A 56,373-nucleotide genomic window follows, 5' to 3' on the forward strand; every position below is an offset into this window, starting at 1 on the left:
CGCCACTTCATCGTCCTGGCTGCGCTCAAATCGCTGGCCGACGAAGGCAAGCTGCCGCGCGCCAAGGTGGCCGAAGCCATCAAGAAGTACGGCATCAACCCGAACAAGGCCAACCCGCAGTACGCGTAAAGGGGACATAGAACATGAGCACACTCGTAGAGATCAAAGTACCGGACATCGGTGACTTCGACAGTGTCGAAGTGATCGAGGTGATGGTTGCGGTTGGGGACACGATCGAAGCCGAGCAAAGCCTGATCACGGTGGAGTCTGACAAGGCTTCGATGGAGATTCCGGCGTCGCAAGGCGGCGTGGTGAAGTCGGTGAAGGTGAATGTTGGCGACAAGGTCAAGGAAGGCTCGGTGATCCTGGAAGTGGAGGCTGGTGCCTCCGCCCAGGCGGCTGCTGCGCCTGCCAAGGCCGAAGCGGCCGCTGCTCCTGAACCCAAGGCCGCTGCGGCTGTCGAGGCGCCGGCGGCGCCCAAGGCGGAAGCTGCGCCTGCCGCCGCACCGGCTCCCAGCTCGGAAAAACCGACACCTACCGCTGCCTTGGCGCCTGCCGATCTGTCGGGCAACAAGCTGGCTCATGCCTCGCCTTCGGTGCGTAAATTCGCCCGTGAACTGGGGGTGGACCTGCTCAAGGTGAAGGGCAGTGGCGCGAAGCATCGCGTTACCCATGAGGATGTGCGCCAGTTCGTGAAACAGGCGCTGTCCGCTGGGGTCGTGTCGCAAGGCGCGGCTGCCGCTGGTAGCGCCGATGGCGCCGCCCTGGGCCTGTTGCCCTGGCCGAAGGTGGACTTCACCAAGTTCGGCCCGATCGAAGCCAAGCCGCTGTCGCGCATCAAGAAGATTTCTGGTGCCAACCTGCATCGCAACTGGGTCATGATCCCGCACGTCACCAATAATGACGAAGTGGATATCACGGAACTGGAAGCGCTGCGCGTGACCCTGAACAAGGAATACGAAAAGGCGGGTGTGAAGTTCACCATGCTGGCGTTCCTGATCAAGGCCGTGGTTGCCGCGCTGAAGAAATTCCCCGAGTTCAACGCCTCCCTGGATGGCGACACCCTGGTGCTCAAGCAGTACTACCACATCGGCTTTGCTGCTGATACGCCCAACGGGCTGGTCGTGCCGGTCATTCGCGATGCTGACAAGAAGGGTATCGTCGAACTGGCCAAGGAAATGTCCGAGCTGGCCAAGAAGGCTCGCGACGGCAAGCTGTCGCCCTCCGAAATGCAAGGCGGCTGCTTCTCCATTTCGTCGCTGGGCGGCATTGGCGGCACGCACTTCACGCCTATCATCAATGCGCCTGAAGTCGCTATCCTCGGGGCCTCCCGTTCGTACCAGAAGCCGGTTTGGGACGGCAAGCAGTTCGTGCCGCGCCTGACGCTGCCGCTGTCGCTGTCTTATGACCACCGCGTCATCGACGGTGCTGCCGCCGCCCGCTTCAACGCCTATCTGGGTACGTTGCTGGCCGACTTCCGCCGCATCGCTCTGTGAGGATTGGGATATGAGCACACTCGTAGAGATCAAAGTACCGGACATCGGTGACTTCGACAGTGTCGAAGTGATCGAGGTGATGGTTGCGGTTGGGGATACGATCGAAGCCGAGCAAAGCCTAATCACGGTGGAGTCTGACAAGGCTTCGATGGAGATTCCGGCGTCGCAAGGCGGCGTGGTGAAGTCGGTGAAGGTGAATGTTGGCGACAAGGTCAAGGAAGGCTCGGTGATCCTGGAAGTGGAGGCTGGTGCCTCCGCCCAGGCGGCTGCAGCGCCGGCTGCTGCGCCTGCCAAGGCCGAAGCGGCGCCGGCTGCCAAGGCTGAAGCGGCAGCAGCTCCCGCGCCGCAAGCCGCCAGCTTTGGCGGTTCGGCCGACATCGACGTTGATGTCGTGGTGCTGGGCGCAGGCCCTGGCGGATATTCCGCCGCTTTCCGTGCCGCTGACCTCGGCTTGAAAGTTGCGCTGGTCGAACGCTACAGCACGCTGGGCGGCGTCTGCCTGAATGTGGGCTGCATTCCGTCCAAGGCACTGCTGCACAGCGCCTCCATCATCGACGAGGCCCGTGCGCAGGCCGCTCACGGCATCAGCTTCGGCGAACCGGTGATCGACCTGGACAAGCTGCGCAGCTTCAAGGAAGGCGTCATTGCCAAGCTGACCGGCGGTCTGGCCGGCATGGCCAAGGCGCGCAAGGTGGAAGTGGTGCAGGGCACCGGTCTGTTTGCCGACCCGCATCACATCAAGGTTGCGCTGGCAGCTGGCGGTGAAAAGGTGGTGCGCTTCAAGCATGCCATCATCGCAGCGGGCAGCCAATCGGTGAAACTGCCGTTCCTGCCGGAAGATCCTCGTGTCGTGGACTCCACTGGCGCGCTGGAACTGCGCAGCCAGCCGAAGAAAATGCTGATCGTCGGTGGCGGCATCATCGGCTTGGAAATGGGCACGGTGTACTCCGCACTGGGCGCACGCCTGGATGTGGTCGAAATGCAGGATGGACTGATGCAAGGCGCTGACCGCGATATGGTCAAAGTCTGGCAGAAGCACAATGCTGCGCGTTTCGACAATATCTGGCTCAAGACCAAGACGGTGGGGGCCGAAGCCCGCGAAGACGGCATTTATGTCAGCTTCGAAGGCGAGGGCGCGCCGACCGAACCGCAACGCTACGATCTGGTGCTTCAGGCCGTTGGCCGTCGTCCCAATGGCAAGAGCATTGATGCCGACAAGGCTGGCGTGCGGGTCGATGAGCACGGCTTCATTGCCGTGGACGAGCAAATGCGCACCAACGTACCGCACATCTTCGCGATTGGCGATATCGTTGGCCAGCCCATGCTGGCGCACAAGGCAGTGCACGAAGCCCATGTGGCAGCGGAAGTCATTGCCGGCGAAAAGGCAGCGTTCGAGCCTCGCGTCATTCCGTCGGTGGCTTACACCGATCCGGAAGTGGCATGGGTCGGCCTGACTGAAGACGACGCCAAGAAGCAGGGCGTAAAGATCACCAAGGGTGTATTCCCCTGGGCGGCATCTGGACGCGCCATTGCCAATGGCCGCGACGAAGGTTTCACCAAGCTGATTTTCGATGCGGAAACGCATCGCGTTCTGGGCGGCGGCATTGTCGGCACCCATGCGGGCGATTTGATCAGCGAAGTGGCGCTGGCGGTGGAAATGGGCGCGGACAGCGTCGATATCGGCAAGACCATCCACCCGCACCCGACGTTGGGTGAGTCGGTGGGCATGGCCGCCGAAGCCGCCGAAGGCCACTGCACAGACCTGCCTCCGGTACGCAAGAAGTAAGCCTGCCGGGCTTGTTGCCGGGTATCAGTACGTTGCGATACCCGCTTGAATGCCTCCCGCAAGGGAGGCATTTTCATTGCGGCATGGCGGCAGGCGCAGCGCTGCCCTGGCAAGCTTATTCTTCGTTCCAGCCTGACAGCACTATCTTGCCAATGGTGCGGCCGCTTTCAAGCAAGGTATGAGCCTGGCGCAAGTTGGCTGCGTTGATCACACCGAGACACTGTGTTCGGGTGGTGGCTATTTTTCCCTGGTTCGCCAGTTCCGCCACCTGTTTCAGAATGCTCTGCTGGATGGCGAGATCGGCTGTTTGCAACAGTGACCGAGTGAACATGAATTCCCAGTGGATCGACAAGCTTTTGCGCTTGAGGGAAACAATGTCGAGTGACTGCGGGTCGTCAATGAGTGCAATACGGCCTTGGGCAGCAATCAGCGCCACGATGTCGGGCAGGTAGTGCTCCGTCTGTGCGGTGGAAAACACGAAGGCCGGCGCACCCAGGCCCAGTGCTGCGACCTGTGGCGCCAGTGCTTGACGGTGATCAATGACATGGTGCGCGCCCAACTTCCTGACCCAAGCCACGGTTTCAGGGCGTGACGCCGTGGCGATGACCGTCAGGTTCGTCAAGGCGCGAGCCAGTTGGATGGTCATGGAACCCACGCCCCCGGCGCCGCCAATCACCACGATGGCTGGCGCGGCACCAGCGATAGGCTGCTCGACCTTCAAGCGATCGAATAAGGTCTCCCATGCTGTCAGTGCAGTCAACGGCAAGGCCGCGGCCTCCTCGTCACCGAGCGCCGCCGGGGCATGAGCGACCAGCCGTGCATCGACCGCCTGGCGCTGGGCATAGCAACCGGGCCGGTCTATCGCTCCTGCATAGAACACACGGTCACCCGGTTGAAAGCCGGTGACACGCGTACCAACTGCATGCACGTGACCGACAGCATCCCAACCCAGGATGCGCCAGGTACCTGGCGCGGGCTGTGCGGATGCCCGCACCTTTGTGTCCGCCGGATTGACAGCGATAGCCCGCACTTCGACCAGCAGATCCTGTTCACCGTATTCCGGGTCAGGCAAATCGAGATCGAGCAGCGCTTGAGGCGCGGAAATAGGAAGAGGGTGATTGAAACCGATGGCTTTCATGATGCACTCCGTGGTGGATAGACAATGGAAGCCATTTTTGCTGCTATCGTCGCTTTATGTAAGAACGCACATAATCTGCATATAGTGTCTAAAAATATACTGTAAGGCGCGACAATGGCCCGCATTCCTCACCCGTCCTTTGACTGTGCTGCCGGTTGCACGGTGGAAGCCACACTTAAGCTGATCGGTGGCAAGTGGAAAGGGGTCATCCTCTACCGCTTGCTGACCGAGCAGGTTCTTCGCTTCAACGAACTGCGCCGGCTACTACCCAATATCACCCAACGCATGCTCACCAACCAGTTGCGCGAGCTGGAAAGCGATGGGCTGATTGCACGCAAGGTCTATCCCGAGGTTCCTCCCAAGGTGGAGTACCGGCTGACGGATTATGGCCAGACTTTGGCGCCGGTCATCCATGCGCTGAAGGCATGGGGAGACCGCCATGTCGGGATGCAAGCCGCGCAATCCGCCTGATTGCAGCACGCCGGCTTGCCGCAACTGGATGGGGCCAGTCTGTCTGTCAGCGAGTCCGGGCACAGCCATGTCAGCCGCATGGTGGATATCCAGTCCATGCTTCGGGCGGTCTTGGTATTGTGAAACGTGCCTTTTCAGTAGCTACCAATCCGTAGAAACGGCCGGTGGCCCTTGATGAGTGGGAAAAAGCGGCAATACTTCTTCAGCCAGTTCCTGAATCAGCTCGGCTGCCGGCCGCTGCGCGAACTGGATGCCCAGGGCGGCATGATTGACGCCTGCCTCACGCCATACTTCAAGTAGCGCGATCAGGCCGTTGCGGCCGGTGCGCAAGATATGGCCGCCTTGCAATGGCGTGCGTGGGTGGCGAGGGTCATCGACCAGATCCAGCCATTCATTCGTCATATGAGGCCGGAAGCCGCCGTCAGGGATCAAATCACGCCAGGCGCGGATCTTGCCTGCCAGACCTTGCGGTCCTTGGGGCGTGTGTGTGGCATCGGGAGAGGTCAGCCACCCATCGGCATGTGCGGCGATCCACGCCAATGATTGCCCTGACGAGCCGGTGACGATGAGCGGAATCCTGCCTGACACGGACTTGGGCAGGAGTGCGGCATCAGCAATATGCCCCAGGGGGGAATCAATGCTCAACATGCCTGTCTGCATCAGTTCACGGAAGTAGGGGACTGCCTGCGAAAATCGTTCGCCGCGCTCCGCATGGGGAATGCCATAGGCCGGGAATTCGATGGGCCGGTCTCCCGAGGCAATGCCCAATACCAGGCGGCCGCCGGATAGCTGGTCGAGAGTGGCCGCTGCCTTGGCCAGGTCGATGGGATGGCGCAGCGAAAATAGGGTGCTGCCGGTCGCCAGCGCCACATTTTCTGTTCTTGCGGCGAGAAAGGCCAGATAGCTGAACGGATCGAAGACCTGGCCGGCATCACCAAACCTGGGGTCGAACAATGGCACATCACGCACCCATACGGCAGCAAAATTATGCTGATCGATGGTTTCGACCAGTTTCGCTTGCCCGGCCAGGACACGCATATCGCCAGTGTAGAAGCGTAATGGCAGAAAAATGCCCAGGGTCAGGCGGTCGGGCGCGAACATACGCCGGTAGCCAGGGTGATGCTGGAATGCGGAAAAAGAGGCGCCCTCGACAAGGGCATGTTTCGTCGTGGTTGTCATGATGCGTGCCGCGCTGCTCAAGCGCCTGTTGCCGGGGCGGGCAGCGTGATGCCTTTGCGCACGGCGGGTCGTTGCGCCACACGCTCATGCCAATGGCTCAGGTGTGGAAACTGGCTGAAATCAAAGCCAACGACGCGGGCGATATGTGTCCATCCGAAGTGAGCAATATCGACAATGGAATAGTCATTGCCCGCCAGATAGGGATGTCGGGCCAGGCGCTCATCCAGCACGGTGAATAGACGATCCGTCAGGACGCGGAAATGCTCAATGGCGACAGGCGTTTTCTCTGTGGCGGCGAGTTCAAAATGCACTCGCTGCCCGATGATTGGGCCGACGCTGGACGCATGGAATTGCAGCCACTTGATGGTTTCCCAACGGCCCACCGGTTCCTGCGGCAACAGTTGACCGGTTTTCTCGGCCAGGTAAAGCAGAATGGCGGCCGATTCGAACAGCGTAATGCCAGTTGCCGTATCCACGATGACAGGAATTCGGCCATGTGGATTCAGGGCCAGAAACTCAGGTTGCCGGTGTTCTCCGGCATCGATGCGGATGTGGTGCAGGCGGTAGGGCAGTGCCAGCTCTTCCAGGGCGATAGTGGCTTTGAAGCCATTGGGAGAGCTATCGGTATATAGGTCTATCATCGGAAAATACCAAAAATATAGTTTTACTAAAGTTGTTATAAAAACCTAAACTCAAGCTTCATCATGACGCTTGCCAGCCAAAGAGCAAACTGATCATTTTTCATCTGAATCTTTAGAGAAACTAAATTTCATGGCAGCATCTGTTCCTTTACAGGCCTTGCGAACCTTTGTGGAGGTCGGGCAGCGTGGCAGCGTCAAGGCGGCGGCGGCAGCCTTGCATGTCACCTCCGGTGCGGTCAGCCAGCAGATCCGCCTGCTGGAAGATCGGCTGGGCCTGGCGCTATTCACGCGGGAAAGGCAAGGCTTGCGCCTGACGGAAGCGGGAGCGAGCGTCCATCCGACTTTACTGGACGCCTTCAGGCAGATCGACAGTGCCGTTGATGCGTTGGAAGCTTTCCAGGGGCGGCAGACCCTGACGATCAGTACCGTGCCGTCCTTCGCGGCGTCCTGGCTGGTGCCGCGCCTGGGGCGTTTCAGGCAGCAGTACCCGCAGATAGAGGTTCGTGTTGAAGCGACATCCGCATTGGTGGATTTGCGGCGTGATCGGGTCGATGTGGCGCTCCGACATGGGCTGGGTCACTACCCCGGCCTGGAGGTCATCCGTTTGATGGCGCCGGTGCTGGTGCCGGTGGCGAGTCCGGATGTGATGGCGGGGCGCGAGGCCATGCAGGCGCCGGAGAATTGCCTGGATTATCCTCTCTTGCAAGACGCTGATCGGGCAGACTGGCCGCTTTGGTTTGCCGCGCATGGTGTGGCCGATGACCCCAGGGCGGAGCGCGGTTCGGCGTTCGAGGATGACTATCTTCTGATACGTGCAGCGGTGGCAGGCCAAGGGTTGGCGCTGGTGCCGCAGGCGTACGCGCTCGAAGAAATAGCCGCTGGCCGATTGGTGCAGGTGCTGGACAAGCCCTGGCCGGCACGCTTCGCCTATTACCTGGTGGCATTGGCCGATGCCATGCAGCGCCCCGAGGTCAGGGCATTCGTGACATGGATCCGGGAAGAGGCGAAGGCATGAACCCTGACCTCGGGCTGCTGGCCAGGACAAGTGACAGGAGCGCCTTGCAATCGGCCATCCTGCCTGCTGCGGCCAGGGGCCGAAGCGGGATAGAATAGAGGATTGGTTGCCGCGGCCATGCTGGACAGCGCCGCGCCGGATGTTTTCCTTTTATGCGCGTGTGCCGCGCCGTTTTCTGCCATGCCTTCCATACTTGATGATGCACAAGCCACTTTGACGCAGTGGCTGTCATACCTTGAATCAATACATGCCAAGTCCATCGACATGGGGCTGGAGCGGGTCAAGGAAGTGGCAGGGCGCCTGGACCTGAACTTTGACGCCGTGATCTTCACGGTGGCCGGCACCAATGGCAAAGGTTCCACCTGCACCATGCTGGAAGCCATCCTGCAGTCGGCGGGCTACCGGGTAGGGCTGTACACCTCGCCGCACTTGATGGTTTTCAATGAGCGTGCCCGCGTGAATGGCGAGTACGCCACCGATGCACAGCTGATCGAACATTTCCGCAAGGTGGAAGCCGCACGGGGTGGCGTCTCCCTGACATACTTCGAGTTCACCACGCTGGCCATTCTCAGCCTGTTCGCGGCATCGCGTCTGGATGCGGTGGTGCTGGAAGTCGGCCTGGGCGGCCGTCTGGATGCGGTGAACATCCTGGATACCGATTGCGCCATTTTGACGAGCGTGGATATTGACCACACCGAATGGCTGGGCGATACGCGCGAGGCGATCGGCTGGGAAAAAGCCCATATTTTCCGCAAGGACAAACCCGCTATTTGCAGCGATCCGATGCCGCCGGAAAGCGTGGCCCGCTATGCCGAGGAAATCGGTGCGGATCTCTGGCAATTCGGTCGTGATTTCAACTATTCCGGTGATCGCCAGCAATGGGGCTATGGTGGCCGGAATCAGCGTCGCCGTGCCTTGGCTTACCCCGCCTTGCGCGGCGCCAACCAGTTGCTGAACGCATCGGCTGCGCTGGCCGCGCTGGAGTCGGTGCACGAACGTTTGCCGGTGCCGCAGCAAGCCGTCCGCATGGGTTTGTCTCAGGCATCCTTGCCAGGCCGGTTCCAGATCCTGCCGGGCCAGCCCGCTGTCATCCTGGATGTGGCCCATAATCCCCACGCCGCTGCCGTGCTGGCGCAGAATCTCGACAACATGGGGTATCACCCTTATACCTATGCCGTGCTGGGCATGCTGTCGGACAAAGACTGTGATGCCGTCATTCGCACCCTGGGCCGCCGTATTGATGGCTGGTACTGCGCTAGCCTGGAAGGGCCGCGCGGCACCAACAGCAAGGATTTGGCTGCAAAGGTCAAGCACGCGCTGGAAATTCAACCGGGTAAGGAAGGCGAACCAGCGGTGCATGAATATGAGAATGTCCGGGCGGCCTTCGCGGCGGCTCGCGAGGCAGCTCAGGACAATGATAGAATCGTCGTGTTCGGATCGTTCCTGACGGTTGCGGGAGCCTTGGAAGCCTTGGGCCGTACGGCTGGCGTTCAAGGCTGATTTTCAGGGCTGGCCTGGCCAAACGGGCCATCCGATTTCTTTTACGACGGTTACGACGGGCGCATTTCATGGGTTTGTTTTCTCGCCAGAGCAAAGACAGCCAGGCAGACTCTTCTGTCAGGCGACAGCGGACAGGCGTATCCAGTGAATCTCAAGCCAGGGCGCTGCGTGTGAAGGCGCGCCGGCGGTTGGCCGGAGCACTCGCCATGGTGCTGGCTGCCGTTGTGGTGCTGCCCATGGTGCTGGATTCCGAGCCCGTGCCGGTGGCAACGGATGTGGCCGTATCCATTCCCGAACTGATTGCACGCCCCATCACCCCTGAGGTGGTGGCTGACGCCTCGAGTGCGTTGACGCCCAGCACGCCGGAAAATACAGAAACGGCACCACCCGCTGCGCCGGAAGCGCCTTTGAACCTGCCTCCGGTCGCGCAAGCGCCACGGGTGACGCCGCCGGTCGAGACGCGTCCGCCGGCTCGTACGCCAACGCCTGCTCCGGCGCCGGCACCCACCCCTCAGCCCAGCCGCGATTCGCAGCGCACCGATGACGGCGCGGTCGCATTGGCGCTGCTGGAAGGCCGCAATGTGCAGTCCAACCGTCCGCAGCCTCGCCCGGCAAGTACGCCGGCCGCGCAGCAGGGGCGTTTCGTCCTGCAGGTGGCGGCTTATACGACGGAAGCCTCGGCGGCCGCTCGGCGCAATGAACTGCATGCCGCAGGCATCACCAATGCCTATGTCGAACCCATCACGGCCGGTGGCAAGCGCCAGTTCCGGCTGCGCGTGGGGCCATTCCCTTCGCGCGATGCGGCGCAGGCCGCACAAGCCCGTTTGCGTACCTTGGGATACGACAACGGTTTCATCGCTCCGCAATAAGAACGGCTGCTCACCTATACACAAGACATCGCAATGGTCTCTGCGCTCCTGCTCCTAGGGATGGCGAATGATGCTTCCGCCGGCAAGCTCGGCAGCAGCAGGTTCCCGGCCAAGCCGGAGCAGGGGACATATGAATGCGATATCGGCTCCTGTCCGGCGCAAACGCCTGCCGGAGCCGGCTCATGACGGCCTATGACATCGTTGTGCTGGTCGTGCTCGGCGCTTCCTGTGTGCTGGGCTTGATTCGCGGGCTGCTCAAGGAAGTGCTCTCCCTGCTGGCGTTTGCCGCTGCCACGCTGGCAGCCATAGGGTGGGGGCCGCTCATGTATGAGTGGCTGATGCCTTATCTCGAAGCGCCCATGTTACGCATGGTGCTGGGCTATCTCATTGTATTCATTGCAGTATTGTTGCTGGTCGGGTTATTGAACATGACACTGGCGGCGCTGGTGCGCACCACTGGCCTGACGCCGGCTGATCATGGCCTTGGCGGCTTGTTCGGCCTGTTGCGCGGCGTGGTGCTGGTGTTGGTCGGTACGGCCATCGCAGGATATACCCCCATGCCCGAGCAAGTCTGGTGGAAGGACGCGATGTTTGCAGGAACGGCACAGAATGCCGTTTCCGAAATTACAGCCTGGCTGGGCGTGCATGGGCCGGACTGGCTGCCGGAGTGGAAGGAACCCGTTCGGCCCACGGAAATCAGCCCGGGCGCACTCGAAGCCCTGTCGGGCAAAGTGATATCGGTTCAGGATATGCAAGGAGGGTCCGCCCAGGGCGCAGGTCTTTGACTTTCGGCCCAAGCGTGAGCCTCGCCTAGCGTACGGGGCCCGGCAGCATCGTTTTAAATTCGGGGCCCTCAGGCCCCACCCAGTAGTGGCGGAACTGCGCCAGCCGTCTGGTGCAAATGTCCCGTTTATTCAACAGGAACCAAGCATGTGTGGAATCGTCGGGGTTGTCGGACGCAGTCCGGTCAATCAATTGATCTATGACAGTCTGTTGCTTTTGCAGCATCGTGGGCAGGATGCCGCCGGCATCGTAACGATGCACGAAAGCCGCTTCAATATGCACAAGGCCCATGGCCTGGTGCGGGATGTTTTCCGAACCCGAAACATGCGCTCGCTGCCTGGCAATGCTGGCCTGGGCCATGTGCGCTATCCCACCGCAGGTTCCAGCGACAGCGTCGAAGAAGCCCAGCCGTTCTATGTGAACGCGCCTTTCGGCATTGCCTTTGCGCACAATGGCAACCTGACGAACTGGCGTGAATTGCGGGAATCGCTGTTCCGCATCGACCGCCGCCATATCAATACCAATTCCGATTCGGAAGTGCTGCTCAACGTCCTGGCGCACGAGCTGCAACAGGCTGCGCAAGGCGTGTCGCTGGATACCGATGCCATGTTTGCCGCCGTGAATGCGGTGCATAAGCGGGTGAAGGGCGCTTATGCCGTCGTAGCGCAGATCTCGGGTTACGGCCTGCTGGCTTTCCGCGACCCGAACGGCATCCGGCCTCTGTGCCTGGGGCACCGTGACGAAGGGAAGGGCGATGAGTGGATGATCGCTTCGGAGTCGGTCGCTTTGGTTGGCTGTGGTTTCTCGTTCGTCCGTGACATCCAGCCGGGTGAAGCGGTCTTCATCGACCTGGACGGCAACCTGTCGCAACGCGATTTCGAAGGCGCAACGGTTCATACGCCTTGCGTATTCGAGTATGTCTATTTTGCGCGCCCGGATTCGCTGATGGATGGGGTGTCGGTCTATGACGCACGTCTGCGCATGGGCGAGAGCCTGGCCGAAAAGGTTGCGCGCCAGCTGCGCCTGGGCGATATCGACGTGGTCATGCCGGTGCCTGATTCCTCGCGGCCTGCCGCAATGCAGCTGGCTGCCCGCTTGGGCCTGAGCTATCGCGAAGGCTTGATCAAGAATCGCTATGTCGGCCGTACCTTCATCATGCCGGGGCAGGCAGTTCGGAAGAAATCGGTACGCCAGAAGCTCAATGCCATCGACATGGAATTCCGCGGCAAAAACGTGCTGCTGGTGGATGACTCCATTGTTCGCGGCACGACCAGCCATGAAATCGTGGAAATGGCGCGTGCGGCAGGAGCCAATAAGGTCTATATGGCATCGGCAGCGCCGCCTGTGCGTTTTCCGAATGTCTATGGTATCGACATGCCGACGCAGACGGAATTGATTGCGCATAATCGCAACGAAGAGGAAATCGCACGCCGGATAGGTGTTGATGCGTTGATATTCCAGGATCTGGACGCCTTACGCAACTCGATCACGAAAATCAACCCGGCGCTGCAAGCCTTTGAGGATTCCTGTTTCAGCGGCAAGTACGTCACCGGGGACATCGACGCAGCGTATCTGGAACGGCTGGCATCCGGCCGGGATGTCGCGCCGCCGGAAGGCGTAGGATTGCCATCGGGCGGTAGCGACAACGAAAACGGCGCGGATTGAGCTTGAGTGTCAGTCAAGCGGATTCCGTGGCCATGTAAGCATGGCCACGGAGACTGGAAGATTCGTTGGCAAAACACCTGGGCGGTGCGTAGGCGCTGCCCAGGTGTTTTTTTATCGTGAGGCAGTCCGATGTGATGCGAATCCGTGGATTGAAACGAAGATGGACGCTTCGCCGTGCTGCAGCGTTCCCGTGTATGACCGCGCAGGCGTATATGGCAATGATCGCCAAACGTGATGAACGTGATGAAGGAGGGGCTTGGGATCGAGCGACACAGGACAGGATTTTCATCCAGATATCGTACTTAACATAATATACATTATGCGCTATTTGTAGCGGCAGATCGGGGCAGGAATCGTCAGCTTTGAACTTGGCCTTGGGCCTGCGCTCAGGCACAGATTTTGTCTTGTGCTCAGCCTATCCTCTATGATCATGGCTGCCTGAGGTTTTACCATCCGGGCCTGACTGATTTTTTTGAAACCGATTACGCGAGAACGATGAACATGCTGAAATCCGATGACATGGGAAAACTGGTGCTGCGCCTCGCCGTGGGACTGCTGGTTCTGCTGCACGGCCTGTTCAAGCTGGTCAATGGCGTCGGCGGCCCTGAGGCCATGCTGGTGGCCAAAGGCCTGCCCGGCTGGCTGGCATATGGCACGTATCTGGGTGAAGTGCTCGGCCCTTTCCTGATCGTCATGGGCACCTACACGCGAGTCGGCGCTTTGCTGGTGGTCATCAATATGCTGTTTGCCTTCTTCCTGGCGCATAGCGGCGAGCTGGCGCACATGTCACGCAGCGGCGGCTGGGCACCGGAATTGCCCGGCATGTTCCTGTTCGGTGCCTTGGCGATTTTCTTTCTGGGCGCCGGTCGCTTCAGCCTGTCGGGTGCTGGCGGCCGTTATAACTAAGCAAGGTGCCGGTGCCAGATACTGGCCCCACTACCCTGCCTGTTGCCCTGGCTCCCTTGTTTCTGCCAGTCCTAAGTCCTAAACCTCCTGGGCCGCGCCTTTGCGTTGCACAAGAGGTTTGGGACGGTCAGCGGGATATCACTCATTAGAATTAATTGTTTCAATAAAAACAATTAATTGAGGTAGATATCTGAACTTTTGGATGAAGTGCCTGGTTCGTGATCCGGGTCTGCCGGGCCAGCGGTTTTTCACCCTGCACGCCTGCGCCGGGATGGCCATGGCAATCCCGGTTCTGATGGGTGACCGATGGCTCGATCAATCGCCAGACGCGTCAGCGCGGCAGAATCTCTTCAATCACATCGGCTGGCCGGCAAAGGCGTGTTCCCAGGTCAGTCACGACGATAGGCCGATTGATCAGTATGGGGTGCTCGGCCATGGCGTCCAGCAATGCGGCATCGGTCAGCGTCGGAGCGTCCAGTTTCAACTCCGTGAACACGGCTTCTTTGCTGCGTACGACATCACGTACCTTCAGTCCGGTAGCAAGGATCAGCGCTTCCAGTTGCGCACGCGTGGGAGGATGTTTGAGGTATTCAATGACTTCTACCTCCAGGCCCGCGTCTTGCAGCCGTTGCAAAACTGTGCGTGAGGTGCCGCAGCGCGGGTTGTGGTAAATCCTTGCTTTTGCCATGGTGCTCATGCTCCTGCTTTGTCCAGGCGTTTGAGGAAAACCTGCATTTCCTTGACCAGCTGTTTATCGCCGCGATTTTCAGCACGGACGACACCCTCTTCCCAGGCCATGCGGGCACCGCCCATGTCATTGAGTGCCAAGCGGGCGCGGCCCAGCCATTTCCAGGCCGCCCCGTAATCCGGGTCGTGCGCCAGGGCGGCTTCCAGTTCGCTGGCCGCTTCCTGATAGCGTTCCTGCTCGGCGTAGGCCTTGCCCAGGCTGAATCGCAACAAAAGGTTGTCCTGTCCGCCCTGGCGCATGGCCTCCAGGCGGCTGAGCAAATCATTCTGCATAATTTTTTCCTCTCATGGCCATCCGTTCACATTTGCTGAAACTTCCTTGATTTGAACGCATGGACTTGAATGCCTGTCTATACGATACTGTCGTGCAGCTTTGTCCCGGATGCCAACGTTTCTGCTGTGTTTGGCGTCATCGACTTTTTCTGGATCAATGATGATAGACCTGTTCTACTGGCCTACGCCTAATGGCCAAAAAATTGCCATTTTCCTGGAAGAAACAGGCCTGGAATACCGCCTGCAGCCAATCAATATTTCCAAAAACGAGCAATTTCAGCCACATTTCCTGGCTGTGTCGCCTAACAACCGTATCCCTGCCATTATCGACCACGATCCGGTCGATGGGAAAGCGGCAATCCCCATTTTTGAATCGGGCGCAATTCTGGTCTATCTGGCTGAGAAAACCGGCAAGTTCCTGTCGCCCGATCTGCGTGAGCGCATGGATGCGCTGCAATGGTTGTTCTGGCAGATGGGCGGATTGGGGCCCATGGCTGGCCAGAACCATCACTTTTCCGTATTTGCGCCAGAAAAGGTGCCCTATGCCATTGAGCGCTACGTCAAAGAGACCACACGTCTGTATGGCGTACTGGAAAAACGCCTGACGGACAGGCCATTCGTCGCCGGGGAATATTCCATTGCGGATATGGCCATTTATCCCTGGATTGTGCCGTATGAGCGTCAACAGCAGAACATTGAGGATTTTCCGCGCATCAAGGACTGGATGGCGCGTATTGCCGCTCGTCCGGCCGTGAGGCGCGCCTATGAGTTGGGCGAAAAAGTGCGCAACGCAGCCTGACAGGCCCTGGTGTACGGCGGCGCACGCCGCTGTATTGATTAACCCAATTCTTTTAAAGAGGTACGCAACGATGAAACACAATTTCCCGGCATTGAATCGCTCTCCCCGAAGCCAAGCGCTGCTGGCGGTATCTGCGTTGACAACTGCCATGTTGCTGGCTGCCTGCGGGACCAAACCTCCGACGGATATTGGCGTGACACCTGTCAAAACCAGTGCCGCCTTGCCGTACAGCCTGGAAAGCTGGAAAGAAATCCAGAACAGCTGCGAACTGACTACCCTGAGCGCTAACCAGTATTGCGGCAATCTGACGGTGGAAGTGGCGCGTTACCCGACTCAGCCCGCCTTGAATCAAAGCATTGAAAGCCAATTGCTGCACATGCTGGACGGCGGCCAGTCTCCGTACACAACGATCAAGGCCTTGCGTGCCGCGTTCCTGCAAAGCGCCGCGCCGCAGGACGTTGTGACGCTCCAGGCAAAACCCTATCGTGAAACGCCATCTTTGCTGGTCGTAGAGCTGGAAACCGAAGAATATGCCGGCGGCGCCAATGGCATGTTCCAGACTGAGTACCTGAATTGGTCGATTCCCCAGCAACGGGCATTGACGCTCGACGATGTTCTGGAGCCTGGCGCCAAGCCTCGTTTTGAAACCTTGCTGCGCACTGCATTCGATCAATGGATGGCGGCCAAGAATCTGAGCCAGGCGCAGTACGCGGAGTATGTGCAGACCTGGCCCTACCAGCCCAGCAACATTTTTGCACTGGAAGCCGACGGCGTGCGGATTCTGTACCCCTTGTATTCGATCGCTCCGCGTTCGGATGGCATGCCGGTATTCAATCTGCCCTATTCCTCGCTCGAGGGGATCTTGAAGCCCGAGTACCTGCCCGCACCGGTGCAGGCAGCCAAGTAAGCCGGAAATAGGCAGCGCATCCGGCACATCCGCTCAAGTTAAGCAACCGCCGCTTGCGGGGCGCTGTGCGCATTGGCCTGATGGGGGAAATCCCGTCAGGCCATTTTTCTGGGTCACCTTGTGGGTGCAAGAGCTGTACCAGCAGATGCGGCAAGATCCGGTATGGTGGTGCTGGGCCATCCCGTTTCGCAGCCATCCCAGGCTAGGGCCGGTTAAACTCGCCGCTTCAGGCCATGGCGGCCTTGGTCTCTTTTTTTCATGTCTGCCGATTTCACCTATTTCAATCTGCCCGCCACGTTGTCGTGGGCAGGCTTGCGCGCCGGACAAGGTGCGCCGCTGCTTTTCATTCACGGTTCTCTGTGTGATGCCCGTTACTGGCGGGCCCAAGTGTCGGAATTTGCCCAGCATGGGCGCGATGCTATAGCCCCCAGTCTCCGCGCCTACTATCCAAGCAAATCGTATCCCGAGCTGTCTTGGTCCAGGGATGTCGATGAGCTGACACAATTGGTGCAGGCGCTGCCAGGCACGGTCGATGTCGTGGCGCATTCACGCGGCGGCCTGCTGGCGTGCCATCTGGCCCAGCGTATTCCGGAAAAATTGGGAAAAATGGTATTGGTCGAACCGGCCGGCCGCATGGAAGGCGATGACAGCGCCGCCCTGCGTCTGGACAAGGCATTCCGGGATCGGTTGGCCGCGCAGCTGGAAGCCGGTGTCACCGAAAGCGCTGTCGCCGAGTTTGTCGATAGTGTCAGCCGCGAAGGCAGCTGGCGCTACAGCCCGGCCAGCTTTCGCAAGATGGCACTGGATAATGCCCATACCTTGCCCAGCCAGCTCAATACTGACCTGCTGCCGCATTATCAGCCAGAAGCCTTGGCGGGCCTGACTTTGCCCGTACTCCTGATGCAGGGGCAACGCAGCCCGGAACGGTTTCATGAAACGGTTGCGCATTTGGCCGCTCACCTGCCCAACGCCAGCGTGGTGGAAGTGGCTGGCGCCTCGCATGCCGTCAATCTGGCACATCCCCGCCGTTTCAACGAAATCGTTAGCGCATTTCTGGCTTGATATGACAAGCCAGCAGGCCGCACATCCCGGTCAGGTCGCCAGCCTGGGGTGTGCAGCATCTGCGCCGGCGCCGGGCTGGCAGCCCGGCCACGATCAGGGGTAGAGACCGCGCAATTGGCGGGCTTCGAGGATGCGCGAGCAGGCCACGATAAAGGCCGCCGTGCGCAGGGACACCCCGTGTTGTTGTGCGACACCGGAAATCGACGCGTAGGCAGCACGCATGATGCGTTCCAGCCGTTGGTTGATTTCATCTTCTGTCCAGAAGAAACTGGAAAAGTCCTGTACCCATTCAAAGTAGCTGACTGCCACGCCACCGGCATTGGCCAGCACATCCGGCACGACCTGTATGCCCTTGTCGCGCAGGATGTCATCTGCCTGTGGTGTCGTGGGGCCGTTGGCGCCTTCCACGACAATCCGTGCACGGATACCCGGTGCATTTTCCTCCGTCAGCTGCCCTTCCAGCGCCGCCGGCACGAGGAACTCGGCCTCCAGCGTCCAGAAATCGTCGTTCGCGAGATCTTCGCCGCCAGGAAAACCCGCGACGCCGCCATGGGTCTGCACATGCTGGCGCAAGGCCGCAACGTCCAGGCCTTTATCATTGCGCACGCTGCCGGTGTGATCCTGCACGGCAATGATCTTGGCGCCGGCTTCCTGAAACAGCTTGGCGGCAATACCGCCGACATTGCCGAAGCCCTGCACCAATACCCGTGCACCTTCCAGCGGAACGCCCAGATCCCGGGCAGCTTCGCAAGCCACGACAAATACGCCGCGGCCCGTGGCTTCATTCCGCCCCAGACTCCCACCCAGCGTGATGGGCTTGCCGGTCACAACGCCAGTGGCGGTCGCACCCTCGTTCATTGAGTAGGTGTCCATCATCCATGCCATAACCTGCGCATTGGTATTGACGTCCGGTGCGGGAATGTCCTTGTTCGGCCCGATGATGATGCCGATTTCGCTGGTATAGCGGCGCGTCAGGCGCTCCAGTTCGCCCATGCTGAGCTGGCGGGGATCGACCCGGATGCCGCCCTTGGCGCCGCCATAAGGCAGATTGATGGCGGCATTCTTGACCGACATCCAGGCAGACAGTGCCATGACTTCGGATAACGTAACGTCCTGGTGATAACGCACGCCGCCCTTGCCCGGGCCGCGGGAGGTATTGTGTTGGACACGATAGCCTTCAAAGTGGGCAATTTTTCCATTGTCCAGTTCGATCGGAACATCGACGACCAAGATGCGCTTGGGACGCTTGAGGGTTTCCAGCCATCGTGCCAGATCGCCAAGATATGGCGCGACACGGTCTATCTGTTGCAGGTAAATGCCCCAGGGACCGAGGTGGTTGGGATCAAGATAGGATGGCAGGTTGTGCGTGGGGTGCTGCGCAATCATTCCGGGTGTCTCCGTTGTGGCCGGTGATTTACAAAGTTGCGCCCCAAATTCTATGCGAGATCGCGCTGCAAAAAATGATTGTCCCCATTTATTTTTTTGTCGCGCAACAACACTCCGTCCAACTCGGATTTTCAGGATTTCGTTAATGAAAATAAAGATTTAGGATTTCAGGGCAACCCTACCTTCCGCTACGGAAGGTTCACCAGGCCGAATCTTGGCGGCCTGAGTACTGATAGATGGCAAATATCAGCGGGCCTGAACAGCCTGGCGGGCCATCAATTCACGCAATTCAGCGGCCAGGCGCGTATGCCCCTTGGATTGCGCAAAATCCATGGCCGTCCGTCCATCCGCCGTCTGTTGCTGCAAATGTGCGCCGGCCTGAAGCAAGTGTTCCACGGCGGGTTTGCTATTGGCCTGGGCTGCCATCATCAGCGGACTGGTGCCATCCGGCGCGGGCGCATTGACGATGGCGCCTTCGGTCAGCAGCAGATCGACGGTATCGACATGGCCACCAGCGGCTGCGTAATGCAAGGCGGTCCAACCCAGTTTGTTGACCTCCGCACCGCGCCGGATCAACTGCTCTACCCTGCCAGTCTGCCCCATCAAAGCCGCATACATCAGCACATTTTCATCCCAGCGATTGCGTGCTTCCAGATTCAAGGTGGGAGCTGCCGCCAGCAGATCAAATGCATTCCAGGCATTTTTGCGGACGGCATACATGATGGAGGGCATGCCTTCGGCGTTGCGCAGATTGGGATCGGCGCCCGCGCGCAGATCGCTGGCGACAGCGGCTGCCCTGTCATTATCGAGATTGATCCACCAGTCTTTCGGCGCATGGGTGCGCGCATCTTTGCTCGCCCAGGCCGTGCCACAGCACAGGCTGAACGCGAGCATCAGGCAAAGCTGACGACGGCCGGATGATGTACGGAGACGGGCTTTCCCGACGGATTCCGGGGTCGCCGGCTGCGTGGCTGATGGGGGCAGCGATGGCAAGAACGAAAAGTGGCGGCGGGTCATGACAAGCTCCAGCAACAAGATCGAGACTTTACTTTAACAAAATCACTTTAAAGAAGTCACTTTAACTAAAACGCTTTATGTATATTATGTAAATATATGATTTTGTTGGTATTTTTTAAATATCCAGGAGCAAGCCAGAAAATCCTATAAATCAGATCAACTTATCTTTTTATCTTTTTGAAAAGATTGAAGAAATTTTCTGTTGTTGCCTGCCCGACCTGCGCTGCATCCAGTCCTCGCAGCTCGGCAATCTTTTCCGCGACATAACGGACTTTGGAAGGGTCATTGAGCTTTCCCCGGAACGGAACGGGTGCCAGATAGGGAGAATCCGTTTCAATCAAGAGGCGATCCAGCGGCACTTTGCTGGCCACATCATGGATGACCGGTGCATTCTTGAAGGTCACAATGCCGGAAATTGAAATGTAGAAACCCAGATCCAGGGCTTTGCGCGCGTTGTTCCAGTCTTCGGTAAAGCAATGCATCACGCCGCGCACTTCGCCCTGTCCTTCCTGGGCAATCATGTCGATGGTTTCGGCGGCCGATGCGCGGGTATGAATGATCAAGGGCAAACCGGTCTGGCGCGCTGCCTGGATATGCTCGCGAAAACGCCGTTTCTGCCATTCGGGCTGGTCTTCACGGCGGTAATAGTCCAAGCCGGTCTCGCCGATCGCCACAACCTTGGGATGCTGCGCCATTTCCAGCAGCATGGCCGGGCTGGCTTCCGGTGTGTCTTCATAATCCGGATGCACGCCGGCCGAGGCCCATAGCCTGGGCGAGGACTCCACCAGCGCCATCATGTCGGGCCAGTCCGGCAAGTTGACACTGACACACAAGGCATGGGTGACCTGATTGGCATCCATGCTGGCAAAAATCTCGGGCAGCTGGTCTTTGAGTTGAGGAAAATTCAGATGGCAATGAGAGTCGATATACATGATGCGGCCGTACTCACGCTCGCGTGGATAGCAGGATGCGCTGTAGTGCGCTATGGATGAAAAGTTTCGGGTTGAGCGGATGTTCCGCAATCGCTTGCTGGCGCTTGATCCATTGTGCGGTATCGCTCAACCCGACCGGGTCGGCCCGCCGCGCAATTGCCTCGGTATCCGCTGCCAGCGCCGGGTAATAACGCGGCGGTAAGCCCGCCATGGCGAGCTGCAAGTCAAAATAATAGCGCTGCAGCGCATCCAGCCATTCGCTGGCGGCTGTTTTTTCCAGCAGGTCGGCAATATTGCCGATATCACCCTGCCCGGCTTGTGCCAGCTGGCCGGAGAGTTGCTGCAACCAGGCCGGACAGGGTTGCGCGCGCCCGGCAGCCAGTTTTACCGCCAGTACGGGTGCGCCTCCGGCGGCGGCCAGCCAGGCATCCGCGTCACTTACCCCCTGCTCCGCCATCCAGGCCCGCGCTGTGTCCTTGGCCGGAACTGGCAACGGCAGCCGGCGGCAGCGCGACACAATGGTAGGCAGGAGTTTATCTGGCGCATCGGCAACCAGCAGAAATACGGTGTTGGCTGGCGGCTCTTCCAGAATTTTCAATAAGGCATTGGCGGTAATGTGGTTCAGGGCTTCGGCGGGATACAGGACGGCAACCCGCCATCCTCCCCGGTGCGTAGCGGTATTGAACCAGTTGCCCAGCCTGCGTATCTGTTCGGCGCGAATTTCCTTTGAGGGCGCTTTCTTGGCGCCGCCGCCATCGTTGCCGGCGGCGTCGGATTCTTCTTCGCCATTCCCCTCTTCCTGGGCAACGCTATCCGGCCGCAACAAGCGCAAATCGGGATGATTGCCGGCAGCAATCCAGCCGCAGGCCTCGCAACGGCCACAGGCCAGGCCTTGCTGTGGCTGCTCGCATAACAGGCTGGCAGCCGCCGCACGGGCAAAATGTGTTTTACCGATGCCTGCCAGGCCATGAATCAGCCAGGCATGCGCAAAGCGCTCACGCTGGGCCAGCCAGTCCGTGGCGACTTTTTTCTGCCAGGGCAAAAATTCGTAGCCGGACTTGATCGGGCTTACTGCCATGATTGCAATCGTTCCATGAGAACCGACTCTACCGATGCCCGCACTTCGTCCATTGAACGCGAGGCATCAATGATCCGGATACGGCCAGGTGCGGCAGCCGCACGACGCAGATAGGCCTGCCGGGTGCGTTCAAAGAAAGCGTCGGCTTCGGCTTCGAAACGGTCGGGTTCACGCGCATTGGTGCGGCGGGCTCGCGCGACCTCCAGCGGCACATCGAATAACAGTGTCAGATCCGGCTGGGTACCAAGCTGCACCCATTGCTCCAGGCTGGCGATGCGCGAGTCATCCAGTTCGCGGCCGCCGCCCTGATAGGCATAGGTAGCGTCCGTAAAACGGTCGCACAGCACCCAGCCGCCACGCGCCAGCGCCGGGCTGATCAGCGTACGCAGGTGCTCACAGCGGGCAGCGAACATCAGCATCAGTTCGGTATCCTGGTGCATAGGCTGATGGAGCAGCATGTCACGCAGGTGTTCGCCGGCGGGGGTTCCGCCCGGCTCCCGGGTAACGACCAATTCCGGCGCGTACCGACGCAGGCAATCGGCGATCCAATCCATATGACTGCTTTTGCCGGCGCCGTCCACGCCTTCCAGAGTAATGAAATAGCCTTGCCTGGCGGCCATGGGTTCCCTTCAACGATTCAGAATAAAACGGACGACGTTGCGGTTATGTTCCGCCAAAGTCGCAGCAAAGGCGCTGCTGCCATCGCCCCGTGAGACGAAATAGTAATAGCCATGCTCGTCTGGCGCCACCGCCGCAAGCAAGGACGCGCGTCCAGGGCTGGCGATGGGCGTGGGCGGCAGGCCGCGCCGGGTATAGGTATTCCAGGGCGTATCGGTTTCGAGATCACGCTTACGGATGCGGCCCTGATAGCGTTCCCCCATGCCGTATATGACCGTCGGGTCGGTCTGCAACGGCATATTGATACGCAGACGATTGATGAACACTCCCCCAACCTTGCCACGGTCTTCATGATGGCCGGTTTCCTTTTCGATAATGGAAGCCAGCGTCAGTAATTCATAGGGGGTCTTGAGCGGCAGATCGGCCTGACGTTGTGCCCAGGCCTGCTCCAGCTCGCGAATCTGCGCCCGGTAGGCCTGCGCCAGGATATCGAAATCGCTGGTTCCAGGGGTAAAGATATAGGTATCCGGGAAAAACAGGCCTTCCGGCGCCTCAAAGTTGCTGCCCAGGCGTTCCAGCAGCGCTTGGTCGCTGACGCCATCCAGCGTCTGTTTGACATCCGGGTGTCCGCGCAGCGCAGCACGAATCTGCGCATAGCTCCAGCCTTCGACAAAAGTCAGCTGGCGTTGGCTCATGGTGCCGCTGGACAGGCGTTCCAGCAGTTGCAGCGGCGTATCCCCGCGCATCGCCTCATAGCCGCCAGCCTTGATACGGACATCATCCCCACGGTAACGGGCCAACCACGAAAAAGCACGTGGATTGATATCGACGCCCTGCTCCTGCAGGCTGGCTGCAATGCTGCCGGGCGTACTGCCGGGCGCAACCACAAAGTCTATTTTTTCCTGGCTCATGGCCAAGGGGTGTGTCGTCCAATACCAGGCGGCGCCACCGGCCGCAGCAACCAACAGGACTGCAGGCAGCAGCACCCAAAGAAGAAACAGACGCAGGTATTTCATGGTGAAAGCAATGTCATGGATGGAGCGGGCCACAAGCGCCTGCCCGGATGCGGATCAGTATGCGATGAGGCGACGATAGTACATGTAAAACGTTATGATGAAGCCGATATTCGCCCATTGGACGAGTCTCGCCCTGCCTGCCAGGATAGCGGCCAGCCAGCGCTGCTGCTGCCTGATATGGCGATGGCAGCCCCTGATCGGCATCAGGCAGGCTGGGCCATGTTTCCTTGCATCGGATTTGACCAGAATGACCACCATAGATTCCCTTGACGGTAATGATGCGGCACCGCTCTTCCTGACGCCGCTGCCTGAATTTGCCGTTTTCCGCGTCACCGGCGCGGATGCTGCCAGTTTTCTGCATGGACAGCTGACCCAGGACATTGAACATCTGGGGCCAGCCGAGGCCAGGCTGGCGGGTTATTGCAGCCCCAAGGGCCGCCTGCTGGTCAGCTTGCTGGTCTGGCGTTCAGGGGAACAGGCTTCCGGGCAGGCGCCTGAGGCGGCTGGAGACATTTTGCTGCTGGCGCGCGGGGATGCCGCGGACGCGCTGACGCGCCGGCTGGCGATGTTCATTTTGCGCGCCAAGGCCAAAATCTCTGCCAGCCCGCAAGCGGTCTATGGGGCGAGCGTGGCTGCCGAGCAATTGACTCAGGCGGAACAGCTCGCGGGCGGAAGCCTGCCCCAAACACCCTGGCAGAAGGCAGACCTTCCCAGCGGCACCTGGATTGCCTTGCCACAGGCACCCGCAGGGCCGTTGCAATGGTTTGTCCTGCCTGTGAACATGGAAGCACCGGTATTGGCCGGCGCGCAGACGATGGACGCCGAGACCTGGTATCAGGCGCATCTGGGAGCCGGTATTCCTTGGATAGGGGGTGCCACGGCAGATCTGTTCGTCCCCCAAAACGTCAATTTCGACTGCATTGGCGGCATCAATTTCCGCAAAGGATGCTACCCCGGGCAGGAAGTCGTGGCACGTAGCCACTATCGTGGCACGCTGAAGCGTCGTATGGGTTACGGTACCTTGAATGCTGCCCCAACGTTGCTGGCCGATCCGGCAGCGGATGTTTTTGATCCAGCTCGGCCCCAGGAACCTGCCGGTCGGGTCGTGGCCAGCGCGCCTGGCGTCGTCCTGCTGGAAGCACCGCTGGATGTGCTCGCCGCCGGTGAGCTGCGTTATGGGGCGGTAGATGGGCCTGCCATTACGATAGGCAGCCTGCCCTATCCATTGGAAAAGCCGGAAAACTGAGCGGGCGCTGGCCGGGCCGGTTCCCGCCCGGCTGCGAGACTGTGATTTGCGTCAGCCCTGGCGGCGCCGGCGCCGCTGCATGCCAGGCATGCCCTGGGCTTTCAGCTCCGCCCTGCGCCGGCGCGATTCCATGGGATCGAATACCAGCGGGCGATAGATTTCCACCCGGTCGCCATCATGCAGGGCCGTCTCCAGTGAGCAGCGTTTGCCGAAAACCCCCAGATCCAGGGCATCCAGCGGCTGCCCTGGCGCCCTACCCTCGTATTCCACAGCCAGCAGCGCGTCTCGTACCGTGGCGCCGGGCGGCAGCCAGCATTCTTCGAGCCAGGCGTGCCCGGCCTCGGCATAGCAAACCTGCACGCGCAGATCGCCGCCGGCATTCAACGGGCACGACTCAGGCATTGCCATAACAAGCTTGCGCGCGCTTGGTAAAGGAATCGATGAAGCTGGACGCAATGCGGTTGAATACCGGACCGACGACCGCTTCCAGCGCCCGGCTGGAAAACGCATAATCCAGCGTAAAGATGACTTTGCAGGCATCCTCTCCCAGCGGCAGGAACTCCCACCGCCCTGTCAGTGCGGAAAACGGTCCATCTACCAACTGCAGTGTGATGCTGCGCGGATAATCATGCGTATTCTGGGTCGTGAATTTCTGCCGCAAGCCGGCAAATGAAATGGTGACCGACGCACGCATGCCCTTTTCATCGCTGTGCAGCACCTCCGTCGCGCCACACCAGGGCATGAATTCGGGATAGCGGGCAACATCCGCAACCAGGTCGAACATCTGTTCAGGGCGGTGCGGGACCAGGACGGAGCGTTGTACTTTATGCATTACCTGTCGCAAATAGATAGAATAGATGGATTTTAACTGTTCGGGCGACGCCGGTTAAACAAAACCGGCCCAGGCATCTATGAGCATCATCGACAATCGCAAAGCATTCCATGATTATTTCATCGAAGACCGCTTTGAAGCCGGGCTGGTCCTGCAGGGGTGGGAAGTCAAGGCAATCCGCGGAGGACGCGCGCAACTGAAGGAAAGCTATGTCGTCGTGTTGAACGGCGAAATATGGCTGCTGGGCATGCACATCAGCCCGCTTCCTACGGTGTCCACCCACATTCACCCAGATGCAACACGCACGCGCAAGCTGTTGCTGAAAAAGGAAGAAATCGACAAGCTGATCGGCAAGGTCGAGCAGCGGGGCTACGCCCTGGTACCCTTGAACCTGCATTATGCAAAAGGCCGGATCAAGCTGGAAATCGGTTTGGGCCGAGGCAAGAAACTGCATGACAAGCGGGATACCTTGCGTGACAAGGACTGGCAACGCGAGCGTGAGCGTGTCATGAAGCACGATACGCGCAATCGCGCCGGCCGTTCGGAAGACTGAAGCACGCTGCACCCATCGCTGGTGCGGCAAAAAAGGCTGGTACGGCAATACCGTACCAGCCTTTTCGTTTTGTCTTCAGGCAAATGCTAGCGCTGCCTGCCTGGCGCAGGAAAACCTTAAGGCCCAGCCTGCGAGCAGCAGGCCTGACCAGGGGGCTCAGACGTCCGGGTTCTTGACACCCTTCACCACTGACAAGGCGGAGGCAACCAGCCCCCCCATGTCCGCCATATTGGACGGCAGGATCAGGGTATTCCCCTTCTTGGCCAGCTCGCCGAAGGCATCCACATAGCGCTCGGCCACCTTCAGGTTCACGGCTTCCTGCCCGCCGGGCTGGCGCACGGCTTGCGCGACTTGCGTGATGGCCGAAGCGGTTGCTTCTGCAATGGCCAGGACGGCTGCGGCTTCACCTTGTGCCTTGTTGATCTGGGCCTGTTTTTCCCCTTCGGAGCGGGCAATGAAGGCCTCTCGTTCACCCGTCGCGATATTGATCTGTTCCTGGCGGCGCCCTTCGGAGGCAGCGATCAGCGCGCGCTTGTCACGTTCCGCGGTGATCTGGGCCTGCATGGCGCGCAGAATTTCGTTGGGCGGCGTGAGATCCTTGATTTCATAGCGCAGAACCTTCACGCCCCAATTCAGGGCAGCCTCGTCCAGCGCGGAGACCACGGTACTGTTGATGATCTCGCGTTCTTCGAACGTACGATCCAGCTCCATCTTGCCGATGACCGAACGCAGCGTCGTCTGCGCCAGCTGGGTAATGGCCAGAATGTAGTTGGAGGCGCCATAAGACGCACGCATCGGATCGGTGACCTGGAAATACAGCACGCCATCGACCTGCAGCTGCGTATTGTCACGCGTAATGCAGACCTGGCTGGGCACATCCAGCGGAATTTCCTTGAGCAAGTGCTTGTAGGCGACGCGCTCGATGAACGGAATGACAAAGCCCGCGCCGGGTGTCAGCACCCGGTCGAATTTCCCGAGGCGTTCCACGACCCAGGCGTTCTGCTGCGGAACGATGGCAACGGCTTTGAATAGAATCAGCAGCACCAGCACTGCCAGGATAATGAAAAACAGCGAAGAGTCGCTCAGGTTCCACTGCATGGTTCCGTCCAGCCTTTTAAAACGGGTTTGGAGAAAAATCGCCTGGCAGGAATCAGAGCCTGTGGGCGATGGCGTTTCAGGTCAGCGCCGCAAGCACAAGACGGGTACCGTCCACGGCCACAATGCGGTGCGACCCCACAACGAGAGGAGCGGACGGATCGACGGGAATGGCATCCCATTGCGTACCACGATGGGAAACACGGGAAATGCCCTGCGGGCTCCAACTGCTGACTTCGACGATCTGTCCGATGTCCAGATTGAGATTGATGCTACGGGCGGGGTCGCCTCGCTTGCGGCGCAGGATACCAAAGCGGCGCAAGACCATCAGCCCTGCCAGGGAAACCAGCGCGAAAGTCAGCAATTGCCATGCAAATCCGGCACCCAGCAGCGTGACCAGGCCGGCCCCCAAAAGGCCAAGCGTGGCCAGCAGCAGATAAAACGTGCCGGACATTATCTCGCCAATCAAAGTCAGCGCGGCCAACCCGAACCAATACCACATGGTGTGCTCCTGAAACTTCCACAACAGACGGCGCTGGCGGCTCGCATGCCCGCTCTGGCAGCCAATCGCGGCGAAAGAGTGCCTATTTTATCGTGAAGCCACGTAAGGCATGCGGCACATCCTTGAAATCACCGGCCATGGATCGGTGAGCCCCTGCCTGCCTCTGCTTCGTCCAGGAAAATTCTTGCCAAGCAGCAGCATCCCGGGCCGTTCGAGCCGCGGTCTGTTGATGCGAAGCGTTCGACAGCCATTTGCGTCCGTGCCGAACACTTTTCAATCAAGCCCGTCAGGAACAAATGCTTTCAATAGCCCTGTAAGTGAGAATGGTTATTGTCTTTTTATTACGACAACACGATAAAATCCTGGCTAGTTTTCCAAAGAAATCCAAAGATATTCGCTTGTTTCCAGTGAAGACTCGGATTTTCTTAAAACAGAACTTAAGATGCGAATCATTTCTTTTAGTGATCATGGCTCGCAGGGAAATCCCGCCAGCCATGCCCTGCATTGTTTCCATTAGCCCCATTCCCCACTTCTTCTGACTAAAGGTAAGAGACATGACTGCTAGCTCTTCTTCCGCCGCACGGCGTTGGCGCATTTCCAGCTTCACCCTGGCCCTGATGTGCGCCATGCCGATAGCGGGTGCAGCGTCGGCATTCGATCAGGCCGATGCTGATTTCAAGGGGCGGATCTGGGTCAGGGATGTCGTTGTTCCAGGCGGTCACGCCGTGCTGGAGGGAGTCTCTTTCGTGCCTGGGCAGAAAATCACCTTGACGCGCGGGCAAACGGTCCTCAATCCCCAGACGCCCTACCAGGCCAATGAAAAAGGCGAGTTCAAGGCAAGCATAGAGATTCCGGCCGATGCCGCACCAGGCCTTCATGCCATCGTCGTCAATGCCAGCGAGCCCAATGCCACGGCACTCCATAACCTGAAGATATCTCCCGTCCTGCCGCTGAGTGGCGCGGAAAAATTCCAGGTAGATAGCAAAAAGCTGGTACCTGGGCTCTATCAGGTTGTGTACAGCCCGAGCAACAACGCCTTGTATGTGACCTCTGCGGTCGGGCGTCCGCCGGTCAAGGCCTCCAAGTTGCTCAAGCTCAACCCTGAAACGCTGGCGATTGAGGCGCAGGTCGATGCCCTGCCCGTCGAAGGCCGGGATGACGGCCATCTGTATGCCGTCTATGGCGTGGGCGTGGACGAAGTCAACGGCAATGTCTGGACCACCAATACCCGCGACAACTCCGTCGCGGTCTATCGCGCCAGCGACCTCAAGCTGGTCAAGCAATTCGAGCCGGGGGTGTTGCCGCATGGCCGCGATATCGTCGTGGATACCGCCAACGGCAAAGTCTTTGCTTCGGGCTCGGGGCAGATTGCCGTATTCGACGCCAAGACCCTGGCACCGTTAACGGTCATTGAACCGAAGAGCACTGTGCGCGGCGAAAACTTCGCGCCTGCCAGCCTGGCCTTGGACGTTGCCAACGGCAAGCTCTATACCGTCAGCATGAGCACACCTGAGGCGGCAGTGATCGACACGGCCAGCGGTACAGTCGAACGCATCATCGACATTCCGGGAACTCGCTCTGCAATCGGCGTCGCGGTAAACCCGGAAGGCCAGCGCCTGTATGTCACGGCCCAAGGTAGCGACAATCTTCTGATCGTGGATCTGCGCGATGGCAAGGTGCTGCACGATGTCAAGACTGGCGCAGGTCCGCTCAATGTAAGCTACGACGCGGTCAGCGGCCTGGCCTATGTGGCTAACCGTGGCGCCGGCAGCATTACCGTGGTCGATGCGGATGGCAAGATCGTGGCCAACCTGGATGGAGGCACCTACCCCAACCACCTGGGCACGGACGGCAAGGGCCATGTGTTTGTCGTGAACAAATCCAAAGGGGCTGATGATCCCAACGGCGATCACATCCGCCGTGTGTCGCCCAAGCGCTAAATCTCTCGCGTGGCCAGCCGGCTAAGGCCGCTGTCCGCCCGTGCGCTGATGCCGGAATCCGCGTCCGGCCAGCCATGATTGCCGGTGTGATTTGCCTGAACCCAGGCAGGCCACACCGGCATTTTCATGCCGAATCCTGGCTGGCGTAGCGTGCCGCCAGCGTGTCTATGTAGGCAATGAACATGTCTGCCATGGCATCGGCATAGCGCAGGGTTTCCTCCTGGCTTCTGGGCGACTCGGAATACCGCTTGCCCGCAGATGTCAGCGTCAGGCGCAATATTTCTGCCGCCGTATCCTGTTCCTGGGCGGGAACGTTCGCGGGCAAGGCATCCTTGACATATTGCCGGATGATCTCCCGGCCAGAACGGCGGAATTTACTGGTCTCCTGGGTATCACGATACAGCGGCGCTGCATCGCTGAGTGCAACCCGCATATCCGCCTCTTCGCATTCCGAGCGGAAAAACACATGCACCAGCTCGCGGATTCTGGCGTGCGGCGGCTTGCTGGTATCTTCGACAATACCGCGCATCATGCTGCTGGTACGCTGCCACTCATCGACCTGCAAGCGAAACAAGATCGCTGCCTTGTTAGGAAAATACTGGTACAGCGAACCGACACTGACGCCTGCGCGTTCTGCCACCCTGGCGGTTGTGAAACGGGTGGCACCGGCTTCGGCCAGCACCTGGGCCGCTGCCTCCAGTATGGCCGCGACCAAGCCCTCAGACCTGGCCTGACGCGGTTCTTTTCTGGGGTTCAAAGGCAGCTGTGAGGCCATGGCAGATTCCCTGTGCACAGAATGCGTAAGACGGAAAAACGATGCCCGCATTCTATCGGCTGTGGCAAGTCGCGCCTAGGCGGCGAGCCAAAGCCGTATCGAGGCCGGGAACATGCCGCACCATGCGCCCGATGGCGCCAGATCAGGTGCGCAGCTTCCCGGTCGGCCCTCACGAAGTTTGAGTGCATATGTGAATGGTCTCCGGGCAACACTCCGCCGCCGATGCATCAGGGATGATGTTTTTATGAATAAAGCCTTCATGTTGAACGGTTTTGCATGGAAATCGGCACATCTGATGCCTGCCAAGAATACGAACCCGCATGCGAATAGAAAATTCCTGGGCCAGGCCGTATTCTGAATGCGACGAATTATTCGTGTTTTCGTCGTATTCCATGGCCGCCGACATGCGTCATGGCCTATTTCTTCAAGACAGGTTTATTTCATGCATAAACAAAATACTGGGGGCCACGTGCCTTCAGCAATCAGCGGGCGCCAGTCTGACAATGTGTTTCTTGTCCTACTGCCCATCACTTTCGCAGTATTCATCAGCTTCTTCAACATGGGCATGCAGCTGGCGGTCTTGCCGCTGCACCTGCACGACCGCTTGGGCATGGGCCCCCTGGTGATCGGTATTGTGGTGGGGGCGCAATTCGTCGGCGCCCTGCTTTCCCGGCCTTGGGCAGGGAATCATGCTGACGTACAAGGCCCAGGGCGTGCCGTAACGCTGGGTTTTCTGGTGGCTTCAGCCTCTGGCATTGCCTACCTGCTGTCCATGCTGTGCATCGATGCGCCGGTGGCATCGACATTGTTGGTGTTGGTCGGCCGCGTCATGCTGGCGGTTGGCGAGAGCCTGATCGTTACGGGGGCACTGGGCTGGGGCATTGCCCTGGTGGGGGCCGGCAGCGCAGGCAAAGTCATGGCCTGGACAGGGATGGCCATGTTTGCAGCCTATGCCCTGGGCGCGCCTGCCGGCGGCTGGGTCTATACCCGCCAAGGCTTTACCGGCATCGGTGTTGCCACAATACTGCTGCCTCTGCTGGCCCTGGCTTGCATCATCCGCATGCGGCAAGTGCCGCCTTCGGCGACACGTCGGGCATCGTTCTACAAGGTGCTGGGTTCCGTCTGGCTGCCTGGCCTGGGGCTCGCTTTGTGCAGTATCGGCTTTGGCGTGATTACCGCTTTTATCGCGCTGCTGTTCGCGAGCAAAGGTTGGGACAATGCGCCGTTGGCCTTTACCGCCTTTGGTGTCGCCTTTGTCCTGGCACGCATCTTCTTCGGCCATTTGCCGGATCGTATCGGCGGTGCTTGGGTCGCCTTGGTATGCGTCATCGTGGAGATGGTGGGGCAGTTGCTGATCTGGATGGCCGATTCCTCAGGCCTAGCCTATCTGGGGGCGGCGCTGAGCGGTTTTGGTTACTCGCTGGCCTTTCCCGGCTTCGGCGTGGAGGCCGTGCGCCGTGCACCGCCTCAGAGCCGCAGCCTGGCCATGGGCGCATACGTGGCATGCCTGGATATATCCATGGGAATTACCAGCCCGCTGGCCGGCCTGGTGGCACGGAATTGGGGGATGTCTGCAGTCTATCTGGCCTCTTCCATTCTGGTTGGCGCAGCAGTGGTTGTGGCATTCGCCTTGCTGAGCAAACCGCAACCACATCAGTAGCCAGCGAGTCGCCGGCGCACTGAGCGGGGCCATTGCGGATGCCTGGAAGTACGCGCTGAATAGAAAACACCCCAGGGTTGGCTTCATGTCCAACATCTGGGGTGCAGTTCACCGCTCACAGGTACCAGAGGCGCGTTCTGCGCGGATACCGCTGCGTCGGCTAGGCTTCGGAGCACAGGGGCTTGCAGAAACCCCCAGGCCGCCAGGGCGAACTCAGCTTAGCTGCCTGCCTTCGCCAGCTTCTGCCACGTATCAACCACGGTATCCGGGTTCAGCGAGATCGACAGAATGCCTTCGTCTTTCAGCCATTGGGCGAAGTCCAGGTGATCGCTGGGGCCTTGGCCGCAGATGCCGACATACTTGCCAGCCTTCAGGCAAGCCTGGATGGCGCGGCTCAGCATGAACTTGATGGCTTCATCACGCTCATCGAAGTCGGCTGCCAGCAGCTCCATACCGGAATCGCGATCCAGGCCCAGGGTCAGCTGGGTCATGTCGTTCGAACCGATCGAGAAACCATCGAAGTGTTCCAGGAACTGTTCGGCCAGGATGGCGTTGGACGGCACTTCGCACATCATCACGACACGCAGGCCGTTTTGACCGCGCACCAGGCCGTTGTCAGCCAGCAGGCCGATGACCTTTTCCGCCTGTTTCACGGTACGCACGAACGGCACCATGATTTCGACGTTGGTCAGGCCCATTTCCTCGCGCACCTTCTTCAGGGCTTCGCATTCCATGCGGAAGCACTCGGCGAAGTCTTCGGCGATGTAGCGCGATGCGCCACGGAAGCCCAGCATGGGGTTCTCTTCCTCGGGCTCATAGCGCGAACCACCGACAAGCTTGCGATATTCGTTCGACTTGAAGTCGGACATACGCAGGATGACAGGCTTCGGATAGAAGGCGGCGCCGATGGTGGCAATACCTTCGGCCAGCTTCTCGACGAAGAAAGCGCGCGGGCTGGCGTAGCCACGAGCCGCCGATTCCACGGCCTTCTTCAGTTCGCTGTCCACATTCGGATAATCCAGCACAGCCTTCGGGTGGATACCGATATTGTTGTTGATGATGAATTCCAGGCGGGCCAGGCCCACACCGGCATTCGGGATCTGCGCGAAATCGAAGGCCAGTTGCGGATTGCCGACGTTCATCATGATCTTGACGTCGATTTCCGGCATGGCGCCACGGCGCACTTCCTCGACTTCGGTCTCGATCAGACCGTCATAGATGCGGCCTTCGTCGCCTTCGGCGCACGAAACCGTCACTTGCTGGCCTTCCTTCAGGACGTCGGTGGCTTCACCGCAGCCCACGACCGCCGGGATGCCCAGTTCGCGGGCAATGATGGCTGCGTGGCAGGTACGGCCGCCACGGTTGGTCACGATGGCCGATGCGCGCTTCATCACCGGTTCCCAGTTGGGATCGGTCATGTCGGTCACCAGCACATCGCCGGGCTGAACCTTGTCCATTTCAGCGATATCAGCCACGATGCGCACGGGGCCTGCGCCGATTTTCTGTCCGATTGCACGGCCAGTAATCAGCACATCACCGGTTGCTTTCAGGCGGAAACGCTGTTGGACATCGTTTTCGCCTTGTTGCGACTTCACGGTTTCAGGACGAGCCTGGAGAATGTAGAGCTTGCCATCGACCCCATCACGGCCCCATTCGATATCCATCGGACGGGCGTAGTGTTTTTCGATGATGACGGCATAGCGCGCCAGTTCGATGACTTCTTCGTCGGTCAGCGAATAACGATTGCGCTCGGAAACCGGAACATCCACCGTGCGGACGGCGTGGCCGCCGGTACGCTCGGGGTTGAACTCCATCTTGATCAGCTTGGAGCCGATGCGGCGGCTGATGATGGGGTACTTGTTTGCAGCCAGTGCCGGCTTGAAGACATAGAATTCGTCAGGATTGACGGCGCCCTGCACCACCGTTTCGCCCAGGCCGTAGGACGAGGTGATGAACACGACATCCTGGAAGCCCGATTCGGTGTCGATCGTGAACATCACGCCGGCGCTGCCCTTGTCGGAGCGCACCATGCGCTGCACGCCAGCCGACAGAGCGACATCAGCGTGGGCGTAGCCCTTGTGCACGCGGTAGGAAATGGCACGATCGTTGTACAGCGATGCGAAGACGTGATGGATTTTTTCCAGCACATCGTCGATGCCGACCACGTTCAGATAGGTTTCCTGCTGGCCAGCGAACGAGGCGTCGGGCAGGTCTTCTGCCGTTGCCGAAGAACGCACGGCAAACGAACCCTTGCCGTCTGCGTCCAGTTCGGCGAAGGCGGTACGGATGGCGCTTTCCAGCGCTTCAGGCAGCGGCGTGTCGATGATCCATTGGCGGATCTGCGCGCCGGCGTCTGCCAGCTCGCGCACATCTTCCGGATTCAACGTGGAAAGGCGCTCGGCGATACGGTCACCCAAGCCCGAGAGCTTGAGGAAATCGCGGAACGCTTCAGCAGTCGTGGCGAAGCCGCCGGGCACGCGCACACCTGCGCTGGCCAGCTGGCTGATCATTTCACCTAGCGATGCGTTTTTTCCTCCTACCGAGTCCACATCCGTCATGCGGAGCTGCTCGAACGAAACGACATAAGACATGAAGTCACCTTTACAATGGATAGAAAGCGAGTTGGGTCAGCGTACCTGCATGCGGCTTTACCGCAGATGCCCTGACCCAACCAGCCTGACAGGCCTGATCGTGTGACTTCTGAAGGCTCGGAATTGTACCGCCCCTGCCGCCATTTTGGCGCTTAAAACGAAAAAATATGACTAATCAACAACTTGAACGTACTGTCTTTATCGTCTCGGATGGCACCGGTATTACTGCCGACACTTTCAGCCACTCGGTTTTGTCCCAATTCGAGACCGTAAAGTTCAATAGTACGCGTATCCCGTTCATCAACACACTGGAAAAGGCGGACCAGGCGATTGCGCGTATCGAGCAATGCGTGAATGAAAACAAGGGCTTGCAGCCCATCGTGTTCAGTACGCTGGTGGACCCTGCCATCAAGGCTCGTGTCAGCAGCGCACCTTGCGTGTTCCTGGACCTGTTCGGCGCCTTCGTGGCACCGGTGGAGCAGGCATTGGGGGTGAAATCCAGCCATTCCATCGGCCGCTCGCACATGGGTGCAACCTCCGAGCAGTATCTGCGCCGCATTAACGCGATCAACTTCAGCCTGGCGCACGACGACGGGCAGTTCGTTCATGGACTGGAACAGGCCGATGTCATCCTGGTGGGTGTTTCACGCTGTGGCAAGACGCCCACCAGCCTGTATCTGGCCATGCAATATGCCATCAAGGCTGCCAATTTCCCGCTGATTCCCGAAGATTTCGATCGCGGCCAGCTGCCTGCCACGCTGCAGCCCTACCGCAAGAAATTGTTCGGCCTGACCATCCAGCCCGAGCGCCTGTCTGAAGTCCGCAATGAGCGCCGGCCGGGCAGCCAATATGCTTCGCTGGAGCAATGTCGTGATGAAGTGGCCGCTGCGGAACGCATGATGCGTCGCGAAGGCATCTCCTGGCTTTCCACCACGACCAAGTCGATTGAGGAAATCTCGACCACCATCATGGAAGAAGTCGGCCTCAGCGCTCGTTCCTACTAAGCATGAAAAAACCCCAAAGGCCGGACTGACGTCCAGCTTTTGGGGTGCGGTTCCGTGAGCCGGTTTTTATTCGCACATGTCTTGGGGCCCGACGACCGTCGGGCTGCCAGCGCTGAAATTCCTGCCAGTCCATGTCAGGGAGTTGTGCAGGCAGTCGTCCCCTTCTATCCATTTCATGGATACGTCGTTGCTTTTGACACTGTAATTTAACTGCAACGAATAATAATTTTCGCCGCCATAAGGGAACCCGAATACCTGGCCAGTGGCGACATCACCAACGAATGCAAATCGGCAGCTGGTGCCGCAGCCGATTTCCACGATGGCATAGTGGCCCGCAAAATTGGGGCCGCTCCGCATTTCATTGGTGATGCGAGTGCGGTAATTCGCATAATCGCGATCCCGCCCAGCAAAATCCGGCAGCCGGATGGGGCCTTGATACACACGATCCATGGGCGGAGGATCTGCCGCAACTGCGGGTGCACCCAAGCCCAGCGACACCCACATCATGACTACTGCTACGGGTTTTTTCAAGTTATCACCTTTGGAGATGCGTTAGCCGCACCCTGCCTGCTGCCCGCAAAGACGCAGCCCAGGCAAGACGGCACATCAGGCAGACCGGAAACGGCGCCGCTGTTCGAACAGGCAGATCGCCGCAGCCGCCGCAACATTCAGGGATTCTACGGCTGGCGTATGCGCAATACGCACGCGTTTATCTGCCAGCTGCAACAGTTCTTCACTGACGCCTCGGCCTTCATGACCGAACAGCCAGACGCACGCCTGCGGCAATTCGGTGTCGAACAGGTCCTCCGAGCCATCCAGCGCCGTCGCCAGCAAGGGAATGCGCAGGGCCGGCCGCAAGGCCGCCAAATCGGCCCTTTCAACAATCTGCAAGGAGAAATGGGCGCCCTGGGCACTGCGCAACACCTTGGGTGACCAGGCATGGGCGCAGCCGTTGGAGAGGATGACCTGCTGCAAGCCGGCGGCCGCTGCCAGGCGCAGCAAGGTGCCCACGTTGCCAGGGTCTTGCACCCGATCCAGCCAGAGTGCCGGTACGTCCCCACGGGGGCTGGGCACCGCTGGCGGCTCGACCACGAACATGACGCCCTGGCCATGTTCGGCGTCCTCCAGCGCATCCATCATGCCGGATGCCAGCGCAATACGCGCCGCCGGTGCCAGGCTGCGCACGGCATCGGCCAGCGCCGCCAGTTCCGGACGCGACAGGCGGGCTTCATCAAACACCGCGATGGCCGGCAAACCGTAGCTATCCAGCCAGGCCTGACAGAGATGCGGGCCTTCGATCAGCAGCTGCCCGCTTTTGCGGTGGCCGCCAGCCAGGGCGCGCAATTGACGGTACAGCGGATTATCCCGCGAGGCGATGTGCTTCATGTTATGCAAATTCTATTCCGATGCTGCGCCGTGCAAGGCCCTGCCGGGCCAGGCTCAGGATTCGAGGCTCTTGCGTACCGGCGCAAAGCTACGGCGGTGTTCCGGGCATGGGCCGTGCGTACGCAGAGCTGCCAGGTGTAGCGCCGTTCCATAGCCTTTGTGCTGGTCGAAGCCGTACTGGGGATAGCGCTCGTGCAGGCTGAGCAGCTCGGCATCACGCGCGGTCTTGGCCAGGATGGATGCAGCCGAAATGGCAGGCTCTGTGGCATCGCCCTTCACAATGGCGCTAGCATGACAAGGCAGTCCGGCAGGCACACGGTTGCCATCAATCAGCGCAAGCTCGGGCCTGACACCCAGCCCTTCAACGGCGCGCCGCATGGCCAACATGGTGGCATGCAGGATATTCAGATCGTCGATTTCCGCGACCGAAGCACTGGCGATATGCCAGGCCAGAGCCTGCTCGCGGATCTGCAAGGCCAGCTTGTCACGCTGTTTGGCAGATAAGGCCTTGGAGTCAGCCAGACCGACGATCGTATGCTGCTCAGGCAGAATGACCGCCGCTGCATACACAGCGCCGGCCAAGGGCCCCCTGCCCGCCTCGTCCACGCCAGCCACTTCCGTCACTGCCGGCGCAGCGGCAGCGAACAAATCAGCTTGCCCCATGCTCTGCCGTCTCCAGTATGGCATCAGCCGCCAGGCGTGCCGTATCTTGCCGCAAAACACTGTGCAGCTCGCTAAAGCGCGCTTCGATGCGCGCAGTCCCTGCCGCATCATCCCATTGGAAACGAACCGCTTGCGCCAGCTTTTCGGGCGTGGCGTCATCCTGCAGCAGTTCTGGCACGGCAAAGTCGCGCAACAATACATTGGGCAAACCCACCCAAGGTACATAAGGACGCTGTTGCCCGGATTTCCAGGACATCAGGCGCCGCATCCAGGGCGAGAGGACATAGGAAATCACCATGGGACGCTTGAACAAGGCGGTTTCCAGCGTAGCCGTACCACTGGTGACCAGGGCCGTGTCGCAGGCTTCCATGACATGCCAGGCCACGGGCCAGCTGTCACTGTCCTGCCCGCTGGGTGCCACATCTTCCTGTGTAATGCAGCGCAATCCGGGTACGGGATACTGCTGCAGCACCGCCTCGAATTGGGCCTTGCGTTCGGCGTTGACCATGGGCACCAGGCACACCAGGCCGGGTTCATCACGGCACAGGCGCTGTGCCGCCTGCAGGAAACGCGGGGCCATCAGTTCGATTTCAGAACGACGGCTGCCTGGAAGGATCGCCAGGATGCGTTCGTTCCCGGACAGCCCCAGACGTTGGCGCGCGGCAGCGCGATCCGGCTGCATGGGAATATTGCTGGCCAAGGGATGACCGACATAGGTCACCGGCACGCCTTCCTTGCGGTAAAGCTCCTCTTCAAAAGGGAACAATACCAGCATGTGCGAGACGGCTTCACGAATTTTGTGGATGCGTTCATAGCGCCAGGCCCAGATGGACGGGCCGACGAAATGCACGGTAGGAATACCAGCCTGTCGCAAGGCCAGTTCCAGTTTGAGATTGAAATCCGGCGCATCAATGCCGACGAATACGCCTGGCGGTTGCGCCAGCCAACGCCGCTTGACGTCACCGTAGGTGCGCAGCAGCGAGGGCAGACGCTTGAGCGCATCGACATAGCCAAAGACGGTCAGCGCATGCATGGGATGCCAGATCTCTTGTCCCTGGGCTTGCAGCCTCGGGCCGCCGATCCCCTGGCAACGCAGATTGGGCACCTGGTGCTGCAAGCCGGCCAGGACACGGGCAGCGATCAGATCGCCAGAGGGTTCGCCTGCCACCATGCCGATGACTGGCGCGCCTTCGTCCCTGGCCAAGCCGACACCTGACATCATGGGCGGATGACCCCGCGCGTGGCGTCCGTGAGGAAGTCCTGCATGACGGCAATCGCTGCTGTCGCGGCCGGACGTTCTGCGGCCAGATTGGCCAGCGCTTCTAGCGCCTGATCCAGTTTCAGGCCGCGGCGATAGACCAGCTTATAGGCTTCCCGAAGCGCGGAAATGGATTCGGCGTCAAAGCCGCGGCGACGCAGCCCTTCTGTATTCACACCATGGGGCTTGCACGGATTACCGGCAGCCAGGACATAGGGCGGCGCATCCTGCATCAAGGAGCTATTGCCGCCGATCATGGCATGGGCACCGATTTTGCTGAACTGGTGCACGCCGGTCAGGCCGCCCAGAATGGCCCAATCACCGATATGGACATGCCCGCCCAACTGCACACCATTGGCGAGAATGGTGTGGTTGCCAATGACGCAATCATGGGCAACGTGGACATAAGCCATGATCCAGTTGTCGCTGCCGATGCGGGTAACGCCGTTATCCTGAACCGTGCCGGTATTGAAGGTCACATACTCGCGTACCGTATTGCCATCACCGATTTCCAGGCGGGTCGGTTCATTGGCATACTTTTTGTCCTGCGGCTCGCCGCCGATGGAGCAAAAACGGTAGAAGCGATTATTGCGGCCAATGGTAGTCAATCCATCCACGATGCAATGCGGGCCGATCGACGTTCCTTCCCCGATGCGGACATTGGGGCCGATGATGCTGAAAGCACCGATGCTGACACCGTCAGCAAGCTCCGCGCGGCTATCAACCTGCGCGGTGGGATGGATTTCTACGCTCATGTTCAGCTATTCCGTTGACGAATGGCGCACATGAATTCAGCTTCGGCGGCCACCTGACCGTCAACCAGGCTGCGCCCCTTGTATTTACAGATGACACGGCTCAAACGCACGGCTTCGACTTCGATGCGCAGCTGGTCACCCGGCACAACCGGACGGCGGAAGCGGGCGTTGTCGATACCCACGTAGTAATAAACATTGCCATTGCTGGCACCAATGCCTGAATCGTCGCCCGAGTCGTTGGAGAACGAAAACAGCGCAGCTGCCTGCGCCATGGCTTCGAGGATCAGAACGCCAGGCATGACCGGCAGATCAGGGAAGTGCCCGGTAAAGAACGGCTCGTTGATGCTGACATTTTTGATCGCAACGATGGACTTGCCCGGCGTCATTTCGATCACGCGATCAATCAGCAGCATGGGATAACGATGCGGCAGCCGATCTAGAATTCCCTTGATATCCAATTCCATAAATACAGTACCTAAGTCATGACGGTAGCCGGTCAACAGAACGGTTCTGCGTACTGTCGCCGGCACCAGTTTGGCGGTTAATCTTTTTCTAGTGCCCGTACGCGGCGGCGCAAGGAGCCCAATTGCTGAATGACGGCGGCATTGCGCTGCCACTCGCCATGTTCGGCATAGGGATACACGCCGGTATAGCGGCCAGGCTTGTTGATGCTGGAGGTCACGGCCGTGCCGCCGGAAACATGCACATCGTCGCCCAGCACCAGGTGCCCGGAAATCATCGAGGCCCCGCCGATCGTGCAGCGCGCACCGATATGAGTCGAGCCGGCAATGCCAACGCAGGCAGCAATCGCTGTATGCGGGCCGATTTGGACGTTATGCGCAACCATGATCTGGTTATCCAGCTTGACGCCATCGGCAATGATGGTGTCGTCCAGTGCGCCACGATCAATCGTGGTATTGGCGCCGATTTCGACATCATTGCCGATGCTCACGCCACCGAACTGGGGAATCTTGCTCCAGCCGCCACGAGTGGGGTCAGGCGCGAAACCAAAACCATCTGCCCCCAGCACGGCACCGCTATGCACGATGGCTCGAGCGCCCAGGCGAACATCGCTGTAAAGCACGACACGCGGGTGCAGCAGGGAGTCTTCCCCGACGACGCTGCGGGCACCGATCACCGTACCGGCCCCGATCACGCTGCCGCGCCTAACGACAGCACCGCTTTCCACCACGCAGAATGGACCGAGTTCAACATCGGCTTCAATGAGTGCGTCGTTTGCCACGACCGCGCTCGGGTGGACACGGGGGGTCAGGCCCGAGCGGCGCGCCTGGGCGAACCACTGCGCCACTCGCGCATACAGCAGGTACGGCTGTTCGCAAATGACGCGGGCAAACGCGACGCTATCGGGCAGGCTGGCGGCAGCCGCAGCGGGCAGGATGACTGCCCCTGCCCTGCTGTGCGCCAACTGATCCAGGTAGCGGTGATTGGATAGGAAGGAAAGTTCGTTGGCGCCGGCATGGGTCAGCGGCGCCAAACCGGCAATACGGGGCTCGCCCGCACTGCCGGCTTCCAGGCGCCAGGGCAAGCCGTGCGCGTCAACTTCCGCAAACAATGCGGACAGGGACGGTGCCCTGGCGTCATCCAGCAACAAAGGCATGGGGCAACCTTACTTGCCCATGGCCTGGATCACCTGATCGGTGATATCGACACGCGGATTGACCGTCACTGCATTTTGCAGGATCAGGTCGTAATTCTGCTGTTCAGCGATACGTTGAATCGCAGCGTTGGTGTTGTCGATGATGTTGCCGAACTCTTCATTGCGGCGGCGGTTCAGGTCTTCCTGGAACTCGCGCTGCTTGCGCTGCAGATCCACATCCATGTTGGAAATGTTGCGCTCGCGCTTGACACGGTCGCTTTCGGACAGAACGGGGCCGTCCTTGTCGAGCTTCTGATACTCGTTGCGCAGCGTATTGGCCAGGCGCTGGATTTCATCGTCGCGAGACTTGAATTCGGATTCCAGCTTGATCTGGGCTGCCTTGGCAGGTGCCGAGTCGCGCAGAATGCGATCCAAGTTGACGAAACCGACCTTGGAGCCCTGAGCCTGTACCGGAGCGGCCATCACACTGGCGACCAGGCACGCCGACAGACCGAGGGAAACACGCCGAGCTACGCTCGCATACTTGCTGCGGGCCGAGGCAAACGGTTTGATCGCGGAAACAGACGTCATAGAAATCCCTGAATGAAAGGAAATTTTAGCAAAGGGTTATTGTGCCACCAGCATCATAGACCGGGAAATCAGAAAGCGGTTCCGATCTGGAACTGGAAGCTCTGCTTTTCGTCACCCGGCTTGTCGCGGAGCGCCCGACCATAGGAAATCTGCAATGGGCCCATCGGTGAGTTCCACGACAGGCCGATACCGGCAGAATAACGCAGATCACCGAAGTCGATGTTCTGGTTGTCGCTGTAGATTTGACCGGCGTCAGCAAACAGGAACCAGCGCAGGCTACGGTCGCGCTGCGCACCGGGGAATGGCAGATAAAGCTGGACGTTACCAACGACGCGCTTGGAGCCGCCGAGGTAGTTACCGGTGCGGCTATCCTTCGGGCCGAGCGAGGAGCCTTCGTAGCCGCGTACGGTACCCAGGCCACCAGCGTAGATGTTCTTGATCAGCGGGTAGCCCTTGCCACCGTAGCCCTTACCATAATCCACCATACCGTTGAACGCCAGCGTGAAGCTGCGGTTCAGCGGCAGGAAATACTGGTGCTGGGCGCTGAGCATGTAGTACTTCAGATCCAGCGTGGAGAAATCAGCCTTCAAGCGGGTATAGCTACCGGAATTCGGCGCCAGAGCGCTATCCCGGCTGTCCTTGGCCCAACCGATCGAGAAGATCATGGCATTGGTCTTGGAACCGTACTGCTCAACGAACTCCTCATAGGCCAGCGGCGAATTGCTATACAGCGACAGCTCATTGCGTTCGAAATTGACACCCAGGAAGATGCGGTCAAGTTCCGAAATGGGCACACCGAAATTCAGGCCCAGGCCCATGGCGCGCACGCGGTAGTCACCATCGTTGTTGTAGAACGGCTTGATGGAGCGGTAATACAGCGAGGTCGAGCGGCTCACGCCATCGCGCGTCCAGTAGGGATCCGTGTGCGACAGCACTGCCGCACGGTTGGAACGGCTGGTATTGACGTTGAACGTCAGGTTGGTGCCGCTGCCGAACACGTTGTCTTCACTGATACCAGCCGACAGAATCGCTTTTTCGGTCGAGCCATAGCCCACCCCGAGATTGATCATGCCGGTGGGTTTTTCCTTCACGTCAACGGAGACATCGACTTGGTCAATCGTGCCGGGAACCGGATGAGTATTGACGCTGACTTCATTGAAGTAGCCCAGGCGATCCACACGGTCGCGAGACATGCGAATATTGCTCGCATCGTACCAGGCCGCTTCCTGCTGGCGCAGTTCGCGGCGGATCACGGCATCCCGGGTACGGGTGTTGCCGCCGATTTCGATACGGCGCACATACACGCGGCGGCTCGGATCGACATAGAAGGTCAGTTCCGTTTCGCCGGTTTCACGGTTCAGGATCGGATTCGGGTTGACGTTGGCAAAGGCATAGCCAAGGTCGCCCAGATAATCGCTGATAGCCTTGGCCGTGGCATTCGTTTCGCTGGCCGAAAAGGTGTCGCCAGGCTTGACTGTCACAAGTTTTTGCAACTGTTCGTCCAGCCCCAGCAGATCGCCGGCCAGTTTCACATTGGAAACCTTGTAAGGCTTGCCTTCATGCACCGTCACCGTGATGAAGATGTCCTTGCGATCCGGCGAGATCGTGACTTGCGGAGGCTCGACGGAAAATTCGAGATAGCCGCGGTCCATGTAATAGGAGCGCAGGGCCTCAACATCGCCTTCCAGCTTTTCACGCGAATATTTGTCGGTCCCGGTGTACCAGGTCATCCAGCCCGGTGTCGTCAATTGCATTTCGTCGAGCAGTGTGCTGCTAGAGAAAGCCTCATTGCCGACGATATGGATATCTTTGATCCGGGCGACCTGCCCTTCGAATACTTCGAAGTTAACCCCGACCCGATTGCGCGGCAAAGGCGTGATCGTCGCACTGATCTCGACGCCGTACTTACCTTTGGCCAGATACTGCTGCTTGAGTTCGAACTCAGCCTGCTCAAGCATCGAGCGGTCGAAAATCCGGCCTTCGCCAAAACCGACCTCGCGCAGCGATTTCTTGATGGCGTCTGCATCAAATTCACGCATGCCGTTGAAATTGATGGCGGCAATCGTCGGCCGTTCCTGAACGACCACGACAACGACGTCATTGTCGGTTTCTATGCGCACATCATTGAAATAGCCCGTCGCATAAAGACGGCGAATGGCGGCTGATGCATCGCTTTCGGAGAAGGTTTCCCCGACTTTCACCGGCAGATAACCGAACACGGTACCGGGATCGGTACGCTGCAGGCCATCCACGCGGATGTCACGCACGACAAAGGGGTCGAAAGCGCTCGCAGCGGACGGCCAGATCAAGGCGGCCAGCAAGCCGGGCAGAACAAGGCGCTTGAGCTTGAGGCCGCTGCGCTGAAAACTCCGAGAAACAGACATCCTGGACGATCCTTGATCGGACAAATGGCGAAGGATTTTAAATGACACGCAATTAGCTGAAAAGACGGGCAGTAATTCGCCCGATATCGTTAAACAGGGCCAGCCCCATCAATGCGGCCAGTAATATCATGCCAAAACGCTGGCCAACTTCCAGCCAGTTGTCCGGCAAGGGGCGGCCACGGACGATTTCTGCGAGATAGTACAGCAGATGGCCACCATCAAGTGTGGGGATAGGGAGAAGATTCAAGACGCCCAGGCTGACGCTGAGCAATGCCAGAAAGCCGATATAGGCATCCAGCCCTACCCGCGCACTTTGGCCGGCATAGTCGGCAATGGCAACCGGGCCATTGATGTTGCGCCACGAAACCGCACCGGTCAGCATGCGTCCCATCATGCGCAGCGTGAACAGGGACGTTTCCCAGGTGCGCACGAAACCATGGGAAATAGCCTCCAGCGGGCCGTAACGCCGATCCACCATGGGCAGTTCGGCGGCCAGTTGCGCGCCTATGCGGCCTACGATGTTCCCGTCCTCAAGACGGGTTTCTTCCGGCACGACGACGACTTGTTGCTGGCCATCGCCACGCTGCACTTGCAGCACCAAAGGCTGGCCGGCATGCGCCTGGATCTCTGCAAGCAGGCGCGTCACATCCGGCGCTTCGAGCGCTCCGGCGCGCAACACCTTATCACCCGCCTGCAAGCCTGCTGCCTCCCCTGCACCACCACTGATGACACCACGGATATAGGGGTTGGACGCTTCCAGCGCCAGGCCAGCGCCGATCAGGGGATCCTTATCCTGCTCCAGGCGATCCCCCTGCAATACCAGCGTGCGCTGACGCAGCTGACCATGACGATCCAGGACATCCAGCTGCAATGTTCCGCCGGCTGTCAGCTTGTCCAGCAACAACCAGCGGGCATCCCCCCAGGTTTCCACCTTGCGGCCATCTATAGCCTGAATACGGTCTCCGCTGGCAATACCGGCCTGCGCCGCAGCGCTGCCTTCCTGCGGTTCAGCGAGAATCGGCTGGGGTTCGCGGCTGCCCATCATCCCGAGGATTGCATACAGGACGGCAGCCAGCAGCAGATTGCAAAGCGGCCCGGCCAGCACGACCGCAATACGCCGATAGACATTGAGATGATTAAAGGGAATCCCTCTGCCGGCGCCTATGGCTGTTTCGCCACCGGGGCCGTCGTCTGCCATCTTGACGTAGCCACCCAGCGGAATCATCGACACTGCCCATTCCGTGCCACGGGCATCGCGCCGATGCCACAGCACCCTGCCAAAGCCAACGGAAAAACGCAGAATGCGCACGTTGAACCAGCGTGCAACGCTATAGTGGCCCAGCTCGTGGATAGTGACCAGAATACCCAGCGCGACCAGAAAAGTAATTAAGGTATAAAACACATAAATCCCATTGCATGCCAGCGTGAGCTGGCGGAACCGCTGGCCCGGGCCGCAAGTGCTGCGGCGTCAGGCTGCCAGCCCCAGGTTGGCGACATAGCGGCGCGCACGCAAATCATAATCTAGTACGGTATCCAGGCTATCCAGGGCCTGGGCTGCCTGCCCGCCATGCCATTCAAGAGCCGCCTCGATTACCCTGGAAATCCAGGTATAAGGCAAGCGCCCCTCCAGGAACGCGGCCACTGCCACCTCATTGGCGGCGTTGAGCGCGATACAGGCGCCCTGCCCGTCGCGCAAGGCCGCATAGGCCAGCGCCAGGCACGGGAAACGCTCGTAGTCAGGCGGTTCAAAATCCAGGCGCCCATGGCGGGCCAAATCCAGCGGCCCGACACCATTGGCCAGGCGTTCCGGGAAACCCAGGGCGTGGGCAATGGGAATACGCATGTCCGGCTGCCCCAGCTGGGCCAGCATGGAGCCATCCTCATATTCCACCAGGGAATGAATGATACTTTGAGGATGCACCAGCACTTCGATGCGCTCCGGCGACATCCCGAACAGCCAATAGGCTTCAATCACCTCCAGCCCTTTGTTCACCATGGTGGCGGAATCGACAGAAATCTTGCGCCCCATGCTCCAGTTGGGATGGGCGCAGGCCTGAGCGGGCGTGACGGCCTCCAGGTCTTTCCAGTGACAACGCCTGAAAGGGCCACCCGATGCGGTCAGAACCAGACGGCGCACACCGGACGAAGCGCATGCTGTCGCGGCATCTGCCTTGACTGGCAAACATTGAAAAATTGCGTTGTGTTCGCTGTCTATGGGCAACAGTTGGGCGCGACTATTGCGCGCTTCACGCATGAACAGGCCACCGGCCGCAACCAGCGCTTCCTTGTTTGCGAGCAGTATCCGCTTGCCTGCGGAAGCCGCAGCCAGTGCGGCGGGCAAGCCGGCAGCCCCCACAATGGCGGCCACAACGGTATGGCCGCCGGGGTCGGCGGCTGTGTCCGCCAGAGCGGCATCTCCTACACGAATTTCGGGTAGCGGCAGATCAGTGCCATAGGCGCGCTCAAAACGTTCGCTCGCAGCCTGGTCGGGCACCACGACAACATGGGCACGATGCTGGCGCGCTTGCGCAGCCAGGCGTTCCATGCGGGTGCGCGCGCTCAACGCATAGACCTGGAAACGTCCGGCATGGCGGCCGATGACGTCCAGCGTACTCTCTCCGACGGATCCTGTTGCCCCCAGAACGATAACGGTTTCCCGCTGGGGGGAAATGACTGCGGCAGGCACCTCATCACTCTCCGGAAGATTGTCGGCTTCGCTGCTAAAAGCACGGCCTGCGTTAGGGGATGTATTCATAGCTGATTCCATGAATTAGCAGCATCAATGCCAGTGGAGCAGTCGGCAGGATAGCATCAATACGATCCAGGACACCGCCATGCCCAGGCAGCAATCCGCTGGAATCCTTCATGCCCGCGCGACGCTTGAGCAGAGACTCGAACAGATCGCCCACAATGGAAAGCATGGCGATAAAGGCAACCCAGGGCAATGCAGCATACGACCAGGAACGGAACAGATGGTTCGCGAAACTGCCTTCCCAGCCCATGGTGGCAGCCCCCCAGACCACAGCGGCAACCACGCCGGCAATGGCCCCTTCCCAGGATTTGCCCGGACTGACTCGCGGCGCCAGCTTGCGTTTGCCAAATGCACGGCCAGCGAAGTAGGCGCCGATATCCGCGCACCAGATAATGGCGAGGAAAGTCAGCAGCAGCAAGCCTTTGCCCATGATGAACATCAAGGCCAGTGACGACCAGGTTGCAAGCAGCGCAAGAATACCGAACAGGCTCATGAAAGGATTGGCGGCAGGCGCTTTCACATCGCCGCGCACGACCTGATACGTACCTGCCAATATCCATAGGGCGGCCGCCAACGGGATCAGCACACGCGTCGCGATTTCATAGGTCACGGCAACCGGCCCGATGTTGTAGGCCTGGTCGGACAGCCAGATCCAGGTGACCATGACAGTCAATGCACCGGCTGCCAGCCCTGCAACAATCGCTCCCCCCGCTGCTTTCGGTTCTGCGGGATTCGAGGACACGGCAGGTGCGCTTTGCACGGAGCTGGTCAGCCGCAACCACTCCCAGAGCCCAAGGCCGGTGAGCAATGACAACAGCAGCATGAAAGGCCAGGGCGTCGGGAGCGCAAGCGCCCCTCCCAGCACGATCAGCAAAATCACTGCGGTGATGATACGGGTTCCCAGCATAAGTGCTTCTCCTGTCGCTGGGCCGGGGCTTATCGCCGCCCGGCCCCTGTCTCTGCCACTTGGGCGCTGGTGCGGCCGAAACGGCGTTCGCGCGTGGCATACCAGTGGAATGCCTGTTCCAGCGACGCCCGGTCAAAATCAGGCCAGAACTGATCTGTGAAATACAACTCGGTATAAGCCAGCTGCCAGATCAGGAAATTTGAAATGCGCTGCTCCCCGCCTGTACGTATGAAGAGATCCGGTTCCGGCGCCCAGGCCATGCAAAGGTGCCTGGAGATATCGTCTTCTGACAAGGCTTGCCGCGGGTCGCGGTCGGGTTCAGCCATTAGCTTCTGTGCCGCTTGCAGCACATCCCAACGGCCGCCATAGTTGGCAGCGACCGTCAGGGTCAGCTTGGTATTGTGTTCGGTGCGGGCCTGGGCGGCATCAATCAACGCACGCAGCTTGGGATCGAAGGGAGAAATATCGCCGACAATCCGCAGGCGAACCCCCTGCTCCTGCAATTTATCGACTTCACGCTCCAGCGCCTGCATGAACAGGCGCATCAGCAGCGAGACCTCTTCGGCAGGGCGGCGCCAGTTTTCAGAACTGAATGCGAAAAGTGTCAGGTATTCAACACCCGCCTGGCCGCAGGCCTCTACAGCCCGCCGCACGGCGCGTACGCCTTTTGCGTGACCGGCAGTGCGCGGCAAATGCCGTTTGGTGGCCCAGCGCCCATTGCCGTCCATGATGATGGCGACATGGCGTGGAATGGCGCCCACAACGGGTATAGCCTTGGTAGTACTAATAGTCATGACAGAATCTTAACAGCGCCCTGCGAGCGCGTCCCATGGCTTAAGGCAAAACGATAAAGCCGATGCGCGGCCAGCGTCTTGATCCAAGACGGGCTGGCGCGCTCGCGGGCAGAACTTCAGACTGTCATGATTTCCGCTTCTTTCTGGCTGACCAGCTTGTCCACTTCCGCGACAAAGCGATCCGTCAGCTTCTGAACATCATCCTGGGCACGACGCTCATCGTCTTCAGAAATTTCTTTGTCTTTGACCAGACGTTTGAGCGCGTCATTGGCTTCACGGCGCAGGTTGCGGATGGCAACCTTGGCATCTTCCGATTCGCCCTTGACCACTTTGGCCAGGTCACGGCGACGTTCTTCGGTCAGGGCTGGCATCGGCACACGCATACCTTCGCCCAAGGTCTGGGGGTTAAGGCCCAGGTCCGATTCACGAATCGCTTTCTCAACCACGGAAACCATGCTCTTTTCCCAGACCTGCACGTTCAGGTTGCGAGCATCGACAACCGTGACGTTGGCGACCTGGCTGACGGGAACCATCGAACCGTAGTATTCGACCTGCACGTGATCCAAGATGGCTGCGGTGGCGCGGCCGGTACGGATCTTGGACAGATTGGTCTTCAAAGCCTCGATGGACTTCTGCATGCGGGTATCAGCAGATTTGCGGATGTCGGAAACACTCATGTCTCTATTCCTCTAGTCTAGAGCGCCGGCACGCGGCAAGGCACGGCGGCGCCATATCCGGCAACGGAGCCCTCTGCGGACTCCATTATTGAAATCGGCCTGGCGCCCCACCCTGCCCTTGAGGCAGGCGTTGCGCCAGGCCGGGCATCAGACGTGTACCAACGTACCTTCGTCTGCGCCGCTCACAGCGCGCTTGAGCGCGCCCGGCTTATTGATTGAAAACACCTTGATCGGCAGCTTCTGGTCACGGCACAAGGCAAATGCCGTTGCATCCATGACTTCCAGGCGACGAACAATGGCTTCGTCGAAACTGATGGTCGCGAAGCGCGTGGCATTGGGATCCTTGTTGGGGTCCGCAGTATAGATACCATCTACCTTGGTCGCCTTGAGAACGGCTTCCGCACCGATTTCGGCGCCGCGCAAGGCAGCGGCTGTGTCGGTGGTGAAAAACGGGTTGCCCGTGCCTGCCGCGAAAATCACGACCTTGCCCTCTTCGAGGTAGCGCAAGGCTTTCGGACGAATGTAAGGCTCGACGATCTGGTCGATGCGCAGCGCGGATTGCACGCGGGCGTCGATGCCGCGATTCTTGATGGCATCCTGCAAGGCCAGCGCGTTGATCAGGGTCGCCATCATGCCCATGTAGTCTGCCGTGGCGCGGTCCATGCCTTGAGCACCGGGCGCAACACCGCGGAAGATATTGCCGCCACCGATAACGATGGCCAGCTCCACGCCCATGGAAACCAGCTCGGAGATTTCCTCGGTCATGCGGACGATGGTGGCGCGATTGATGCCATAGGCATCTTCGCCCATCAGCGCTTCACCGGACAGTTTAAGAAGAACCCGTTTATATGCTGTACTGCTCATCACCATGACTCCCTGGAAGCGGCTCGGCGGAATTTTAGCTTTGTTTGTGCAAACGCTGCCCGTAGGCAGCGTGGAATTTTACGGCTGGCGACAAATTCTGGCAGAAAGACGCAAGGACCTTATGCTGAACGTGCCTGAGGACTCACTGGAACCGCCGTCCGGCCCAGGCTTGGCAACATGCCAAAAAAACAGGCTGCCGCCCGGCGCGTGCGCACCGGATCGACAGCCTGTCGTTTTGCTTAACCCTGGCGGGCAGCAGCAACTTCAGCAGCGAAGTCGGTCGTCTTCTTCTCGATACCTTCGCCCACGATGAACAGCGTGAAGCTGTTCACTGCAGCGTTCTTTTCCTTCAGCATCTGAGCGACGGTTTGCTTGTCGTTCTTGACGAACACTTGCGACAGCAGCGCGACTTCCTTCAGGTACTTCTGGATCGAGCCTTCGACCATCTTGGCAACGATTTCTGCCGGCTTGCCGGATTCGGCAGCCTTCTGCTCAGCGACGGCACGCTCCTTGGCGACCAGCTCAGCAGGAACGCCATCGGCATCCAGGGCTTGCGGGCGGGTAGCGGCGATGTGCATGGCGACATCCTTGCCCACTTCTTCGGCGCCGTCGAATTCCACCAGAACGCCGATACGGCCGCTGTGCACATAGCTGGCCAGCTTGTTCGGGGTTTCCTTGCGCACGAAGCGACGGATCGTGATGTTTTCACCGATCTTGCCGATCAGGGCGGTACGCACGCTGTCAACGGTTTCGCCATCCAGCGGCAGAGCCGACAGGGCTTCGACGTCGGCGGGGTTCTTGTCAGCCACCAGCTCTGCAACCTTGGCAACAAACGCGACGAAGTCGTCGTTCTTGGCCACGAAGTCGGTTTCGCAGTTGACTTCAACCAGCGCGCCGCGCTTGGCATCAGCCGAAATGTTCAGGCCCAGCAAGCCTTCGGCGGTCACGCGCGAAGCGGCCTTGCCTGCCTTGCTGCCCAGCTTGACGCGCAGGATTTCTTCAGCGCGGGCCATATCGCCAGCGGCTTCCGTCAGCGCCTTCTTGCATTCCATCATCGGGGCGTCGGTCTTTTCACGCAGTTCCTTGACCATCGCAGCGGTAATTTCAGCCATTTCTACTCCAGATTCGATTGATTGATCCGGCTCTCGTGGAACCGGCGCCAGCCATGCCCATCAGGCCGACGGCCCGTCTTCCCGGGAACCAGGAAGACGGCGTGACAGCAATTAGGCTTCTTCCGAGCCTTCTTCCTGCACTTCGACGAATTCTTCGTCAGCCTGAGCCACTTCCTCGACCAGGCCGCTCAGGCGCTGTTCGCGGCCAGCCAGCACGGCGTCAGCGATGACTTGCGAGTACAGGGCGATGGCGCGAGCGGAGTCGTCATTGCCAGGAATGACGTAGTCCACACCGTCCGGCGAGTGGTTGGTATCGACCACGGCCACCACCGGGATGCCCAGGGCGCGTGCTTCGGCGATGGCGATCTTATGGTAGCCAACGTCGATGACAAACAGAGCATCAGGCAGGCCGCCCATATCCTTGATACCGCCGATGGACTTGTTCAGCTTGTCCAGTTCGCGTTGGAACAGCAGGCCTTCCTTCTTGCTCAGACGCTCCAGGCCGCCTTCGGCTGCCAGGACTTCCATTTCCTTCAGGCGCTTGATCGAGGTCTTGACGGTCTTGAAGTTCGTCAGCATGCCACCCAGCCAACGGCTGTCAACGTACGGCGAGCCGCTGCGCTCTGCAGCTTCGGCCACCAGCTCACGCGCAGCGCGCTTGGTGCCGACGAACAGCAGCGTACCGCCCTTGGCGGACAGCTGGCGCACGAACTTTTCAGCTTCCTGGAACTTCTCAACCGTCTTTTCCAGGTTGATGATGTGAATCTTGTTGCGATGGCCGAAGATGTACGGAGCCATCTTGGGGTTCCAGTAACGGGTTTGGTGGCCAAAGTGGACACCGGCTTCGAGCATATCGCGCATGCTGATGGACATATGAATCTCCTAGGGTTTGGACTGGCGCCGCACCTGCACCACGCGCCCCTTGGCGAATTCGCCGAGTTGAGGACTGCGCAGCACCCAGGTGGTACGACACGCGATTTCAGAACACCTCGCGGCATTTGTTGACAAACGCCGCCGCCCGTTCTGATGGAAAAATTGGGCAAGCCCGCTATTCTACTATTTTTTAGGGCGTTGCTTCAAGCAGCAATACAGGGTACACGGCAAGCGCTCAGACGCATCAATGCCGCGGCAGCAATTCTTCGAGGGAACGGGTACTGATAACACGGGTCAGGCAATCCTGCAGGCCCGCCTGATCCATGGCCCCCAACTGCTCCAGGACGTTTTCAGGCAAGCTGCCAAAGCGTTGCTCCAGCAAGCAACGTACAGCTTCCCGCAGTCCTTCGACCCTACCTTCGACCCTACCTTCGACTTTGCCTTCGATCTTACCTTCTGCTTTGCCGGCAACCCGGCCTTCCAAACGCCCGCGTCCTATTGCAACTCGTTCAACACTGGTCAGATATGCCATGCTTGAGACTCCCTGGGTTTCGATTTGCTGAAATGCCTGGACAAACTGCAGATCCAGCACAGGCGGTAAAACCATCGCACTATCCAGAAAGGCGAATAGCCGATGAAAATCCGCCGGGTCGTAGCCATGAGCGTATAGCTGCCGCAGCAAACTTACTTTACGTTGCAGGCGATCCACCGGCGTCGCTTGCCGGGTCGCCTCCAGTTCCACCTGCATGAACCAGGCAAATGGGTTCCGTTGCGCCTGTGCCGCCAACTCCTCTTCACGCCCGCGCCAGCTCTGCAAATGTAGCATCGGCAGTGAAAAATCGAGGCTAAGAAAATTCTCTCCCAGCGGGACGTACTGGTATCGCAAGCGCTCCATCACCGGCCGGCCACGCGTAATGACGGCTAGCTGCACAACCGGCTGCTCAGGGTATTTTTCTCGCAAGCGAACAAAATACTCGAACATACGCTCGCTGAACCCGGCCTGCAGTCGTGCCTGAACCTCCAGGTGCAGCAACAGGGACACGCCCTCACCGCTGGACAAACGCACGGCCAACAACTTGTCCACGTAGCGGCGATTGCGTCGCCTGCCTGCCATCAGACTCTTCAGCTCCTTATCCAGGAACACTGGAGATTGGCTCCAATCTATCAGAGCGTGCAGAGCGGGCCACAGCAATGAGACACAATGCTGGAAATACACATCCAGCGCGTCTTTCCAGCGGCCATCAGCATCCACGCGCGAGACCACGGGGATTTCCTGGAGCAGCCTTTCCGCCTCACAATGCAACTGCCCCGATGCCCTGGCATGACTGGTGGGATCATCAAGGTCATGAGCCAAAGGCACGCGTGCTGCATCAACACCGTACGGTGGCGGCTGTTGTCCTCGGAAAAACAACAAGGGAACGGGATCCGGCTCCAGACCCAGACAAGGACCCTGTCTTTTCCAAATACGTTCCTGGTCTTGCATGTCCGACAAGCGCCCGATGCGCTCAAACCGGTACTTCTGCATGCTCGACCATAACCCATGACGATCCAGAAACTCGGGTTCTGACACGCCAGCAACGTACATGGCAAACTCCGTGAGAGATTGCTTGCCAGCCTAATCTCGCATCATGCTTTTGCCTATCCTGGGGCGTGACTTAATCAGCACATCTGGCGCCGACGGCCCAATTGAACGGAAGCCACCACTGTCGTACAGATTGGGTCTGCCTTCAACCCAACCGTACGGCGCACACAGGGCGACAAAGCCACAACACCCAACTGGCCACCGGTAAGGTCGCCAGTTGGGGATGTCAACGTCAGTGAGTGGTGTAGCTGTACTTCTCGACGGCGTTGCATGCAGCACCATTGAGCGTACCGCCGACGCTGTACAGCTGCTCTGACCAGATCGAGGTCAGGTACAAGGTATTGCCCGCCCCTTTGATCAGATTGCTGCTCAGGCATTCCGTTGCCAGCGCGCCGACCCTGGCAGGCATGGGCAGAGAGACATCCACTTCCACGATTTCCTGCCCGATACGGTCGTTGAAGAACAGGCGGTTGCCATCAAGCACCAGTTCTACCGGCTGCACGGCAGGAATATCCGTCACTTTGGTCAGGACATATTCCTGATTGACCGGGTCGTAGGCGCTGACATCATAGATGTACAAGCCAGCGCCGAATGCTGCCGCAGCCGTTGCAAAAGCGCTTTGGTAGGCAGCCAGCGTACTTGCATCAGGAGCATCCGGAACCGTCATCAATTCATCCGGATCCCAATCGCGGCTGTTCAAGGCATAGATGCGCGTCGGCTCACCGCTGGCATTTTCCTGCACCACCATATTCAGGAAACTGATGGGCTGGGTCGGCGCGCTGCCCGACGCGAAGCTGAAGTCCACGATATCGTCAGGCGTTCCATTATTCAGCGTAATGCGCCGGAAGCCACTGCCCCCGGTGTAAGTGGCATGAGGCGTGACATAGATCGCGTGACCGCTGGTCGCATTGGGAATGACTGGAGCGACGCTGGGGTTCAACAGATTCGTCACACCATCCACCAGATCTGGGCTGAATTTTTTGAGTTCAAGCAAGGCGTTGGGATCATGAATATCCTCTTCATCACCCCGCAAGGCAGCAATGACCTTGGCGCTATCCGGACTGTATTTGATCAGCCGGCTGCGGGTGATTTGCCCCACGGCCAGGGAGTCCGGGTTGCATACCCCGCTGGCGCTGGCCATCGTTCCCGGCGAATTCAGGTTCCAGCGCAGGACTTTACCCAGGAAGGTCAGGCCGCCAACCAGTTCGCCACGGCTGGCGGAGTAGTCCATGCCATGCAGTGGCTGGAGAAAGGCTGTCCAGGTGCTGGCATTCCAATCAGGACGAGCCGGATTAACAGGGCGAGGCTGGGGACCAAATTCCTCCAGAATTTCCACTCGCTTCAGGAAGAGCTGGCGCTCGCTGGCTGTCGGCAATACATACGGCGCGCATGCCGGAAATGCCCATAGCTGCGTCTGGCTGGCATCGTTGGCACTGTCTGGAATACGCAAGAAGGCGGGATAACCGGTAATGTCATACGCAAAGCCCTCCTCTGTATTTGGCGCTGGCTGAAGAATATTGTCCTCGTCCAGCCGCGGAGCTGTATTTCCCGGATCATCCGCACGCGTCGCAAAAAACGCGACATAGACGGCATTCCCCATGCCATTTCCTACTTCACTGCCCACGTGCACCATTTGGTAAGGCTTATCCGCCGGCTTGGCACCGGAATAGACCTTGCCTACCTTGGTGATGCCTGCCTGGGCGCCACCTGCCGCCAGCAAGCCTGCCAATACGGATAGAACCACTGCCTTGCAATTCATGACCTTCATGATGACTGCTCCATAGAGAGATAACACCATGCCGGGAAACAGGCGGGCCTGACTCCGTCCGCCGACGGGACTGCGGCTGCTGCCATGGCATCCGACTGATATCCGTCAGGCGGGGGGATGCCGATATAGATAAAAATAACAATGAGTCGTATTTTTATCATTTTATAAACCAGAAGTATTGGAAGGCACTGATACAGGGCAGGTTATTGAAGAATTTACTTTAATAAGATGGTCTGACCGCCAGAAGCAGGCTTGGCGGCCCCAAACCTGCTTCCATGTGCGCCAAGGTTTTCAGAAATACCTAACAGGCGTTCAGTCCGATCCCAGCACAGGCGCATCCAATGCGTCAGAGCCGAACATCAGGCCATATGCCACCCCTTTTGATCCATCTTTCGAATCCAGGTAATAGCGGTACGCCATGACGGCTTCGTTGGTATCGGTCAGGAATAAGGCGGAATCGGCATGTCCGCCCTCTCCCCAACCGCTGGTGAAGGAAAAGCCGCGATTGCCGCCCGCTTGAACTCCCTGATGGTTGCGAGCATAAAACGCGCCGTTCTCATAGCCGTAGGCCTGAACACCCGCAGCTCCAGCCGGATTGTCACTATGCCGGCAGGCTTGCACCGAGCGCGTCAATGCAAAATCGTTGAATGACAGATTGGTGAATCTGTACTTCAGCACTTCGCCGGTTACGATCAGCCCGCGCACAATCAGATGCGGCATGTCGCGACGAAACTCAGCGGCGTTATCCATGTTGTAACCAGGATGAAAGTCTCCGGTGTCCCTATTGCGGTACGCCCCATCTACATAGAAATAGTCTTCGCATAAAAAGTAGGCCTGCCCTGCGACCCCTTGCCAAGCCATGACGTCTCGCGGCAAATAAGCATATCGGTTGATGCGCGTTGGCCATCCGATGCGGGTTTTCATCGGC

At 59.4% G+C, this 56,373-nt stretch carries 53 protein-coding genes and 2 pseudogenes (2 of these 55 cut by a window edge); 18 read left to right on the forward strand and 37 right to left on the reverse strand.

The genetic code is table 11. The features are described from left to right. The 3 genes in view from aceE to lpdA are tightly spaced (at most 14 nt apart) and all read left to right on the forward strand, a layout consistent with a single transcriptional unit that may run on beyond the window. Positions 1–129 carry the 3' portion of a pyruvate dehydrogenase (acetyl-transferring), homodimeric type gene (gene aceE / locus ACNA1V_RS02065; RefSeq protein WP_415831919.1) on the forward strand. The gene continues 2,577 nt to the left of window position 1, outside the view, so 129 of the gene's 2,706 nt are visible here — the last part of the coding sequence; its start codon lies beyond the left edge, outside the window; it ends in the stop codon at positions 127–129. Between the two features lie 14 nt (positions 130–143). Next, positions 144–1,496 (forward strand): dihydrolipoyllysine-residue acetyltransferase, encoded by a 1,353-nt coding sequence (gene aceF, locus ACNA1V_RS02070; RefSeq protein ID WP_415831920.1) that lies wholly within the window; start codon positions 144–146, stop codon positions 1,494–1,496. 10 nt (positions 1,497–1,506) lie between these two features. Continuing rightward, on the forward strand, positions 1,507–3,282 hold the full coding sequence (gene lpdA, locus ACNA1V_RS02075; protein ID WP_415831921.1) for a dihydrolipoyl dehydrogenase: 1,776 nt from the start codon (positions 1,507–1,509) through the stop codon (positions 3,280–3,282). Positions 3,283–3,397: 115 nt separating this feature from the next. Here the strand turns inward: lpdA and ACNA1V_RS02080 are convergent, their stop codons facing one another. Then, a complete protein-coding gene (locus ACNA1V_RS02080; RefSeq protein WP_415831922.1) occupies positions 3,398–4,420 on the reverse strand; it encodes a zinc-binding alcohol dehydrogenase family protein in 1,023 nt (340 codons plus the stop codon). Positions 4,421–4,534: 114 nt separating this feature from the next. Between ACNA1V_RS02080 and ACNA1V_RS02085 the strand changes: the two are divergent. Continuing rightward, a pseudogene (locus tag ACNA1V_RS02085) lies at positions 4,535–4,888 on the forward strand (winged helix-turn-helix transcriptional regulator); the annotation flags it as partial. 144 nt (positions 4,889–5,032) lie between these two features. On the opposite strand, the gene ACNA1V_RS02090 reads toward ACNA1V_RS02085, so the two are convergent. Then, positions 5,033–5,992: an LLM class oxidoreductase gene (locus ACNA1V_RS02090; RefSeq protein ID WP_415832025.1), complete on the reverse strand. Its 960-nt coding sequence runs from the start codon at positions 5,990–5,992 to the stop codon at positions 5,033–5,035. 95 nt (positions 5,993–6,087) lie between these two features. Next, positions 6,088–6,711, reverse strand: coding sequence for a glutathione S-transferase family protein (locus ACNA1V_RS02095; protein ID WP_415831924.1), 624 nt, complete (start codon positions 6,709–6,711; stop codon positions 6,088–6,090). A gap of 130 nt (positions 6,712–6,841) precedes the next feature. On the opposite strand from ACNA1V_RS02095, the gene gcvA reads away from it, so the two are divergent. From gcvA to ACNA1V_RS02125, 6 genes and pseudogenes are all read left to right on the forward strand, one after another. Next, positions 6,842–7,726: a transcriptional regulator GcvA gene (gene gcvA / locus ACNA1V_RS02100; RefSeq protein ID WP_415831925.1), complete on the forward strand. Its 885-nt coding sequence runs from the start codon at positions 6,842–6,844 to the stop codon at positions 7,724–7,726. Positions 7,727–7,906: 180 nt separating this feature from the next. Beyond that, positions 7,907–9,226 carry a bifunctional tetrahydrofolate synthase/dihydrofolate synthase gene (folC, locus tag ACNA1V_RS02105; protein WP_415831926.1) on the forward strand — a complete coding sequence of 440 codons (1,320 nt, stop codon included), beginning with the start codon at positions 7,907–7,909 and terminating at the stop codon, positions 9,224–9,226. 68 nt (positions 9,227–9,294) lie between these two features. Next, entirely contained in the window at positions 9,295–10,095 is an 801-nt protein-coding gene (locus tag ACNA1V_RS02110; RefSeq protein WP_415831927.1) for an SPOR domain-containing protein, read from the forward strand. Between the two features lie 182 nt (positions 10,096–10,277). Beyond that, a pseudogene (locus ACNA1V_RS02115) lies at positions 10,278–10,760 on the forward strand (CvpA family protein); the annotation flags it as partial. Positions 10,761–11,025: 265 nt separating this feature from the next. Beyond that, positions 11,026–12,543, forward strand: a complete 1,518-nt coding sequence (gene purF, locus ACNA1V_RS02120) for an amidophosphoribosyltransferase (protein ID WP_415831928.1) — start codon at positions 11,026–11,028, stop codon at positions 12,541–12,543. Positions 12,544–13,044: 501 nt separating this feature from the next. Continuing rightward, positions 13,045–13,449 carry a DoxX family protein gene (locus tag ACNA1V_RS02125; RefSeq protein WP_415832026.1) on the forward strand — a complete coding sequence of 135 codons (405 nt, stop codon included), beginning with the start codon at positions 13,045–13,047 and terminating at the stop codon, positions 13,447–13,449. A 331-nt stretch (positions 13,450–13,780) separates the two neighbouring features. On the opposite strand, the gene arsC is transcribed toward ACNA1V_RS02125, so the two are convergent. Both arsC and ACNA1V_RS02135 read right to left on the reverse strand, forming a co-directional pair. After that, the gene (gene arsC, locus ACNA1V_RS02130) at positions 13,781–14,137 is read right to left on the reverse strand and encodes an arsenate reductase (glutaredoxin) (protein WP_415831929.1); all 357 of its coding nucleotides are present in this window, start codon (positions 14,135–14,137) and stop codon (positions 13,781–13,783) included. A 5-nt stretch (positions 14,138–14,142) separates the two neighbouring features. Further along, positions 14,143–14,469 carry a tetratricopeptide repeat protein gene (locus ACNA1V_RS02135; protein ID WP_415831930.1) on the reverse strand — a complete coding sequence of 109 codons (327 nt, stop codon included), beginning with the start codon at positions 14,467–14,469 and terminating at the stop codon, positions 14,143–14,145. A gap of 160 nt (positions 14,470–14,629) precedes the next feature. On the opposite strand from ACNA1V_RS02135, the gene ACNA1V_RS02140 reads away from it, so the two are divergent. The 3 genes from ACNA1V_RS02140 (at position 14,630) to ACNA1V_RS02150 (ending at position 17,237) form a co-directional block, all read left to right on the forward strand. Then, positions 14,630–15,268, forward strand: coding sequence for a glutathione binding-like protein (locus ACNA1V_RS02140; protein ID WP_415832027.1), 639 nt, complete (start codon positions 14,630–14,632; stop codon positions 15,266–15,268). 70 nt (positions 15,269–15,338) lie between these two features. Next, positions 15,339–16,175, forward strand: coding sequence for an RsiV family protein (locus ACNA1V_RS02145; RefSeq protein ID WP_415831931.1), 837 nt, complete (start codon positions 15,339–15,341; stop codon positions 16,173–16,175). Between the two features lie 258 nt (positions 16,176–16,433). Then, the gene (locus tag ACNA1V_RS02150) at positions 16,434–17,237 is read left to right on the forward strand and encodes an alpha/beta fold hydrolase (RefSeq protein ID WP_415831932.1); all 804 of its coding nucleotides are present in this window, start codon (positions 16,434–16,436) and stop codon (positions 17,235–17,237) included. 93 nt (positions 17,238–17,330) lie between these two features. On the opposite strand, the gene ACNA1V_RS02155 is transcribed toward ACNA1V_RS02150, so the two are convergent. From ACNA1V_RS02155 to mltG, 6 genes are all read right to left on the reverse strand, one after another. Continuing rightward, positions 17,331–18,623 carry a Glu/Leu/Phe/Val family dehydrogenase gene (locus tag ACNA1V_RS02155; RefSeq protein WP_415831933.1) on the reverse strand — a complete coding sequence of 431 codons (1,293 nt, stop codon included), beginning with the start codon at positions 18,621–18,623 and terminating at the stop codon, positions 17,331–17,333. 246 nt (positions 18,624–18,869) lie between these two features. After that, positions 18,870–19,640, reverse strand: coding sequence for an ankyrin repeat domain-containing protein (locus ACNA1V_RS02160; RefSeq protein ID WP_415831934.1), 771 nt, complete (start codon positions 19,638–19,640; stop codon positions 18,870–18,872). Between the two features lie 161 nt (positions 19,641–19,801). Further along, positions 19,802–20,572 carry a TatD family hydrolase gene (locus ACNA1V_RS02165; RefSeq protein ID WP_415831935.1) on the reverse strand — a complete coding sequence of 257 codons (771 nt, stop codon included), beginning with the start codon at positions 20,570–20,572 and terminating at the stop codon, positions 19,802–19,804. 13 nt (positions 20,573–20,585) lie between these two features. Next, the gene (gene holB / locus ACNA1V_RS02170; RefSeq protein WP_415831936.1) at positions 20,586–21,650 is read right to left on the reverse strand and encodes a DNA polymerase III subunit delta'; all 1,065 of its coding nucleotides are present in this window, start codon (positions 21,648–21,650) and stop codon (positions 20,586–20,588) included. Beyond that, positions 21,641–22,270 carry a dTMP kinase gene (gene tmk / locus ACNA1V_RS02175; protein WP_415831937.1) on the reverse strand — a complete coding sequence of 210 codons (630 nt, stop codon included), beginning with the start codon at positions 22,268–22,270 and terminating at the stop codon, positions 21,641–21,643. Before tmk ends, holB begins: the two co-directional genes overlap by 10 nt. Before the next feature lie 9 nt (positions 22,271–22,279). Beyond that, complete coding sequence (gene mltG, locus ACNA1V_RS02180) at positions 22,280–23,284, reverse strand: endolytic transglycosylase MltG (RefSeq protein WP_415831938.1); 1,005 nt, start codon at positions 23,282–23,284, stop codon at positions 22,280–22,282. 247 nt (positions 23,285–23,531) lie between these two features. On the opposite strand from mltG, the gene ygfZ reads away from it, so the two are divergent. Further along, on the forward strand, positions 23,532–24,530 hold the full coding sequence (gene ygfZ, locus ACNA1V_RS02185) for a CAF17-like 4Fe-4S cluster assembly/insertion protein YgfZ (RefSeq protein ID WP_415831939.1): 999 nt from the start codon (positions 23,532–23,534) through the stop codon (positions 24,528–24,530). 51 nt (positions 24,531–24,581) lie between these two features. Here ygfZ and ACNA1V_RS02190 read toward each other — a convergent pair whose 3' ends face one another. Together ACNA1V_RS02190 and ACNA1V_RS02195 are read right to left on the reverse strand one after the other, a co-directional pair. Beyond that, entirely contained in the window at positions 24,582–24,932 is a 351-nt protein-coding gene (locus ACNA1V_RS02190) for an RnfH family protein (RefSeq protein WP_415831940.1), read from the reverse strand. After that, positions 24,925–25,362 carry a type II toxin-antitoxin system RatA family toxin gene (locus ACNA1V_RS02195; RefSeq protein WP_415831941.1) on the reverse strand — a complete coding sequence of 146 codons (438 nt, stop codon included), beginning with the start codon at positions 25,360–25,362 and terminating at the stop codon, positions 24,925–24,927. The genes ACNA1V_RS02190 and ACNA1V_RS02195 overlap by 8 nt, the downstream gene beginning before the upstream one ends. A 79-nt stretch (positions 25,363–25,441) precedes the next feature. On the opposite strand from ACNA1V_RS02195, the gene smpB reads away from it, so the two are divergent. Continuing rightward, positions 25,442–25,915, forward strand: a complete 474-nt coding sequence (gene smpB, locus ACNA1V_RS02200; RefSeq protein ID WP_415831942.1) for an SsrA-binding protein SmpB — start codon at positions 25,442–25,444, stop codon at positions 25,913–25,915. A gap of 156 nt (positions 25,916–26,071) precedes the next feature. Here the strand turns inward: smpB and ACNA1V_RS02205 are convergent, their stop codons facing one another. Continuing rightward, positions 26,072–27,013: an SPFH domain-containing protein gene (locus ACNA1V_RS02205; RefSeq protein ID WP_415831943.1), complete on the reverse strand. Its 942-nt coding sequence runs from the start codon at positions 27,011–27,013 to the stop codon at positions 26,072–26,074. A 76-nt stretch (positions 27,014–27,089) separates the two neighbouring features. Beyond that, on the reverse strand, positions 27,090–27,512 hold the full coding sequence (locus tag ACNA1V_RS02210; RefSeq protein ID WP_415831944.1) for an NfeD family protein: 423 nt from the start codon (positions 27,510–27,512) through the stop codon (positions 27,090–27,092). 554 nt (positions 27,513–28,066) lie between these two features. On the opposite strand from ACNA1V_RS02210, the gene ACNA1V_RS02215 reads away from it, so the two are divergent. Next, positions 28,067–29,452 (forward strand): glutaminyl-peptide cyclotransferase, encoded by a 1,386-nt coding sequence (locus ACNA1V_RS02215; protein WP_415831946.1) that lies wholly within the window; start codon positions 28,067–28,069, stop codon positions 29,450–29,452. Between the two features lie 124 nt (positions 29,453–29,576). Here the strand turns inward: ACNA1V_RS02215 and ACNA1V_RS02220 are convergent, their stop codons facing one another. After that, positions 29,577–30,227: a TetR family transcriptional regulator gene (locus ACNA1V_RS02220; RefSeq protein WP_415831947.1), complete on the reverse strand. Its 651-nt coding sequence runs from the start codon at positions 30,225–30,227 to the stop codon at positions 29,577–29,579. A gap of 442 nt (positions 30,228–30,669) precedes the next feature. Here ACNA1V_RS02220 and ACNA1V_RS02225 point away from each other — a divergent pair, with 442 nt between their 5' ends. Next, a complete protein-coding gene (locus ACNA1V_RS02225; RefSeq protein WP_415831948.1) occupies positions 30,670–31,887 on the forward strand; it encodes an arabinose transporter in 1,218 nt (405 codons plus the stop codon). A 218-nt stretch (positions 31,888–32,105) separates the two neighbouring features. Here the strand turns inward: ACNA1V_RS02225 and ppsA are convergent, their stop codons facing one another. Beyond that, positions 32,106–34,478, reverse strand: coding sequence for a phosphoenolpyruvate synthase (gene ppsA / locus ACNA1V_RS02230; protein ID WP_415831949.1), 2,373 nt, complete (start codon positions 34,476–34,478; stop codon positions 32,106–32,108). Between the two features lie 167 nt (positions 34,479–34,645). Between ppsA and ppsR the strand changes: the two genes are divergently transcribed. Continuing rightward, positions 34,646–35,482, forward strand: a complete 837-nt coding sequence (gene ppsR / locus ACNA1V_RS02235) for a posphoenolpyruvate synthetase regulatory kinase/phosphorylase PpsR (RefSeq protein WP_415831950.1) — start codon at positions 34,646–34,648, stop codon at positions 35,480–35,482. Between the two features lie 66 nt (positions 35,483–35,548). Here ppsR and ACNA1V_RS02240 read toward each other — a convergent pair whose 3' ends face one another. The 20 genes from ACNA1V_RS02240 to ACNA1V_RS02335 all read right to left on the reverse strand — a co-directional run. Beyond that, complete coding sequence (locus ACNA1V_RS02240; RefSeq protein ID WP_415831951.1) at positions 35,549–36,013, reverse strand: hypothetical protein; 465 nt, start codon at positions 36,011–36,013, stop codon at positions 35,549–35,551. 75 nt (positions 36,014–36,088) lie between these two features. Further along, the gene (locus tag ACNA1V_RS02245; RefSeq protein ID WP_415831952.1) at positions 36,089–36,868 is read right to left on the reverse strand and encodes a TrmH family RNA methyltransferase; all 780 of its coding nucleotides are present in this window, start codon (positions 36,866–36,868) and stop codon (positions 36,089–36,091) included. A 54-nt stretch (positions 36,869–36,922) separates the two neighbouring features. Beyond that, entirely contained in the window at positions 36,923–37,531 is a 609-nt protein-coding gene (rnhB, locus tag ACNA1V_RS02250) for a ribonuclease HII (RefSeq protein ID WP_415831953.1), read from the reverse strand. Continuing rightward, on the reverse strand, positions 37,518–38,750 hold the full coding sequence (gene lpxB, locus ACNA1V_RS02255) for a lipid-A-disaccharide synthase (protein WP_415832028.1): 1,233 nt from the start codon (positions 38,748–38,750) through the stop codon (positions 37,518–37,520). The genes rnhB and lpxB overlap by 14 nt, the downstream gene beginning before the upstream one ends. Next, the gene (gene lpxA / locus ACNA1V_RS02260) at positions 38,750–39,544 is read right to left on the reverse strand and encodes an acyl-ACP--UDP-N-acetylglucosamine O-acyltransferase (RefSeq protein ID WP_415831954.1); all 795 of its coding nucleotides are present in this window, start codon (positions 39,542–39,544) and stop codon (positions 38,750–38,752) included. The genes lpxB and lpxA overlap by 1 nt, the downstream gene beginning before the upstream one ends. A gap of 2 nt (positions 39,545–39,546) precedes the next feature. Continuing rightward, positions 39,547–40,008, reverse strand: coding sequence for a 3-hydroxyacyl-ACP dehydratase FabZ (gene fabZ / locus ACNA1V_RS02265; RefSeq protein WP_415832029.1), 462 nt, complete (start codon positions 40,006–40,008; stop codon positions 39,547–39,549). Positions 40,009–40,085: 77 nt separating this feature from the next. Next, on the reverse strand, positions 40,086–41,162 hold the full coding sequence (gene lpxD, locus ACNA1V_RS02270) for a UDP-3-O-(3-hydroxymyristoyl)glucosamine N-acyltransferase (RefSeq protein ID WP_415831955.1): 1,077 nt from the start codon (positions 41,160–41,162) through the stop codon (positions 40,086–40,088). Positions 41,163–41,171: 9 nt separating this feature from the next. Next, entirely contained in the window at positions 41,172–41,732 is a 561-nt protein-coding gene (locus ACNA1V_RS02275; RefSeq protein WP_415831956.1) for an OmpH/Skp family outer membrane protein, read from the reverse strand. Positions 41,733–41,800: 68 nt separating this feature from the next. Further along, positions 41,801–44,116 carry an outer membrane protein assembly factor BamA gene (gene bamA / locus ACNA1V_RS02280; protein ID WP_415831957.1) on the reverse strand — a complete coding sequence of 772 codons (2,316 nt, stop codon included), beginning with the start codon at positions 44,114–44,116 and terminating at the stop codon, positions 41,801–41,803. Positions 44,117–44,168: 52 nt separating this feature from the next. After that, positions 44,169–45,518, reverse strand: a complete 1,350-nt coding sequence (gene rseP, locus ACNA1V_RS02285; RefSeq protein WP_415831958.1) for an RIP metalloprotease RseP — start codon at positions 45,516–45,518, stop codon at positions 44,169–44,171. A gap of 66 nt (positions 45,519–45,584) precedes the next feature. Then, positions 45,585–46,871 carry a 1-deoxy-D-xylulose-5-phosphate reductoisomerase gene (gene dxr / locus ACNA1V_RS02290; RefSeq protein ID WP_415831959.1) on the reverse strand — a complete coding sequence of 429 codons (1,287 nt, stop codon included), beginning with the start codon at positions 46,869–46,871 and terminating at the stop codon, positions 45,585–45,587. Continuing rightward, the gene (locus ACNA1V_RS02295) at positions 46,855–47,775 is read right to left on the reverse strand and encodes a phosphatidate cytidylyltransferase (RefSeq protein WP_415831960.1); all 921 of its coding nucleotides are present in this window, start codon (positions 47,773–47,775) and stop codon (positions 46,855–46,857) included. Before ACNA1V_RS02295 ends, dxr begins: the two co-directional genes overlap by 17 nt. Before the next feature lie 29 nt (positions 47,776–47,804). Further along, positions 47,805–48,569 (reverse strand): polyprenyl diphosphate synthase, encoded by a 765-nt coding sequence (gene uppS / locus ACNA1V_RS02300; RefSeq protein WP_415831961.1) that lies wholly within the window; start codon positions 48,567–48,569, stop codon positions 47,805–47,807. 116 nt (positions 48,570–48,685) lie between these two features. Beyond that, entirely contained in the window at positions 48,686–49,246 is a 561-nt protein-coding gene (gene frr, locus ACNA1V_RS02305; RefSeq protein ID WP_415831962.1) for a ribosome recycling factor, read from the reverse strand. A 147-nt stretch (positions 49,247–49,393) separates the two neighbouring features. Beyond that, on the reverse strand, positions 49,394–50,110 hold the full coding sequence (gene pyrH, locus ACNA1V_RS02310; RefSeq protein WP_415831963.1) for a UMP kinase: 717 nt from the start codon (positions 50,108–50,110) through the stop codon (positions 49,394–49,396). A 239-nt stretch (positions 50,111–50,349) separates the two neighbouring features. Further along, positions 50,350–51,222: a translation elongation factor Ts gene (gene tsf / locus ACNA1V_RS02315; protein ID WP_415831964.1), complete on the reverse strand. Its 873-nt coding sequence runs from the start codon at positions 51,220–51,222 to the stop codon at positions 50,350–50,352. 111 nt (positions 51,223–51,333) lie between these two features. Further along, positions 51,334–52,095, reverse strand: a complete 762-nt coding sequence (gene rpsB / locus ACNA1V_RS02320) for a 30S ribosomal protein S2 (RefSeq protein ID WP_415831965.1) — start codon at positions 52,093–52,095, stop codon at positions 51,334–51,336. Positions 52,096–52,339: 244 nt separating this feature from the next. Continuing rightward, the gene (locus ACNA1V_RS02325; protein ID WP_415831966.1) at positions 52,340–53,359 is read right to left on the reverse strand and encodes an RpnC/YadD family protein; all 1,020 of its coding nucleotides are present in this window, start codon (positions 53,357–53,359) and stop codon (positions 52,340–52,342) included. Positions 53,360–53,909: 550 nt separating this feature from the next. Beyond that, the gene (locus ACNA1V_RS02330; protein ID WP_415831967.1) at positions 53,910–55,445 is read right to left on the reverse strand and encodes a hypothetical protein; all 1,536 of its coding nucleotides are present in this window, start codon (positions 55,443–55,445) and stop codon (positions 53,910–53,912) included. Between the two features lie 312 nt (positions 55,446–55,757). Further along, positions 55,758–56,373: the final stretch of a hypothetical protein gene (locus ACNA1V_RS02335; RefSeq protein ID WP_415831968.1), read on the reverse strand. Its footprint extends 2,036 nt past the window's final position; the window shows 616 of its 2,652 coding nt (coding positions 2,037–2,652); its start codon lies off the right edge, out of view; the stop codon is at positions 55,758–55,760.

The organism is Kerstersia similis, from assembly GCF_965139615.1.
GTDB classification, from domain to species: Bacteria; Pseudomonadota; Gammaproteobacteria; order Burkholderiales; family Burkholderiaceae_B; genus Kerstersia; species Kerstersia similis.

Excerpts from the sequence above, each read along its gene's own strand:
- uppS (WP_415831961.1), bottom strand. The coding sequence starts at position 48,569 with ATGACTATTAGTACTACCAAGGCTATACCCGTTGTGGGCGCCATTCCA.
- ppsA (WP_415831949.1), bottom strand. The coding sequence starts at position 34,478 with ATGTCTTATGTCGTTTCGTTCGAGCAGCTCCGCATGACGGATGTGGAC.
- folC (WP_415831926.1), top strand. The coding sequence starts at position 7,907 with ATGCCTTCCATACTTGATGATGCACAAGCCACTTTGACGCAGTGGCTG.
- ACNA1V_RS02145 (WP_415831931.1), top strand. The coding sequence starts at position 15,339 with ATGAAACACAATTTCCCGGCATTGAATCGCTCTCCCCGAAGCCAAGCG.
- ACNA1V_RS02220 (WP_415831947.1), bottom strand. The coding sequence starts at position 30,227 with ATGGCCTCACAGCTGCCTTTGAACCCCAGAAAAGAACCGCGTCAGGCC.
- gcvA (WP_415831925.1), top strand. The coding sequence starts at position 6,842 with ATGGCAGCATCTGTTCCTTTACAGGCCTTGCGAACCTTTGTGGAGGTC.
- ACNA1V_RS02125 (WP_415832026.1), top strand. The coding sequence starts at position 13,045 with ATGCTGAAATCCGATGACATGGGAAAACTGGTGCTGCGCCTCGCCGTG.
- lpxB (WP_415832028.1), bottom strand. The coding sequence starts at position 38,750 with ATGTCAGGTGTCGGCTTGGCCAGGGACGAAGGCGCGCCAGTCATCGGC.
- lpxA (WP_415831954.1), bottom strand. The coding sequence starts at position 39,544 with ATGAGCGTAGAAATCCATCCCACCGCGCAGGTTGATAGCCGCGCGGAG.
- ACNA1V_RS02215 (WP_415831946.1), top strand. The coding sequence starts at position 28,067 with ATGACTGCTAGCTCTTCTTCCGCCGCACGGCGTTGGCGCATTTCCAGC.
- ACNA1V_RS02195 (WP_415831941.1), bottom strand. The coding sequence starts at position 25,362 with ATGCATAAAGTACAACGCTCCGTCCTGGTCCCGCACCGCCCTGAACAG.
- ACNA1V_RS02150 (WP_415831932.1), top strand. The coding sequence starts at position 16,434 with ATGTCTGCCGATTTCACCTATTTCAATCTGCCCGCCACGTTGTCGTGG.
- ygfZ (WP_415831939.1), top strand. The coding sequence starts at position 23,532 with ATGACCACCATAGATTCCCTTGACGGTAATGATGCGGCACCGCTCTTC.
- ACNA1V_RS02190 (WP_415831940.1), bottom strand. The coding sequence starts at position 24,932 with ATGCCTGAGTCGTGCCCGTTGAATGCCGGCGGCGATCTGCGCGTGCAG.
- tsf (WP_415831964.1), bottom strand. The coding sequence starts at position 51,222 with ATGGCTGAAATTACCGCTGCGATGGTCAAGGAACTGCGTGAAAAGACC.
- ACNA1V_RS02135 (WP_415831930.1), bottom strand. The coding sequence starts at position 14,469 with ATGCAGAATGATTTGCTCAGCCGCCTGGAGGCCATGCGCCAGGGCGGA.
- ACNA1V_RS02080 (WP_415831922.1), bottom strand. The coding sequence starts at position 4,420 with ATGAAAGCCATCGGTTTCAATCACCCTCTTCCTATTTCCGCGCCTCAA.
- ACNA1V_RS02160 (WP_415831934.1), bottom strand. The coding sequence starts at position 19,640 with ATGACCCGCCGCCACTTTTCGTTCTTGCCATCGCTGCCCCCATCAGCC.
- ACNA1V_RS02095 (WP_415831924.1), bottom strand. The coding sequence starts at position 6,711 with ATGATAGACCTATATACCGATAGCTCTCCCAATGGCTTCAAAGCCACT.
- ACNA1V_RS02165 (WP_415831935.1), bottom strand. The coding sequence starts at position 20,572 with ATGTATATCGACTCTCATTGCCATCTGAATTTTCCTCAACTCAAAGAC.
- rpsB (WP_415831965.1), bottom strand. The coding sequence starts at position 52,095 with ATGTCCATCAGCATGCGCGATATGCTCGAAGCCGGTGTCCACTTTGGC.
- aceF (WP_415831920.1), top strand. The coding sequence starts at position 144 with ATGAGCACACTCGTAGAGATCAAAGTACCGGACATCGGTGACTTCGAC.
- tmk (WP_415831937.1), bottom strand. The coding sequence starts at position 22,270 with ATGGCCGCCAGGCAAGGCTATTTCATTACTCTGGAAGGCGTGGACGGC.
- rnhB (WP_415831953.1), bottom strand. The coding sequence starts at position 37,531 with ATGGGGCAAGCTGATTTGTTCGCTGCCGCTGCGCCGGCAGTGACGGAA.
- ACNA1V_RS02295 (WP_415831960.1), bottom strand. The coding sequence starts at position 47,775 with ATGCTGGGAACCCGTATCATCACCGCAGTGATTTTGCTGATCGTGCTG.
- ACNA1V_RS02330 (WP_415831967.1), bottom strand. The coding sequence starts at position 55,445 with ATGAAGGTCATGAATTGCAAGGCAGTGGTTCTATCCGTATTGGCAGGC.
- ACNA1V_RS02140 (WP_415832027.1), top strand. The coding sequence starts at position 14,630 with ATGATAGACCTGTTCTACTGGCCTACGCCTAATGGCCAAAAAATTGCC.
- fabZ (WP_415832029.1), bottom strand. The coding sequence starts at position 40,008 with ATGGAATTGGATATCAAGGGAATTCTAGATCGGCTGCCGCATCGTTAT.
- ACNA1V_RS02155 (WP_415831933.1), bottom strand. The coding sequence starts at position 18,623 with ATGATTGCGCAGCACCCCACGCACAACCTGCCATCCTATCTTGATCCC.
- ACNA1V_RS02090 (WP_415832025.1), bottom strand. The coding sequence starts at position 5,992 with ATGTTCGCGCCCGACCGCCTGACCCTGGGCATTTTTCTGCCATTACGC.
- ACNA1V_RS02245 (WP_415831952.1), bottom strand. The coding sequence starts at position 36,868 with ATGAAGCACATCGCCTCGCGGGATAATCCGCTGTACCGTCAATTGCGC.
- pyrH (WP_415831963.1), bottom strand. The coding sequence starts at position 50,110 with ATGAGCAGTACAGCATATAAACGGGTTCTTCTTAAACTGTCCGGTGAA.
- purF (WP_415831928.1), top strand. The coding sequence starts at position 11,026 with ATGTGTGGAATCGTCGGGGTTGTCGGACGCAGTCCGGTCAATCAATTG.
- holB (WP_415831936.1), bottom strand. The coding sequence starts at position 21,650 with ATGGCAGTAAGCCCGATCAAGTCCGGCTACGAATTTTTGCCCTGGCAG.
- dxr (WP_415831959.1), bottom strand. The coding sequence starts at position 46,871 with ATGAATACATCCCCTAACGCAGGCCGTGCTTTTAGCAGCGAAGCCGAC.
- frr (WP_415831962.1), bottom strand. The coding sequence starts at position 49,246 with ATGAGTGTTTCCGACATCCGCAAATCTGCTGATACCCGCATGCAGAAG.
- ppsR (WP_415831950.1), top strand. The coding sequence starts at position 34,646 with ATGACTAATCAACAACTTGAACGTACTGTCTTTATCGTCTCGGATGGC.
- arsC (WP_415831929.1), bottom strand. The coding sequence starts at position 14,137 with ATGGCAAAAGCAAGGATTTACCACAACCCGCGCTGCGGCACCTCACGC.
- smpB (WP_415831942.1), top strand. The coding sequence starts at position 25,442 with ATGAGCATCATCGACAATCGCAAAGCATTCCATGATTATTTCATCGAA.
- ACNA1V_RS02275 (WP_415831956.1), bottom strand. The coding sequence starts at position 41,732 with ATGACGTCTGTTTCCGCGATCAAACCGTTTGCCTCGGCCCGCAGCAAG.
- ACNA1V_RS02205 (WP_415831943.1), bottom strand. The coding sequence starts at position 27,013 with ATGCAGTGGAACCTGAGCGACTCTTCGCTGTTTTTCATTATCCTGGCA.
- ACNA1V_RS02210 (WP_415831944.1), bottom strand. The coding sequence starts at position 27,512 with ATGTGGTATTGGTTCGGGTTGGCCGCGCTGACTTTGATTGGCGAGATA.
- ACNA1V_RS02110 (WP_415831927.1), top strand. The coding sequence starts at position 9,295 with ATGGGTTTGTTTTCTCGCCAGAGCAAAGACAGCCAGGCAGACTCTTCT.
- lpdA (WP_415831921.1), top strand. The coding sequence starts at position 1,507 with ATGAGCACACTCGTAGAGATCAAAGTACCGGACATCGGTGACTTCGAC.
- bamA (WP_415831957.1), bottom strand. The coding sequence starts at position 44,116 with ATGTCTGTTTCTCGGAGTTTTCAGCGCAGCGGCCTCAAGCTCAAGCGC.
- lpxD (WP_415831955.1), bottom strand. The coding sequence starts at position 41,162 with ATGCCTTTGTTGCTGGATGACGCCAGGGCACCGTCCCTGTCCGCATTG.
- ACNA1V_RS02225 (WP_415831948.1), top strand. The coding sequence starts at position 30,670 with ATGCATAAACAAAATACTGGGGGCCACGTGCCTTCAGCAATCAGCGGG.
- mltG (WP_415831938.1), bottom strand. The coding sequence starts at position 23,284 with ATGAAATACCTGCGTCTGTTTCTTCTTTGGGTGCTGCTGCCTGCAGTC.